This window comes from Halobacillus faecis (assembly GCF_007991335.1).
In the GTDB taxonomy this organism is placed as follows: Bacteria; Bacillota; Bacilli; order Bacillales; family Halobacillaceae; genus Halobacillus; species Halobacillus faecis.
In genome coordinates, this window is sequence record NZ_BJYD01000006.1 from 114,963 (window position 1) to 172,633 (window position 57,671).

Consider the following 57,671-nt stretch of genomic DNA (forward strand, 5'->3'; position numbering starts at 1 on the left):
CGCCTGTTTTCATCGACCTCTCTCCTTTACATGATGGATTGAACTCCTATTCTCATCGTGAAATCTTACAGCCCTAAGTTTTTCTCAAAATGGTAGCGCTGCCCATCATCTGAAACAAGGTGATATCCATTTGATGCATATAACCTGACAGCATTTTCCCAAGTATTGTGCGTCTCTAATACAAGTCGTTCATACTGGCTTGATCGAGCCGCATCCTCAAGCTTCGAAAGCATCCTTTGCCCGATGCCCTTCCTTCTGTAAGCCTTTTTCACAGACATCCGCTCGATTCTTCCTACCCGGTCATCTTCTTTCGTAACGGCTCCGGTCGCAACGAGCTCCCCATGATCAAAAGCAACAAAGAATACATAGCCATCCTTACTATAGGTACCCATCATATCTTTCAAGTCGGGGTTCAGCGAATGATCAATAAACCCAAAACGTTCTAAAAACCCGGCCAATATGAGTTCTCTGGCATCGTCCTCAACCGCTTTATATAAAGGTAAGATGTCCAATGTGAAAATCTGCTCGTTTCCCTTTTCCAAAGCGCCTCTCCTCCTTTTTTTCCAAGCTCACTTTCAGGCTCAAAAATTCTCTAACTCGTCCAGATAGATGTGCAGACGCTTTTCGATTTGGTCTTTCGTTCCAAACCGGATCATCTGTTCCTTTGTCAATGTTTCTTCCTGAAGCAATTCAAGATGAGTATGAGCCATCGTGACAAGTTTCAAAAACACTTCAATATGTAAATCCATCTGCTTCTGTTTTGAACCTTGCGTATATCCATCTACAAATCCATCTGCATGAGCTCTCAACAGAGGGGCGTGGCGATGATAATTCCCTTTTGTATATCTCCTAGTATCGGAAACCGTTTGGAAAAAGGTCTGATAATTGAACACATGGTTAGCGGCAAGCGATGTCCCTGTATAAAGGATCGGAAAAGGGTCGATCATTTTCACGCCGCTTTTAGTGAAAATCAAATTTTCAGGTGAAGAGTCCTGATTGGTCAGGATCCGCTTCTCCCTGTCGATGGACCGGTTGGGGATTAATTCCTTTCCGGTGGCAGTCACTTTGTCTTTATTGAATGTATAGGCACTTGATAGAAGGGCATCCAGTTCTCCTTGATATTCTTCTCTCTCTTCGACGATACACGCGCTAAGGTCCATGTCGAGACCGCCTTTTAGTTCCCCGTTTTCTCCGACTTCCAAATATCCGATTCCTTCATAAGGAGGATCAATGTCTTCAAGAGCGCGGAAGAACTTGCCGATCTCGCTCCCGTATTGCTTCGATTGCTGTAATGTCTGCCCTTCCATCCCTACGGTTGTACCCACATAAGATTCAATCGTATAGGTGAGTACTTCATCAATAAAATAATGGAAGTGTTCAGGACACATGCCTTTCTGCGCCTGGTTTGCTATCTTGTAAAAAGCTTGGGTAGATCCATATTCTGCTGATAATTGATCCCGGTTGAATTCAACGGCTTGATCATACGCGAACTTCTTAGGAATTCGGAGGACTAGCTGATCATCTTCGACCAAGTAAGCATAGTGCCAGGCCCCCTCCCCCAAACGTTTGATATCCGATTCTCCTGCCAACCGGTTTACCCCTTCGTTTTCCAGCGCACGGTTGATCTGTTCCAATTCTGTGACTGATTGTATGGTCAAAAATTCCATGTTTTCCTCTCCTTTTTCATCCCGACGCGTGGCGTCACTTGGTTAACGGTCACAAGAAAACATGTCCTTCTCTTGTTACAGAGCAGTTAATCCTTCAATATTTTAACATATAATTCCTAATTATCTGAATAAAAAAAGAGCCCCTTCCTCAGAAGAGCTCTATCTCCACTATACTTCTACCTTGTTCAATATGGACGACCATAAGCTTCCCTTGCAGAAGGACCCTCGTGGCTTTCCTTATAAAGTAGGGCTGTCCAAGCTCAAGGGTTTGCGAGACTTCTTCATTTTGACTCATCCACTTATAGACGTTATACTAGAAAAACTCTTGAGACTTCGGTACTCTCATTTGAAATAAGTGATCAGGAGTGAGTATATGTCAGAATTTAAAGTGGGGCAGTCCATCATGGAAAGATGCACAAGCTGCTACCATAATGCCTTAAAGGTAATCAAAGTCGTTCCGAAAGAATTTGAAGATAAAACGGCTTATGTTGTTTGGACGCAGTGTCCGGAATGTGGAAACAATGATCATCAATTGACTCAAAAAGACGCATAAAGAACAGGCGATTCTCCAAGAACTTTGCTATAAATATCGGGCCAACCGTAAAAGGGCTTCCTTATTCAGGAAGTCCTTTTCCTTTTATCCATATAGAAAGCGTTGCCACGAGAAAACTTTCTAAGAATATCGAAAAGTCTATTGTTCCTTACAGCGATTCTTGTTAGGATTATCTTTATTCCTTTAAAGCAAACCATTACATCAAGAAAGGAACGAACCTATGAAACAGCAAAACTCATTCTCTACGTATGCCGTCATCGGGACGATGCTTTTCGGCCTCTTTTTTGGTGCCGGCAATTTAATCTTCCCAATCCAACTGGGACAAATGGCGGGAACTTCCTTCTGGCCGGCGTTGATTGGATTTCTCGTAACAGCGATCGCCCTGCCTCTGATGGGCATCCTTGCCATTGTATTGTCCGGTAGTCAAGGGTTGAATGACTTGGCAGGACGGATCCATCCGTTATTCGGAATCTCTTTCGCTATCATTCTCTATTTAACGATCGGTCCTTTTTTCGCGATCCCGCGAACAGCAACCGTTCCTTTCGTCGTTGGATTTGAACCCTTCATCCAACCAGGCCAGACGCAACTTTGGCTTGCTGTGTTCAGCTTTGTATTTTTCGCACTCGTCTATTATTTTTCTCTGAACTCAGCCAAAGTCATGGATATCATAGGAAAATACTTAACGCCGACGTTCTTATTATTTTTATCCGTACTCATCGTTACCACGATCGTCAAACCGATGGGCGATTTCGGTGCCCCAACCGGCGATTATGCATCCGCTCCTTTCATGACCGGGTTCACGGAAGGGTATAACACGATGGATGCTCTCGGTGGGCTGGCGCTTGGAATTGTGGTTATAACTGCGATCCGTCATATGGGCATCACCGATACGAAGGCGATTGCCCAAACGACTTGGAAATCAGGGCTTTTCGCTATGGTACTCATGATGCTCATTTACGGGCTCATCGCCTACATGGGCGCTTCCAGCGTATCTGTCGTCGGAAATCTTGAAAATGGCGGCCTCACGTTTGCCGCCGTTGCTGAACATTACTTCGGTCCTTACGGTGCAATTCTACTAGCCATCATCATTGTCCTTGCCTGTTTGAAAACAAGTATCGGACTGATCATCGCCTGCAGTGAATTTTTCCATACGGTCTATCCGAAAATCAGCTATAAGAAATTCGTGCTGGTTCTTTCCTTGATGTCGTTCATGATCGCGAACTTCGGTCTGACGAACATTATCCAGTACGCGATCCCTGTGCTGATGTTCTTATACCCGATGGCGATCGTCCTGATTCTGCTCGGTCTCAGCTCCAAACTGTTCCATCATAAACGTACGGTCTATGCCGGAGCGATGATGCTAACCGTTTTCGTCAGTACCATTGATGGCTATAACGCACTACTGGGAACGATTCCTGGTGTGGCTAATCCTCTGTTGGAGTCGGTTAGCGGATTCTACCAATCGTATCTTCCGCTATACGAAATTGGACTAGGCTGGATGCTGCCCGCATTGCTCGGTGCTGTCCTCGGTTACTTGTTGAAAGAAGGAAACAAAACAGAATCCCCTGTCCTTACACGTGAAGCTGAACATCTATCTCATTAGCATACAAAAGACCAAGCCCGTGGGCTTGGTCTTTTTCTACTTTTTCTTACGACGGTACAAATCAATCGATTTATATCCTTCCGATAAAATATCCACCATTTGTTTTGTCCGTTTATCGCGAGTCGCTTGCTGCTTTGCGGAAAAAATATGGCGCGCCCAATCCCGTCGATAACCTGGAGTCAAGTTCTTGAAAAAACCCTGTGCGACCGGATCATCATGCAATAGATGTTCAACATCTTTTACCAGATCTTCATAGTCTGCGACACACTGACTGGCAGCAGCGGTTTTCGTGGCTTTCTTCTTCTCCCGCTTCATGCCAACAACTGTGAACACGTCATCCATACTGACCATTCGGGAAAACTTGATATCACTGCCCTCCACGTACTTATCCTCCCCGATTCTCAATGCCGGAAACATATCATCCCTGTGTATGTATGAATCGTAGCGCGTATTCCCTTTTTTCGGATAGGCAAAGAAAACGTAGCCTTTCTCTGCTACAATGTCCTCATGATCGAGAAACGTTTGTAAGTTTGCTTGCATCTCCTCCAGATTCTTCACAAAAATGAAAATCGCATCGTGATGCTCAGATAGAGTTGACGATTCCTCATCAAATAAATCATAGTCTTCCGGCTGGTGAAGCACTGCTAGATTCTTATATTTCGTTAACTTTAACTTGTCCTTGATGGTTGGCATGATAAACTCCTCCTCTTAAGGTCAAACCAAAGAATGATACTAAAATAATATAGCAGAATTGCTTTGGTTGATCGTTATTTCTTCGTATTCATAAACCGAAGCTCATTTCCATCTGGATCGCTGATCCTTAACATACGGATGCCTTCAATCATTTCGTACGGAGGATTCACTTCAAGTTTTTCCTGCGGTAATGTCTGATAAAAATGATCGACATCATCGACGAGGAAATGAACCAAACCTCCCGGCTGGCAATCCCCTTCATGCCCGGTCAAGTAGAGCAGGTAATCTCCCTTTGAGATTTGCATAAATACGGGATAACCCGGTTCAAAACGGTGCTCCCAGTCCACTCGAAATCCGAGGGCATCTATATAAAAAGCCTGACTCTTTTCCTCACTTGAGATTTTCAACGTCGGAATGACCTTCTGCATTCGCTCTCCCCCTCCGATTTCATGACGATCACCTTTCTATTATAAAGAATATTCTTAGAAAAATAACAGGTTTCTACCGTGGATTTGGCCGTTGATCAGCTTTTTTCCTCGATGGAAGGATGGGACTAAGACTCCTTTTTCTTGTGCGCGGTCCTTGATTCTCGCGCGCGGTCCTTGGTTCTCACGCGCGGTCCTTGGTTCTCACGCTCCGTTCTCCTGGAACACAACTCCATGCATACAACACCCCTCATCCCGTAAGCAGCTACACATCATCCCCTCCACTCATGAATAGGATAGGTACAAGGACAGATGCTTCACTTCGCAAAGGAGGAACCGTATGATCCAGGTATCCGGGATGCCGTTTCAACCAAGTGATTCGTGGAAAGCCGATTCAACAGAAATGACAATTATAGAAGCTTTACAGAAGACTCCGAATGTCTACTCTTTTTCCTCAGAGAAGGAGCTTTTATTTGAAGTGAAGAGCAGAAAAAACATCATCTCCAGTGCAAAAGAGATGGATGAAGGGGAATCCACCTTTGCTACGTTCCGAACGGCCCGCTGCAATCCTGAGTATTGGCAGCGGACAACAGCGGGTGGGTTTTTATTAAAACGTCAGGTCTCTCCTGCTTCAGCTATCCGCGACATTTTCTCCAATAGTGATCTGTATAAATTCGAGTGTGCGACCGCTTGTGTGATCAACTTTTATCATGGACTCCTGAAAACGATGGGGGCCTCTTCTTTCAGCACTCTTTTTCCGAACCTCTACTTATACAGCTGGCATACCGATGATGACGTTGGTTTGTATTCTTTTTTTGCCAATCATTATATTCCTGGAGATGTTGTTTATTTCAACAATCCTGATGTGAATCCGACAACGCCCTGGTTTAGAGGCGTCAATGCGATTGCCATCGGTAACGAAGAGTTTTTCGGGCATGGATTCAGCATTCGGACGGAAGACAAGATGATTGAAGGCCTTAATACGAAAAGAAAACCTGACAGCCAACAGTCCTCTTATTTATCGGGCTTGATCACCCGTCCATCGTTCCAACCGCTGGCCAGATTCTCCACAGGACGTACCATCCATAAAACGCGGCCATTTATCGTCCACCATAACAAAACTTCCGTCTCCTTCAGACAGTACCTGTACGAGCTGAGTTATACGCCGAACCATTGAAGACTCCTGTTTTGAGTACCCGTGACATGCACCCATTTTTAAGGTTGACGGGCTCAACTTTGCGCTAGGCGAGTACAATATAGTGACAAAGAAACAAAACGAAAGGGATGTTTTCACATGGAAAATGTTAATGCTCCGTACACGATGGGTGCAAACGTGAACGCACCATATATGGGTGCAAATATGCCTCACATGCCGGTTGCTCCAATGCACCACTGCCGTCCACGTCGAAACAATTTTGTTTTGATTGTGGTATTGTTCATTCTATTGATCATTGTCGGCTGCAGCATCAAGTGGTAGACCACTACTAAAATCGTCCGTCAGGGAACCCCCCATGGACACAGAGAAAAACTAAAAAAGGCCGATGGCTCCCCGTGAGCTATCGGCCTTTTTATATCATCTTACTTCATATATTTGTATTCCATCAAACTGTTCAAAATATAAATCTCTTGCAGCAGTTCCTCTCCGACGTTCGTCTCCAGAACCTTTTTCCTCTCAAGCTCTTTATCTACCAATCGCTTCACAGATAAAACATCCGTTCCATCCCGCAGAACCTCTTCCTTCGAGTTGAAGCGTTTATGGGCGACAAGCTGCATGCCGAAGGAGTTATACAGTAAGGTGTACCCGGCAATCCCAGTCGTCGACTGATAGGCTTTCGAAAAACCTCCATCAATGACGACCATCTTCCCTCCTGCTTTGATCGGGTTTTCTCCCTCAATTTCTTTGACAGGCGTATGCCCATTAATAATATGTCCCTGGTCTGGGTTGAGGTCGAATTCAGCAAGGATTTTCCGGCAGACCTCCTCATCTTCCCGCAGATAATAGTAAGGATTTTTCCTCTCTTTATGGGTGGCTTTATCAGAGATGAAGTAACGCTCGAACGTCGTCATTTCTCTTTTTCCGAACAGGGAGGAGTACTGCCCCGTCCACAAATACCAGACCATATCGGTTGCGAGATCATCCGTTTCTTTTGGATTCGCAAACGAATGGCGTAGATAATGCTCAAAAATATCAAGCAGCTCACGCCCGGCATAGGACTTGTCTTCAATCGTCATTTTCTCCATATTACCTTCTTCATCGACCGGGATGCACCCGTGAATCAGCAAGTTGCCATTGTATTTCAAGTAAAGGCTGCCCTTTTTCATCAAAAACTTCATGTGTCTGGCAAGCTTTTCTGAATGCTGGATGGAAAACAACAGCTTCTCGATGACCTGTTCTTCTTCCTCTAGAAGACGGTTCGGGTCTTCAGGATCGATCGTTGAAAAGCACGGATTTACAAGCGGATACGTGTTCCCGTGGAGCGTGATTTCCTCCCGGTCATAATCCACTTTTTCAAGCAGCAAGCGCTCAGACATGTTGAAATATGGACGCCTTTTAATAATTGAACTTTCCAGCTTGAACTGGATCATCGCAATCGCCTGATGCATTTTTGTAATTTGCAGCTGCTCATGGTCCGATGGTTTGTCATCGGTATGGATCTTAGGTCTGAACGCCGCATGGTCGCCATAATATTTTTCGGCAAGGTTGAGCAGCGGTCGTAAGTTGATGCCATACGCATCTTCAATGATTTCCAGATTGTTATAGCGGGCGCAGATGCGAAGGATGTTGGCTAGACACACCTTTGATCCGGCAAAAGCACCGATCCATAAGACATCATGGTTGCCCCACTGAATATCAACCGACGGATAATGAATGAGGGTTTCCATGATTTTATCCGGCTCCGGTCCCCGGTCGTAAATATCGCCAACAACATGAAGGTGGTCCACCACTAGTTTTTGTGTAGCATAAGCAAGACCACTGATCAGCTTGTCCGCCTGACCAAGGGAAATGATCTGTTGAACAATTTTCTTATAGTACGATTCTTTATTTGTAATGTCATCCGTCTTGTAGAGCAGTTCTTCTATGATATAAACGAATTGCGTCGGCAGAGCCTTGCGAAGTTTCGAACGTGTGTATTTGGAAGAAGCATAGGAAATGAGCTTGATCATACGGTCGATCGTACACGTGTACCACATTTCCAGCTCTTCGTTATTGTCAAAACCGTTCTTGATGAGCTTGATTTTTTCTTCCGGGTAAAACACGAGTGTGGCGAATTCATCCAGTTCTTTTCCAGACATCTCCTCTTCAAAAAGATCCCTGATTTTTTCTTTAACTCTCCCAGAGCCGTTCCTCAGGACATGTTGGAACGCTTGATATTCCCCATGAAGGTCACTGACAAAATGCTCGGTTCCTTTTGGCAGATTAAGAATCGCTTTCAGATTGATAATTTCGGTGACCACTTTTTCTTCGCTGTCGTATTTTTGAGCAAGTAAGTCTAAGTATTTTGTATTCAAGGTTATGTATCCCCTTTCAAAATTCACCATGAGATCATTTATTTAAAGACGAACTCTCTGACAAGCCTTGCTATTCCTCTTAATTATTTCAAAGGATTCTGTCTAAAACAATACTCTTTGATAAAAAAAGAGGGATTCCTGCTTTTGGAAAATCCCCCTTAAAGACGTAAAGTTAAGCATTAGAATTCGCTTGGACCTTTTTGCTCTGCAGATGCTGACTTCCTTTTGTGCTGGGCCGCTTCCAGATCAGTTTCTGAAAGACAATCCCTACCGAACCAACACCTAATAAGCAGATGCCGATGGTTTTAAATGCCGTTGTTACACCAAATTGATGAATGAGCAGACCGCCCAGAAGCGGACCGAGGATAAACAATAAACTCAGTGTAGAGTCAACGATGCCGGATACCCTCCCAATCGCTTCTTTTGGAGGCTCTGTCTGAATCAGGTAATTGACAGCAGTAAAGGCGAGACCATTCCCGATCCCTCCCAACAAACCAAGACCGATAACTACAAAAAGAAAGGTAGAAGCGTCCAGAAAACCAAAACCACTGGTCATCACTCCTATGAAAAGGCTCGCGCTACCGAAAAACCAACCGTACCTCTTCATTTCATCCAATCTATTCAAACCGAGGACAACGAGAAGCGATCCAATTCCGATTGCTGAAATGACCCACCCGGTAAGCTCTGGTCTTTCAGGATAGACTTCACTGAATAAAGTTACAAACTGTGCATCAATCATCTGGATCGTCAAAGTAGTGACAATCCCATATAAGAGGCTGGCGGTCAGAATCCGACTGGTCAATACATAACTCCAGCCCTCTTTCCACGACGCCCAGAATCCAACGTCCTTCCCCCGATTACTCTTCTCTTCATTCCCCTCTTGCTTCTTCGGACGAATGAACAAAAGGATCACTCCGGAAAGAAAAAACGAAATGCCATTAATCGCTATCGAAAAAGAGGGAGAAAAAGCCGCGGTCAAGGAGCCACCGAGCAAAGGCCCCACCACTTTCACGAGTTGAAACAGGCTTCCGTTGATCGTTACCGCCTTCATGATGGCTTCTTCATCGACGATCCTTCTCACCAGCCCCTGCTGCGCAGGTAGACTGATCGCCCCTGCTGTATTTCTTAAGAAAATCAGAGCAAGTGCAAGGAATGGGAATGGGGTAAAAACGAGCGCGAGCGTCAGAACACCTCGAACCCAATCGGAGTAAATGAGGATTTTCAGCTTATCCTTACGATCCGCGAAAACACCAGCGAACTGCCCGAGCAAAATGCTGGGGATCGCATACATGACAGGGATCAGGGCAATCAGCAAAGGATCCGCCTTCCACGTATATCGAAATAGAATCAATACCGCGACAAAGTCCAGCCAATTCCCTAAATTAGATAGCCCATTCGCTGAAAAAAACGTAACGAAGTTCCTGTTTTTCCAAATTGAATGTTTCTGTTTCATCTTTCATACCTCCCCGAAGTCTTGCCAAAAGCATAACGGAGAAATATCAGAAGAATATCAGAGATTACTTTTTATTCAAATGGAAAACTAATTGGTACTCGATCTGAGTCTCCAATTCGGAGAATCGGTTTTCCGCTGCGAGTTCCTGCCACATCTTTTTGTATGTAGAGAGTAAATCACTCTCCGCCCGGAATTCTTTGATAAAAAAGAGGATCACGTTCAGACTGATGAGTAAGCCTGGAAAATACTTCGCTTCCTTGAAAAGCTTGAAGCCTTCTTGAAAGAACCGTTCCGCTTCTGCTTCTTCCTCATTCCAAAAGCAATGAATCCCTCTTAACACGACAAAGGTTGCTTGTTCACGAGAGTAAGGATACTGCTCAATCGCCTCTCTTACTTCCTTCATCTTTTCCTTGATGGCCGTCTTTTCGTTTTTCAAGAATACGAGATAGAGTTCGGTTAATAGAATCAAAGGATACAACGACTGTAACCCTCGTTGTTCGACTTCATTCTTGGAAGCGCTGAGCTGGCCTTCTGCTTCCTGCAGCCTCTTGGTAAAAATCAAAAGGCTCAAACGGTTCAACAATCTGATTTCCGTCCTGTGAAATTCGGGGATCTTCTCTTCCTCTAACGCTTTTGTGAAATAAGCCAGGCTTTTCTCTTGATCGGGTTGAATGTACGAATAGATATGCAGCAAATAATAACAAACATCCCAAAAAGAACGTTCATCCCTCAGAAACCACTGGAAATCACCCTTCATGAAGTGGAGGTAACACTGGTTCTCAACACTGAGTTCAAAACCGAAGATGTCCTGGTTCTCCTCCAGCACCTTCAATGCTTTTCCCTGCCCGTAAAGATGATACTTATGAAAAAGCACTTTCGCACTGGAAGCAACTTCCTGGTCTTTTGTGAGGGGACTTTGATGGACTTCCTCATCTACTTTCAGAAGGTATCCTTTCCCCCTTACTGTGGCAATGTTCAAGATAGAAGCGAGCGGGATCAGCTTTTTCCGGAGACGATAGATATGGTCATCGACGGTGCGGTCTGTCGGATTTTCCATCGACCACACCGCATCAAGAAGATCATCTCTTGTGAACACTTGAAACGGCCGCTCCCATAAATACTGCAGCAACTGATATTCTTTTGGGAGCAAAGTAACTTCTTCTGATCCATGTTTGACTTTCAGCTCATGATCGACCCATTTTAATTTTTCCATTGGTTCCACCTTCACTTCTGCAGATCAGTCCTTAAAACACATAGCATCTCAACGACATCTTAAGCTAGAAAGCACCATTTTCATTCAGTGAATCTTCCGGAAGCGGTTGACCGATATCCCACATCTCCACGATTCTCCCTTCTTCAAAGCGCATCATATGGACAACGGCTACACCAATGTCTTCCTGGTATTGTTTAATATGCGAATGCACAACCACGATCTCTTCTTCTTCTATTGCACGATGGACTTCGAGTGTCTTCTGAGGGTTCTTGGATGCGTCCTCTTCCATTGCAATCATGAGTGAATCTTGATCTCCTCGGAAGTAAGGGTTGTGATGGGAAAAATCAGGATGGATATACTTTTGATACGCTCCCCTTACTTCTCCACCTGCCACTTGCTTCAGAAAAGATATGGCTCTTTCTTTGTTGGAACCTGCCGCAGTATTCTCAGAACTCATAGGTAAACACCCTTTCATCATGGATTTAGTTATGTATCTTTAAATTATTTCAAACACTTTCCAAATACTCAAGATTTATGAAAAAAAGCGCAACCCTTCAAAGGGTTGCGCTTTCCAGATGGTTGATTCTCAGTTAAAAGGAGACGGTCATACCCTTTTCCTCATTTAGGAAAGGATGTTCACAACTGTTCTTCCTCTTACCTTTCCTTGTAAGATCGCAGACAAGGTATCAGGAAGTTCTTTAAGAGAAACTTCCTTTTCGATTTCCCCTAAATCATCCGGCTTGAGATCGGTAGCCATACGCGTCCATAACTTCTCTCTCAAGTCTTTAGGGCAATAAACGGAATCAATACCGAGCAGATTCACCCCTCTAAGAATGAACGGGAACACCGTTGTCGGCACTTCCACCCCTGCAGTCAAACCACTTACAGCAACCGCACCACCATACTTCGTATTGCTCAGGACAGAGGCCAATGTTTTCCCTCCGACTGGATCAACAACACCTGCCCACTTCTGCTTACCGATCGGGCGGATCTTCTCAGGCGTCACTTCTTCACGGGAAATGATCTCTTCTGCGCCTAGCGTTTTCAAATATTCATGTTCCGATTCTTTCCCTGTACTAGCCGTTACATGGTATCCACGTTTAGCGAGCATCGAAACCGCCATACTGCCGACACCACCGGTAGCTCCGGTCACAAGAATCGTTCCATCTTCCGGTTTGACGCCGCTTTCTTCAAGGCGATGGACAGAGAGCGCTGCCGTGAATCCTGCTGTTCCGAAAGCCATCGCTTCCTTCAACGTCATATTCTCCGGCAATGGCACGACCCAATCGCCAGGGACACGTGCATATTCACTGTATCCACCATAGTGGGAAACCCCTAATTCATAGCTGGTGACGACAACCTCGTCCCCTTCCTGATAGCGATCATCATTGGACGTAACGACAGTCCCCGCAAGGTCGATGCCAGGAACGAAAGGATAAGACTGAACAATTTTGCCGTTCGGAATACTTGCCAGCCCATCTTTATAGTTGACGCTGGAATAGTGGACATGAATCGTTACATCCCCTTCCGGCAGATCTTCCAAAGTCAACGATTCCACATTCACTGAAAAATCTTCCTCTGTTTTGTTCACGACAAGTGCATTGAATTCTTTTGTCATCCGTTCATTTCCCCTTTCTGCTTCCTCATTTACTAGTTTATAAATCTATCATAGACCATTTTATACTGACTGGTCAATTTATTTTGACCAGTCAGTATAAAAGATTCGAACATCCTCTCTTTTTCTTGTATAATAAACAGAGCATCCACTGGAGGTTAGATTAGATAATGGCAAAAAAAGCAGAACAGAGACGCAAACAGATATTAAAAGCTGCCTTCCAAGCCGCAACTGAAAAAGGCTATGAATCCGTCACCTTACAGGATATCGCCGATTATGCCGATGTCAGCAAAGGGGTCACGAATTATTACTTTAAAAATAAATCCGATGTGTTCACGCAATTGTTTGAATGGATCACGACACGCATCTATGAAAAAGAAGCCGCATCCATCAGTGAACAGGAAACGGCTATAGGGAAGCTTGAAGCTTACATCGACCGCGTGTTCATCAGTCCAGAAGAAAATAAAAATTTCTACCGTGTGTACCTGGACTTTTTATCCCAAGTGAAAAATAACGATTCGTATAAAGAGATCAACCAAAAATTCTACGAAAACTGTTGGTCCATCGGCAGAGAGATTATCCAACAAGGACTGGAAGAGGAAATTTTTGAAGTCGACGATGTGGAACAAACAGTGATCAGTATCCGCTGTATGATTGACGGAAGCTTGATTCAATGGCTGATGAGAGATGACGATCGACTGCATGACTATTACCGGAATGCCTGTTACGAATCTATCTTGCAGATTCTTCGTTATAAAAAATAAAGCGACCGTTTTCGGTCGCTTTTTTCTATAGGTTCAAGCATGACTGCCGCCCCATCGCTCTTACCCACTCTTTTATGAAACTGGCGTCATCATTTGATAGTACTTATACAACGCCTGCGTTCCGTCATTATCCCCACCAGCTTCACTCAGTTCCTCATACAACTGCTTTGCAAGTTTCAATCCAGGGACGGGAATCTGCATGTTCTCCGCAGAATCAATAGCAATTTTCATATCTTTGATAAAATGCTTCACATAAAATCCTGGATCAAAGTCTCCATCAATCATCCTCGGTCCAAGATTAGACAACGACCAGCTTCCTGCAGCACCGAATTGAATGCTGCTTAACACTTTCTTAGGGTCAAGGCCGGCTTTTTCTGCATATGTAATGGCCTCACAGACCCCCAACATGCCGGATGCAATCGCAATTTGGTTACTCATCTTCGTATGCTGACCGGCTCCTGCTTCTCCTTGGAGGACGATATTTTCTCCCATCGCTTGAAAAACAGGAAGGATTTCATCAAACTTTTCCTCACTGCCGCCGACCATGATCGTGAGCTTCGCGTTTTTAGCTCCAACGTCCCCGCCTGACACAGGAGCATCATACGCGTGAATACCCTTCGCTTCAGCCTTTGAGGCGATTTCCTGAGCCAAATCAGGGGAAGAGGTCGTCATATCGATGATGTAGGAACCTGACTTCGCATTTCCTAAAATTCCATCTCCACCGAAATATACTTCTTCTACATCGCTTGGATATCCGACAATCGTAAGGATCACATCCGAATGCTCAGCTAGAGCGGCTACGCTTTGCTTCCAATTTGCACCTTCAGCTACAAGACCCTCCGCTTTTTCTTTCGTCCGTGTAAACACGTTCAGCTCATATCCAGCTTTCATCAAGTTGCGTGCCATGCTTTTCCCCATCACACCTGCGCCGATGAAACCTATGGTTTGTTTCGTCATCTGCCTCTTCCTCTCTTACATAAAGTTGTTACAAGTATAGCAACTTTAGCACATGATATAGAAGAGAAACACACAAACTTAATAGGCATAGGGAAAGTAAATGATTATGTGCTGTTAAATGATTGTGTTCTCCCTCTAGTGGAGGCTGTTCTTCCATTAAGAGAGTGAATGTTTAGACGGTTTCCTTTGGGTGATTTTTCAATAATAACCTTCTCACACTCGCCCCTATACCTAAACCAACCGGCAAAAAGAGCACAGGGAGCCATAATGGCCCGATGAAGTATCCAAAAAGTGTAAATTCGGAAGAAAAGATTAGACCTATGGTCACAAAATAGGCGGAGGAGACAAATGGCAGATAAGCAAAAGGCTTTTCCTCCCCACCACCAGCATCTTTATAGGCATCCCATATCGAAAAGAAATACAAACACGGATAAAACATGAGCCACATATAATTGGTTTCAGCGATTGCTTCCTCAATCCTAAAATTAAAACTCAAAATTATGACTTTATTAAAGTTTCCCATTACATTAACAAGCAGTTCTAAAACCACTAACAATATTCCTTTGATATATTTACCATTCAGCAATTGCCCAAAGCCCGGCAGAGCAATACTCCATAATAAAACTTCTAATTGCTTACTTTTTTTTGAATAACCTATTCCCATAACTTCACCTAATTTGCTATGCCTTTTCTATCAGAAGTTCTATCTACTTATGTTTTGCTATTTCCTTTCTATTTGGGGCAAGTGGGGGCTGCTCCAACCAATTATTTTTAGTCATCAAATTAAACCATTCTTTAGTAATCATTATATTTTTTAATATAATTTTTTCATATGTGGCTACGAGATCGACGCGCATGGCTGTTGCTAAACCTGACCCATGGTAGGATTGAGCAGATTGTAATAAGAAACCCATGTGGTACAACATTAACTTGTCAGAAAAGGGGGAATCCTGTGAAGTCGTAACTTCTGACTCCCAAGACATCGGAACAGGCAAGTTGTCTCCTTTTAAGATATTACCTAATGATTGAATTTGTTTGTTGGATTCACTTTGCATACTTTCCAGAAATTTTCTAACCTCTTTGGATTGGGCAACCTGACTAAATCCTATGGAGAGTGATTTTTCCAATATTTTTTTCTTTAAATTGAGGGAAACCGCAATAATCTCTGTTGCAGCTAGAGGACGTTTTTCGCTTGAAAAACCTTTAATAAATTTCTGTTCTGACACATATTCCGTTTTTGTTTCAGGATAAAAGGAAGGATCTCTTTGGAAATGCCCTTTTTCCAATAGCAAATCAGTAGTTCGCTGAAACATACTCATAGCTTCCTTACTACAAGATTCATAAAAATGTCTTAAATCTCTTCTGACAGAAGAACTCAGTGAGGTCGTATGCCCTATTAGACCGTGCAGCGTCATAATATGCAAATAGTGTAAACAAAAGATGTCAGAAAACAATCGATCCGTGCCTTCATTAAGGTCTGAATCTGAAAATCCATCTGGAACTGGGAACCCATCGTTTTTAATAAACTGTTCTATTTCCTGTAATTGATGATCTGAAGTTTTAATTGAATCTGTGAATATTTGTTTTATTTTCTCATCTTCTATAATAGACAACATATATTTATTTACGACTTGAATGGCGGTTCCATTGACATACTGCCCCCACAATGTTCCTATTTCGGCAGAAGTGAATTTCACTTCATCCTTATCCATATAATCACCTCATCTTCATAATGCCCAAAGGATAAAGGTTTTATATATCTTTGGAGAAGGAGTTGCTAAGATTTTAACCGATTAAGTCTCCTTATGGCATGCATCCTCATCTTTGAATGGCTTTATGGTTTAAGAGTCAAAACACCTTTCACATTCAGTTAAGTCTCTTTTCTAGTATATAGATTCCCATTATGTATGTAGCTATTGAAAAACCTTGGTATCTACTTATTACTCAAAAGAAACTAACCTAGCTATACTCTCAGCGATCATATCAGACGATCTACATGTACTTCACGATCGCTCTCTTCAGCAATCACCAAACCACCCTGGCCTGATAGCTCAGACAATTCATCTGCAGTTCCCTTCACGCCTCTTGAAGTCGAGAGCAGGTCCTTGTTTACCAAAAACTCTAGACTAAAGACCTTTCATCCTTATCTCTCCTTTAAAACATTAGGGGGACAGTCTGAAAAATTATTTTAGAGTCCCTTTTCGAATAAACCGAAATCTGAATTTAAATAGATCATCAACCAAAGAAAAGAGCAAATAAGATACATCCTACAATTAAAACAAGAAGGATGATCCCAGTCGCTTTCCACCCTAGATTCCCAGCTAAGTCAGGAAGTTCCCCGCCGTGGATACTCCCTGACGGATCTTTTATTAATTCCTCTTGTCTTCATCTTTCCCTCTTCGTTTCAGGTTTTTCTTCACTCACTAGTCCACCCCCAATATTCGTACATTTTTATCTATGATGAACCCAATCCTGGAAAACATAGAATCAAGATACCTATATATTAGATCAGAATAGGTGCAATCAAACATCCCGAATTCCTTTTGAACGAAACACTAAATACCACCAGTAAAGCAAATAAGCAAAAATCACCAGGCAGATCCATGCCCATAATTCAAATCCCATTACGCTACTTATAAAATATTCCCATTCATTTTGATTGCCTCTGCCTATACTTGAGAAAACAAACAATACAGTAGAAAAAGGAAGAAAGATAACCGAAAGAACGGATGGGACGAGTAATTGTTTTTTCATTATCCTTCGAACAGCTACAGCAAATGAAATGATGATAAATAAGTAAAAGATTGCAACAAGCCAGAACGGAATGGTTGGGGACAAATGATTACCACCTTTCAATGAGAGGGATCTTTTAGAACTTATGTATCCTAAGCTTAATAAAAGCGCCGTATGAACTGGATTACATGAAAAATCAAAAAGCCGATGATGTAAAGCGCAAAGAACATACATAAATAGGAAATTGGGTTACTTTTTAATGATAGTAAAATGACATCAATCGCATAGATATCACTGCAATACGGCACATCTTTTGGTGTAAAAATAAATTGCGGCTTACACTCTTCCTGGGACCAAAAGGCGATTTTTTATGTCATAAAGAAAGAATATAAATAGGTAACTAAAAACAGCGGAATACTCAAAAACCATAAGAACCACCATTTTTTCAATGCGACCACCCCTTTTGTGTAATTTTACACTAAAGGGGTGATTGATACAATATTAATGGAAGAATTGTAAGAATCAATCTTGCGTCACATTAGACTCTTTCCACGAACAAAAAGACGATTCTCCAGTTAAGGAATCGCCCTCTCTTTTATGACTCGTAATTCCGCCGAAACAATAGATTAACCCTGAAATGTATAGGGGGCAGATGATTCCAGTAATCTTTCTACCCCGCCGGTATAGTAAGGCATGACTGTATTTGCGGTTTCTATATCTGTCCACTTTAGTTCATCGATCTCGTCTTTATGTATGATTTGAAGAGCACCTTCTACAACCTTCGCTTTGTAAGTAATAAACAGAGCATGATGGCCTTTATTTTCAAAGAAAGCTTCATTTACGGCAACGATGTTCTCAACTTCTATTTTTAAATTAGCCTCTTCCTTCACTTCTCGTATGGCTGCTTGTTCGAATGTTTCACCTTTTTCAACAGCACCACCAGGAAGAGACCATCCACTACCTTTGTTCTTCACCATCAACACTTTCTCTTCCCTTTCATCAAAAATTAAGACGTAAGCTATATCAACTCGATTCACTTTCGATCACTCCTCCCTTCATGGTTTACTACGATAATATTCTAATGCTTCTTTTAATCGTTCATTTTCCTGTTTAAGTTCTTCTATGTTACTTTCTTTTTTCCATTTGTAAATTAGTAAACCAACTACGGCTGCTAAAGATAGACCCCATCCAATTGTGTAGAAGGTAACTGGTTTTTCTGAAGTAATCCAAGTTAAAAATCTATACTGCAATATCGTAAATGTAATCAACATTACAAAAGCAGTGTAAAACCATTTCCACCAATTCTTCAAGTAAACATCCCCTTAATTACCTATTTCATTTACCTGCTCCTTTAGTTCAATACTTTCATCCACATAGTTTTAAAAAACAATGTATTGTTCATGAATTGCCTCCTTTAGCGAAAGACTCAAGCTCAAGGTAGTTAAAGATATAAAAGGAAAATTTTTTGAATTTTATACAATCAATTTAAAATGACTATGCTTGAAAACAAACTTCCGTCGCTAAAGTTTATTTCAATCATATATGAAATTCTTTCACCAGATTTATTGTACAATTGAAGCTCATCTACAATTTCTTTTTCAAATCTACTTCCATCTTCAAGGTCTGATCTTGTAAAACTTGTATCGACGGAAATAGATTTACGATCACGGTCAAAATAAACATCCTTTATTTTGTAGTTACTGGAAAATTTGTCTTTTATGTAGTTTATAATTTCAGCTACTTCTTCCGTATCTTTCATCGTTATTTCAATCTCCTGATTACTCGTCCTTTCGCTATTCATGCTTTGGAATCCAAAATAAAAAACAATTCCCCCTCCGATAAGGATAGTAAGTAAAAAAACTCCTGCCCAAGTGATCTTCCTCAATGTAAACACCTCCGTATTGAAAGTGTATGCTCACACTAAAGAAAATTTTGCAGTTAAGTAGATACTTAATAAATTTTGTTTTCAACAAGAATAGGGCAATTATCTTATAAAACAATCGCCCCCGTTTATGTAAGACTTGATTTCGATATATTATAGGTGCGGTTACAAATTAAGAATGGGATGATTAAATTCAATCCTCATTCTAAAATGGTTCATGATTCTTACTTGTTCTTCCGGTAGATTTTCTTCATCCAAGTACATGTACATAAAATTGTATTCAAATAACTCTTTTAATTTCATGAATAGAGGATTTTTTTTACATATCTGAGGGTAGCAAATTTTCCTCTTGGTATTTTTCTATAATTGCTTTCGTATTCCTTTTACCATATTCAATGATAGTACCTCTCTTGCCATTTGCCGAATTCCAGATTCCTCTTTATTTATCAATGGCATCCTTGACCTAATAAGAAAGGTATTCTCATTGTTGAAGTAAAGCCCCTTTACTTGTGACTTAAAATTGAGTGTTAAACATTAAGGATACTGATTCGTAATTCCTGAACCAGGGTCATCCTATGCCTGGACCAAATCTTCGAAATCGCAGCCTCTAACCCTCATTTATTCCACCCATGTTTTCATAATTCTATTCCATTAGGCAAAACTAGAACCAACATTTCCACTAGATGCAAATGAGGTGATTGGTGGATGCTTCTAAAGTATAAAAACTTCTTTTCAATCCTGGGCTTATGGATCTTCTTTGGGAGCATAATTGGTTTTATTGTCGGATCGGCAACCACTTTCCTCTTAGAAGTGAACGATTTTCTTGGAGATGAGGTCCGGTTAAAAAGAGATTGGCTGATCTACTTCCTCCCTCTTGGAGGAGTTCTCATAGGATATTTGTATATGAACTACGGCAAGGTGTTTCTAAATAACACCTTAAATGACACGGCGGAATTAAATAATTTGGTGATCGATTCCGTTCATGGAAAAAAAGAAGTGCCGCGGCGGATGGGGGTAATCGTCTACCTCGGTACCTTTATAACCGTTCTGTTTGGCGGATCAACGGGCAGGGAAGGCGCAGCTATCCAGATGGGCGGCAGTGTAGCGGCCGCCGTCAATAAATTCTTTAAGGTAAACAAACTGGACAGAAAAACGCTGCTGATGAGCGGAATAAGCGCCGGCTTTGGAGCTGCTTTCGGAGCACCCATCACCGGTGCTGTATTTGGCATGGAAATGACGGCATTAGGAAAACTGAAATTGGAAGCATTCGTTCCCTGTCTGACGGCAAGCTTCGTCGGCCACTATGTAACGACGGCAGCCTGGGGACATGAGCACGAAGCATTCATCATTCAGAGCGTGCCGGAAGGATCGATGATTACTTTTATGAAGGTGATTCTATTAGCGATCATCTTCAGCCTGGTCAGTGTGTGCTACTGTCAGCTGAGGCACGGCATCCAGAATATCTCTGAGAAACTTTTTAATAAAAATCATATGAAACGAGCCTTCGTAGGAGGACTGATCGTTGTAGGACTCACACTCCTCGTGGGACCCCAAGATTATAACGGCCGGGGATTACAGATGCTTGAACAATCTTTTCAGGAGGACGTTCCTCCCTTTGCCTTCCTGGCGAAGCTTGTATTCACGGCGGTAACTTTAGGTAGCGGATTTGTTGGCGGGGAAGCGATTCCTTTATTTTTCATTGGTGCCACACTGGGCAATGCTTTACATGCCTTTGTTGACTTGCCCCTGTCTTTTCTCGCGGCCTTAGGATTAATTTCAGCCTTTTGTGCAGGGGCCAACACCCCTTTGGCCGCATTCCTTTTAGCGATGGAGATGTTTGACGGAAAAGGACTAGAGTTCTTTTTGGTGGCTTGTTTAGTCAGTTATCTTTTTTCAGGACATCACGGACTATGGCCTTCTCAAAAAATTTACGGCCTTAAGAGCAGGTTATATCGTATTCCCCCGGGAAAAACGCTAGAAAATGTGGAGAAAAAGAAAAAGCCAAATGGATGGCGATGGAGGTAGATACTTATGGATTTTAACTTCATATGGAAAGCCATTGTCGTTGTGGTTGGCGGTGTCCTTATTTTACGGTTAGCCGGCCGAAAGTCCATCTCCCAGCTTACGGTAGCCCAGACGGTCATGATGATCGCGGTTGGATCCTTGATTATTCAGCCGGTGGGCGACCGCAACATCTGGATAACCATGGCGATCACCTTTCTCATGGTCCTGACCCTTCTTACGATTGAGTATGTAGTTTTGAGATCGAATGCTCTGGAAACCTTCATCTACGGAAAATCACTGCTGGTGGTCGAAAACGGTCAGATTAATGAAGCCAATTTAAAAAGATTGCGCTTAACGGTCGATATGCTTGAGGTACGTATGCGACAGCAGAAGATTAAGCACTTTTCGGATTTGCAATGGGCGACCATAGAACCCAATGGTCAGTTAGGGTATATGCTGAAGCCTGATAAGGATTATGCGACGAAAGAGGATATTCAAATGCTCAAATCGTTAATTGAAGCCCGGCAGTATAAACCACAAAATGATACGTCGAGTGCTCAATCCGATACCTCGGATAACTTGTTTACCGAGGTTAAAAATAGAAAGCATCAGGAAAAGCCTAAAGAGAAGCTGGATTAGGAGTAAAAATTATAAGCCTTGATGTTCCAGACTTAACGTATTCTAAGAACTTTCTCTTCTTAAGGTAATAGCTCTTGTTGAAGTTCAGTGTTGATATTACCAACAAGAAATAACTTCCAAATCCATGGAAATCTTTAATTTTTTATATTGGGATTATTCAATTAAAGCCCCCTATAGTTGAAGACTTGAATTCAAGATATCCAGTAAAGATAATAGTAGCTAGTAACTCATATCAATCCAAGAAAAGTACTGAAATTATTTCATTAAAGAAGCAACTTTAATGAATTCATTTCTACTTAATGATTCACTGCCTGTATAGTCTATAGCATATTCAACATTATTGATCCGCCAACTCATTATCTGGATACCATCACTCTCTGTATAATAAGCTTTTGTCCCGTCTGAAAGAGACATTTCCTCTTCCCAACTTGACACATTATTCCAGCCAATCTCGTTTGTGACCCAAACGACTAGAGTACTTGAAGAATTTTCGTAATTTAACGAAACCCGATCAAGACCTGCTTTTTTTCCATATTGTTTATCAGCATCAAAAGGAATATATTCCGGGTGTTTAACATCGAATGTTGTAGTCCAACCAACCAGATTCACTGGTAACTTAAGAAAGTGCAAGGCAAACGATAAGATAACAAACAACGTAAGAAATATAAGTAGGATTTTCTTAATCTTGATACTTTGCTTAAAATACCCTTGCATTCCTCGGGTCAATTCACTCACCCTAATTCCTCCTTTTTTATTTCCTTGCTCCTTCTTTTTGTAGAATAGGATGACCATCTATTGAGTGATCGCCCCCGTGTCTTAAAGACTCGGTTTCGAGATATCTTGGTAGTGAGGTTGTTCATCCTAATCTTTCCCTTGTGAAACCAAATTCTTTTATAAGGTTTTTCTAGTCCAGTTGATGTTTGTTCCATCTACCGTGAATCCAACTTTACTATAAAAGTGCTTCAGTTTGTTGAAGTTATCTCTTGCTGCTAAAAACCCATTTATGTCAGCCACTTTGTACTCATGTGCTATCTGTATTAGGCCTTCCAAGAGAATTTTCCCGTAACCATTATTCTCTATCTGGTCGTGAACTTGAACATCTGCAAGAGCTATGGTCTTAGAATTTAAAAAATGTGCATACAGTAATGGGTTGGGGACATACCTTCCTTTACTCGTAATTATTGAGAGCTTAAGATGAATGGAACTTTCCTCATGCTCAGGAACATCGTATAAAGTTCTATACAGAATTAAAACTTCGTCTGATCTTTCAATAATTGAAAGAACCCTTCCGTTCCTTTCAATTTCGTACTTTTCGTTCTCGATTTCGTATTCAACATTCTCCTTCTTAACTAAAGGCATTAATTTTATTTTCCTTTTGTTTTCAAGTAAATCCAAATCGAACATATAATTGCCCCTTATCTCTTTAATTCCCCGGTAAAATTTTTACTTGGGATTATTATATTGCTTTAAAAGCTCCAGTATAGTTTGTAATGGCACTTGAGTATTGTCTGCGTTATTCTGTTGGCTGCTTTCATGGTTAGTTGTAGCTGCTGTCTCTTTGGTAAATAAATGATCAGCTAATTTAAGTTTCATTTCTTTAACTTCTTGAGGTGATTCATCTTCGTAATTTTGTAAGTATGGATTGATTGATTGGATCTTCATTTGTACATTTCGGTTGTATCGGGCTTCTCTTTTATGATCCCCAGCTTGTTTGGCTGAATATGTTATTAGAGCACCTATACCTAGAGTAATCGAAAGTTTCTTGATGATTTCTACGAGAGAAAATGATGAAGGAGTTTCAACAAAAAATTCAGAAGCGAAAAACACCCAAACGGAATACAAAATTAATGCTCCGAATCCTCCTATTGTTATTTTAGTCCACATTTTCCTGGCGTTGTCTTCATCTTTAGCTGCTTTATTAAACTCGCCGCTTATAGTCTTATCTGTCACAAACTCAAACAATTCATTAAGTTCGCTTTCTTTTTTCCTTAAGCTTTTATTCGTTTCACCTGCTTGTTCATCAACTTTTTCTATCAATTTCCCTAGTTGCTCTACATAAGCATTCCTTTCTTCTTCTAAGATTTTGTCTTTTTCTGTGATGAAATTATCTTTTTGTGTGGTTAATAGTTCTTCGATTTGCTTGGGAAGGTGCTCTTTTAAGGTTCTAATTTCTTCTTCATAGCTTGTAAGCTTTTGTGTTAGATCAGTAGTTTCATTTTCTAATGTAGTCTTTAATCCTGCTACCTTTTCACCGTCATCAGCTACATTTGCACGGTGTTGACTAATTGAACGTTTTACAGTGTGGATATGTTCTCTAAATTGCTCAAGATCATCAATAGAATGAGGGATTGAGAGGTGTTGTGTAAGCTTTAGAATGGTATCACAATTTGTATTTGCATTAGTTAGATTCGCGATTTGATTATTACCTTTATAACCATTTATTTGATTATACATATTGTTTAAGTTGTCATTAATGGTTTTAACCGAATCGTAGGGCGTGAGAATGAAATCAGCGGAATTTATTCTGCTTTCTAGTGCATCTAAAACTAATTTAATTCGTTCTAATCGTTCTAACACTTGTTCTTGACCTTCAAGTTCTTTTTCTTCTTCAATAAGCGATATCATCTCTCTATTTCGAGCGATATTGGAGGTTATATTAAGGTCTTCGATTCGTTTTATGTAGGTCTCCATACTAGTTAGTCCTCTCTATTTCTAATTACTCAAATTATAACAAATTACCAATATTAGGTCATTTAGAAAGCGAGTAACAGGACCTCCTTAAAATAGAATTAAATAATTCTAACGTTGCTAATATCTCGAAACTGAGTCTTCAACTAACCTGCCCTATACTTGAAGACTCAGTTTCGAGATATTCTATAACATTTCAATAAATCAAAGACCAAAAAAAGCATAAGTCCCTATTGTGGACTTATGCTTAAAGTAACCATTCACTCAAGAATCCTCATGCTGACCATAAATCAAGGAGGCAGGAGCAGACTTGATGTGCAAATCTCTTTGAGGAAAAGGGATTTCAACCCCGTTTTCATTCAGCTGCTCATAAATAGAGAAATTCAGCTCACTTTTCATACGGATGACCTCTTTAGGATCGGAAATCCACACGAAAAGTTCAAAGTCGAGCGATGAATCTCCAAATCCCTTGAAGTTCACAAAAGGTGCAGGGGAATCCAAAACGATGGCGTTCTGTTGTTTAGACAGCTGAGCGACATGAAGAAGGATTTCTTTCACTTCTTGCGCATCACTTCCATAGGCCACCCCGATGGGAATGGTTAGGCGCAGCCTTGGATCGGTGAACGAACGGTTAACCACTTTTTCCTCTAGAAAATAGGAGTTCGGAATAATGATGTGCTCATTTTCCAGCGTCCGGACCACTGTCGCTCTCATACTGATTTTTTCAACATCCCCGATGACGTCGTCAATCAGCACTCGGTCTCCGACTTTTATCGGACGTTCGAAGAGGAGGATCAATCCTGAGATGAAATTGGAGGCGATGTTCTGCATACCAAAGCCGATCCCCACGCCTAATACACCGGCAAATACGGTCAGGGCACTCAAGTCAATGCCAACGGTCGTCAAGCTGACTAGTATCGCCACGACCATAATGACATAGTGGACGACCCGCTCCATCGTGAACTGGATGCCTTTATCCAGATGGTGGCGTTCGAAGAAAAATGGCAGCAGATGCTCATTCAAAACCTTGGATAGTCTGTAGGCGAAAGTAATGATCAGCACCGCAATGATGATCAGGAATAATGTAATGTCTACTTGACCGATGGTGAATAGCGGATACAGCAGCCACGCGGCATCCGAGAAATAGAAAATGACAAATAAAAGCAGGCCATTGAATACTACCCAATTGATCAAGGAGAAGGCCGCTTTCTGAATGCTCCCCTTCTCCCGGAAGATCCGGTTAATCAAAAAGCTGGACCCTAAGCGAAGCAAGAATAGAAACAGTAAAAAGCCTATTACGATCAATATATCTGTCCAGGGCCACTCGTTTACCTGGTTAAAAAGCATAAGTACTCACTCCATACAAAACGATCATCCTTTCGTTGCCTCTTTGAATCTATTAAACAAAAGATAGAAAACTCCTCCCTCGTTGCGCACCGTTCTTACCAGGCTCCGATCTCGCTTTTTTTCAAGCTTGCCGATTCTATAGTATTTATTTCATCGTTCCTTTGAACTTCCCCGGCTTTTTCACATAGCTCTCGACGATATACCCACAGCTTGTACAGATGATATGTTCCACTTCGGAACCAAACGACATGGCTTTATTAATCGGAAGCATAACAGCATATCCATTCTGCTTTCCTCTCCCTAATTCCCTTCCCCCACATTTCGGGCATTCTTCTATATTCGATAAATGTTTCATTCTGTCCCCTCCTCCTATGGTTATGCAACGGTTCAGCCAGTCTTATAGACCGAACGCAGCATTTTTAGAGTTTTCTAGTTTCTTCCTTTATAAGAAAAGTATATAATACTACACAGGCTATACCAAAGATCTTCCCTTTTCTCTTACATAAACAGCTGCAGAAGAACGAGAGTAGTGACTGGAGTTTAAACCAACCTCACTTGCGAGGAATTTTTTACATACACAGGTGATCCCAATGATTCTAAAAGAACTAATTTCCAATCTAGCCCTTTTGATTGCATCCTTATTCGTTTATTCCCAGTCGACACAAGCCATGCCTTTGAGCCGGTCTTCAACGTTGAAAGCCAAAATTGTTTCAGGTTTTCTAGCAGGGATCTTAGCCAATGTCCTTATGCAATACAGCATGCATTTTGACAATACCATTGTGGATTTGCGTCATATTCCCGTGATTTTAGTCGCCTATTATGGAGGAGCGGTTCCAGCGCTTGCGTCCATGTTCCTCGTGATTATCGGACGCTTTTTTATCGGATTCAACACATCCTCGCTGCTGGCTTTATTCCTAATCGTTTCTATTACACTCCTCACGTTGACCATCACAAGACTCAACATGTCCAAGCGGGTCAAAATCTTCTTGATCCTAACCTCATCGAATATCATGTTCACGATTTTGATCGTCTACCTTTTACAAAGTGTAAGTACCCTGACTGTCTTGATTCCATCTTTTTGGATCATCTCTTATATGGCTGGGTTTGTTTCTTTCTATGTGATTGAATTTTTGCGGAGAAGTCAGAATCTGTTGAACAAATACAAAGCAGAAGCTGCCACCGACGGCTTGACCGGGTTGAACAATGTTCGTAAGTTCGACCAATCCTTTAATAAAATTGCTGCTCAGGCGGTACATAAAGAAGAAAAACTTTCACTCTTATACATAGATATTGATCATTTCAAAAAGGTCAACGACACCTACGGGCATAAAGAAGGCGACCAAGTACTGATCGAGCTGAGCCGGATTTTGAGTAATACGGTACGTTCTTTTGATATTGTAAGTAGAAATGGCGGGGAAGAATTCACAGTCATTCTATTGGATTGTCCTACAGAACGAGCCCGTGATATCAGTGAGAGAATTAGAGAGAAAGTGGAAAACCACTCGTTTCTTTTAACAACAGGACAAATGATTCATGTGACCGTTTCCATCGGACTCGCCTGTTACAATGAAACGACGAGCGAGCCGAAGTTACTAATCAAAGAAGCGGATCATGCGTTGTATGATGCCAAACAAACCGGCAGGAATAAGGTCTGCATCTCCCCTGGTTACAAATGGGCGAGTCATCGAGCGTAACTCACAGTTACGCTCTTTTTTTTGTACTTTAAGCCGTTGGGAGAGGATATTTAATGGATGATCGGTTAGGACGAGGGTCTATCCGTCAAATAAAATCGGTGCTGCCACATATATTTAGACTATACTCATTTCAGGGGTGGTAGATATGGAAAGAAAGAAGCGCCCGAACATCCTTTTCCTTATGGTCGACCAGGAAAGATATCCATCCGTCTATGAAACGAAGGAACTGAAAAAATGGCGGAAAGAAAACTTGGTGACGCAGAACCTGTTACGTGAAAATGGGATGGAGTTTTTAAACCATTATGCCGGCAGTACCGCTTGCTCACCGAGCCGGGCAACCCTTTACACCGGTCAGTATCCATCGCTCCACGGAGTGACGCAGACGACGGGGGTCGCGAAAGGGCCGTTCGATCCAGATGTTTTCTGGCTTGATGCCAATACCGTGCCGACGATCGGGGATTACTTCCGGGAGGCCGGGTATCAAACCTATTGGAAAGGAAAATGGCATGCTTCTGATGAGGACATCTTAGTTCCCGGGACAAAAGATGCTTTTCCAAGCTATGATCCCAACACAGGCGTACCGGATAAAGAAAAGGAGAAACTCTATCGGGACGCGAATCGACTGGACCGTTTCGGTTTTACCGGCTGGATCGGGCCGGAACCCCACGGGTCCAATCCGCGTAACTCCGGCTCATCTGCCGCTCTCGGGACCAGTGGACGTGATGAGGTTTATGCTACGGAGACCATCGAGCTGATCCAGGATCTCGAGAAACAGTCCGATGATACGCCATGGTTTATCATGTGTTCGTTTGTCAATCCTCATGACATCGCCCTATATGGGGTTCTGACCGCCCTTTCACCAGCCTACCAGTTCAACATCGACCCTACACTTCCTCCAATTCCACCAGCACCCACTCATCAAGAATCGCTTTCAACCAAGCCTGATGCTCAGGAAAGTTACCGAATCACGTATCCACAAGCGCTACAGCCGATCATCGACCAACCCTTTTACCGACAGCTCTACTACAGCTTGCAAAAGCAGGCGGATGATGAGATGCACCGCGTCTTTCGAGCTTTCCAAAAATCCTCATTTTATGAAGATACGATCGTTATTTTCACATCGGATCATGGAGAATTGCTTGGTGCTCACGGCGGCCTTCATCAGAAGTGGTATAACATGTATGAAGAATCCATTCACGTGCCGCTCATCGTTCACAGCCCGAAGCTTTTTTCCGAAGCAGAGCAAACAGACATGTTAACGAGCCAAGTCGATCTTCTCCCTACGATGCTCGGTCTTGCTGGGATTGATGCCGATGAAATACGAGAGAAGTTGACCCGCTCTCACACCGAAGCCCAGCCCCTGGTCGGAAGGGATTTGACACCACTGATCAAAGGAAGATCTCATTTTTTCAGAGCCAACGAGCCTCTTTATTTTATGAGTGATGATGATATTACCAAAGGATTGAATCAAACGACGGCCGCCGGAGTTCCTTATGAATCTGTTGTGCAGCCCAATCACATTGAAGCCGTCATCACAAAAATGAAAACCGGAAAGGACCATGCAGAAGAAACATGGAAGTTCGCCCGCTATTACGACAACCCTCAATTTTGGAGTGACCCGGGGTGCAGTGATACGGTTCAGAAAAAAGGAAAGACGATGGAGGTCGAAGGTGACATCCAATGTTCCTGCTGTGTGAGCACAACGAAAACCGAGCCCGTTCCATCCCAATATGAACTTTATAACCTGACGACAGACCCGCTTGAAGAAAAGAACTATGCCGACCCTCAATATGCGACACCAGAATCAAGGATTGTCGAAGGGCTTTTACTGAACACCCTAGAGCAACAATGCAACCAGAAGAGACGGGAGCCTTCCAGTGGAGAAGTAGCTGGCATGCCTTCATGCAACTGTCAGGAAAACTAGTGAATCGCATGTGAGAAATTAGGCAAAAAGGGTGAACGCTCCTGACGTTCACCCTTTTTCTATCGATTAACTCTAAAATTAAAACAGCCATATGGATAGGGCACCTAAAGAAGCACCACTGATCAAAGGAAGCAGGCATCCCACGCCTACACATCCTTCAAGCAAACCATCTAAAAACCTTAGGAATCTTCCTTTTTTACTCTTGTGATTCTGTTGAAGCTCAGTCATTCTATCCTTTCACCCATCTTTTTTTCATGTTGCTCCCACCTCTTATCATGGCCCATGCTATCAAAGATCGGTCCTTATGAATGCAGGAAAAGTGTTCCATAGAGTCTGGGAAAAGAAAAAGGCAAACCCATCGTTGATAGGTTTGCCGGCTCCAAGATAGGAAACGCTCACACAAACATCCGCATCTCTATATCCTGGTCCTTCTGCGCTACTCTTATAAATCCGATTTTTTCGTAAACACGGATGGCTGCTTTATTTCGTTCATCCACTTCCAAGCGTACTTCATTGATAGCTTCGTCATAATGATGTAAACCAAAAGCAATGCCCTGCTTGACATAGGTTGCACCTAATCCTTTTCCAATCCAATCAGGCCGCAAAGCTAACCCGACCTCCATAATCCTTCCATTCACGTTGTATTCAAACAAACCAACCACCGCGTCTTCATGAAAGGCCGCATATCCTTCACAGCCACCTGGACCTTGCAACTTGCCTGTTTGGTTGAGTGATTCAAAATAAGGCGCCATTTCTACTTTTTCTACGAAACCGTCATAGTTCCATGAATCGATCTGCTTCACATCTTCTACCTTAATTGGCCGGAACTGAAATTCCATTAGACTCTCCCCTTTACGAAATCTTGCTGCGTTTCTTCATCCGATTCGTACATCTGGTTAAAGGACATTGAATACAAGTTAGAGGACATTGATGGAGATTTAGAGGACATTAACCGTGAGTTACAGGACGTTGACTGGTTCTAAGAGGACATTAAATGAGAGTTACAGGACATTGATGAAGCTAATTCCTTATCCTTACAAAAAGAATAACGATTCCATACCCGAACACACCGCCGACGATTGTCAATAACAACTGGCCGCCCCCAAAAGTATTGTGGGTGAACCCATGGGCTAGAATCAACCCAAACAGCACGCCTAAAAGCAGCATAACCGCTGATTTTGCATTCAAATTCATGCCTCCTACACCTCTCCTCTATATTGCCTATCAACCTCCATGAAATGAGTGGAAGAAATTAAAGGAATCTGCAACGAAGAGGACAACAACTATACGGCTATGCAGGCCTTCCTTTATATAGGTAATGTTCTCCACAGGTCTATACAAATACCCAACATAGACTTCCCCATTCCCCTGAACTTCGAAATAAAGTAAAAGGTCCCAAATCCAATTATTACAAACCCCACCCCTTTCCTCAAGGGGCACTGAAAAAGCGCAACCCCTCAGGATTGCGCTTTTTTAACGTCTTCCACCATTAGTGTTATAGCTTCATTAAACATAAACACTGGCACATGTACCAGCTACAGGTTCGTAATAACAATGGTTTTTGTAACGACCTGTCAGCTGTTGACCAAACCATGTCGGTGGACATGCCGCACTTGGATTGAAGTACCATAATGCATATTTTGCAGGGTGTTGCCTCCAGAACCTCAAATTCTTTTCCGCTAATCTTTTCTCCGTAGACCTCGCACGGTTATAAAAAAGATTCCCTTTCTGAACCGCTTCGAACGAATAATTGCCCCCTTGGACTTGATAAATGACATCCCGGATCGTCCGCACGTCCGTAAAGTCCAGGCAGGACGCGGCTGCACGGTTTACAATTACATTGCCTACATACAACATTCCCTGTTTGCCTTCCCCCACCGCCTCTGCACGCATCATACGAGCCATCAGAGCAACATCTGAATCTGTATATTTCACTCTCGCCATTTTACTCACCCCAACATATTGTATGAAAAAAAGCTGGGTTGATGTCATCATTTGGGGTGGATCCCCTCTGGACAGCCTCGATCAGCATTTTCAAGAATAGATATAAAAAGTTCCCCAGCTTTTGAAAGCTGAGGAACCTCTTTCTCTTTCCATCTACGGAGTAGGAATCGCTCCACCCGCGGCTTCATACCGGGCATAAAACTCTTGTAAAAATTGATTCGTTACTTTTTCATCATGGATGAACAGCATGTTTTCATCGTTGATATCATTTCCGTTCGTGCTCCAATTCGTTGAGCCGACAATCGCGGTCGGATCACTGGATGGATGTGTAGCATCAATCAACATCGTTTTTGCATGCATTTTACGATCTTCCGCATCCTCATAAACGGGAGCGGCGTTATTCCATCGTACATTAGGATTGTTCGTTGAAGATTGGCTTGCGGTACGGCCGGTCATTTCAATCGAAGCGGACCACCACTGGTTCCAGAAGCTTTGATCAAATACACCGCGCACATCAAATCCGGTCAGACTTCCTTCCAGGTCGTTGTAAGAGCCTTCCCACTTATACTTCAACTCATCGACAAGGGCCTGGTCACTCCAGGCGAAAATAGAAAAGTAACTGCTGTAATCTGCTTCATTTTTCACATAGGAAGTCATTTGTCCAACAGCATCATCCCCTGCAGAAAAGTACACATCCACTTCTTTTCCACCAACATCCACGGTATGCAGCGTGTTGTCCACTTTACGTCCATGATAATTCGAAACAGCTGGATCAGGGTTCAGATTAGCGCTCCCCCACATTTCATCAAACTCGGTTTTGAAAACATCAGCGAGGGCTGTTGAGTTCAATTCCACCACGTGTTGGGTATTGCCTCCAAGAACATCATTCTGCATGTTTTCCTCTGATCCATACAGCCCTGTAACGGTGAAATTCCAGCTTCCTGTGAATACCCATGTTCCATCGATGACGGCGAATTTGTTGTGCATCTGTTGTCCTGGCGAGTAATAACTACCCGCTTCTTTTTGTTCGGCATCGACAAGTTTGTATCCGGTCTCCGTTCCACTTCCTACTTCGACCGTCACTTGTTCCATCCCGTTCGTTGCAGTCGGAAGTCCGAACTGTTCCCGAAGCGCCTGATCTTCTACAGCAAACATGATGGAATCAGAAAACACTGTCGTATCATCGCTTGTTCCGATGACATTGTCCTGTCCTCGCACCAATTTTTCCACATACAAACGCATCGTTTGATAGCGCTCTGTATAGTGAGGATCACTGCCGTCTTTCGCATCTGCAATCACGCGCACATCGACACCTTCAGCCGCTTTAGCCATCAGCGCATCAATGATGCCCGGCAAATTGATTTCGTAAGTGGCAAGGTCGATCGACGTTGTCGCCTGATTGATACGCTTGATCAATCGATCTTCCAAATTCACGTTATAGTTCGCTTCGTTCCCAGAGGTCGCGTAGCCATCATAAGCACATTTGTTAAAGTACACATTGATGCTTCCCGCAGACTCACTCACATTGTTCAATTGCTCCGTCGTGGTTGAACATCCTGCTGAAGTGGATGAAGAGTTGGCAGAAGGCGTTCCAAGTCCTTCTCCATATGTATCCGTTGCTGTACGCCAGTTCGAAGCGTTCGTACCCACTGATTGTGGATCGATTCGTTCCATCGTAGCTTTACTGTTGTTATCACCTGCATACCATGCGTCAACAGAATCAATCACTTGTGTCCCATCACTCAGTTCAAGCACCTCACCGGAGTTACTCAAAGACCCTGAGTAGATCAAGTCGGCATCCACACCCGTAACGGTTGAATCATCCGTTCTTTCCAGCAAATAATGCCCTCCGGCAGGAATTGTACCCGATAATGAGATCACCGGCGATCCGTCCGTTGCATTCAGCGTCCAGCCTTCAAGTGAAAGGTCTGCGCCGGTCGGATTGTAAAGTTCGATCCATTCATCGTTATAACTCACATTCGTCCCCATCCAGGCTACTTCGCTGATCACCACATCATTTGCTCCTGCGGCTTCAGACACCTGCGCGAAAGGAATGCTTGTCCATCCTAAAACAAAAATAAGTACAGCTATAAATCCTGGCTTCCATCTTTCCACGTTTCCATCCCCCATTCATTTTTTCTCACAATTCTCAAAGTACCATAAATGGAGGAGGCAAATTCTGAATTTACGCATCATTTACAATAAACGATTCGATGGACCCGGTTGGCTTTTAGACAAGTGAAACCCTGGACACATAAACTTTCCTCATTTTTACTTTTTAATGCCAAAAAATAACGATTGGTTCAATCAGCCGTTTTCTTATGACTACATCTGAGACAACCCTTCCAAAAAAAGAACAAAAACAAAGCTAATGAGAGTGAAGCCAGCCAGGGGCACAGCAAAAGCGGCATTGTGCTTGAATTCCCATCCTGCACAGACAGCCCCAAGAGCGCACATCACCATCCATGCTGGTAGAAAAATAGCATCGGCTACTCCTACAGGAAGCAAAGCATAAAAGCCCGATAACCATAAAACCCAGTGAATCAGCAGGACGACCCCAATACTTAAGGACGTCTTATACGGCAGAGGTCCTCTCCCGCGTTTTTTCACGATATGGGAAGAAACAACAACGATTATGACTCCTAAGAGCAATAAAATACCTAGCAAAATTACAGATATCCCCACATCATTTCCCCCCTTCACCGAAAGAGCGTTTGACCTTACTTTGGGGACGAAGATTAAAAAGAAACACATGTTCAAAAATACAGTTATCCGCTTCTATAACGTCCCTGTACGTTTGGAATTCTCTCCTCACCCTTGAAGCTGCGGCTCTTTGCAGTACCTTTCTTCACTCGCTTCAATGTCGCTACAATAAGAAAACTTACAATCACCAACAACAGCCAGGAACTTACTTTTCCTAAGTGCACAAGACTCCACGCATCCGCCTGGTTCGGGTATTCCCATGCGCTGAAATAAGTCGCGATATTTTCTGCGATCCAGATAAAGAAGCCAATCAGCACGAACGAAAGCGCGAGCGGCATCCGGTAACGTGTACCATTGACCTTGTAGCGAACCCAGGCGTTCCAAAAAACGAGAATCACGACCGCAGATAACCACCAGCGGATGTCGATCCAATAATGATGGGTGAAAAAATTCAAGTAGATGGCAGACGCGAGAGGAACAACGAGCCAGGAGGAGGGCCACCGCACGAGCTCCACCTCAAGCCTTCTCCACGCCTGGCAGAGATAACTCGCCACACTGGCATACATGAACCCGCTATATAATGGGACGCCGAAAACTTTTGAAAATCCTTCTTCCGGATAAGACCAGGAACCCATATGAACCTTGAATAGTTCGAGCGCAAGCCCGATGAGGTGAAACAAGGAAATCACCTTCAGTTCATCCCGTGTTTCCAGGCCGGCACGGACCATCCACCACTGCATCAACAGGCAGATGATCAGCAGCCAGTCATACCTTGGCAAGAAAGGCATCGGCACCCATTTGGTTATGGCCAGAGAGGCAAAAATAACAACAGGGAACAAGCACGACAACGCCTGTTGCCAACCAAAGAGTACGAGTTGTTTCACCGCTCGCATCCGATCCCTCCTAGTCTTCGTCTTCCTGATATTCCAAAATGTCCCCCGGCTGACAATCAAGCGCTTTACAAATCGCCTCCAAAGTAGAAAAACGGACGGCCTTCGCCTTGCCATTTTTCAAAATAGAGAGGTTCGCCATCGTGATCCCGACCTTCTCCGAAAGCTCAGTCACGCTCATTTTCCTTTTCGCAAGCATCACATCAATGTTGATAATAATCGCCATGTTGATCACCTCAGACCGTAAGATCATTTTCAGATTTAATAACAATCGCTTCTCGCAGGAGTCTTTGCAGGACAGCAGCAAAGACAGCAATGACAGCAGAAGCGAAGATGATGACCATCGCGATGACAATCAGACCAGGAGCATCATCGATTTCAGCGACCGTATAGATCACCGGCATGAGCACAACGTAAAGAACGCTTATAGTAATGGCACAAAATTTGATCACCCTTAGTGCTTTGACCGATAAGTCAGAGAACGCATCATTGCTGTCAATATAGTTCAGAAGCTTAAACGCTTGATACAGTGCAAAGTAAAAAGGGACAGCCGTCAAATACATATAAATGAAGACAACCGGTTCAATGATTGGAAAGTCAAACAATAGCGCTCCCGTGTACTCCGCAAACTCAGGCACAAAAAATATACACAACGCAAGAACCGGCAGACCAATCAAAATGACCGCCAGCTTCAAAAAGAGTGTCGAACCACGTTTCATAAAAAGCACCTCATTTCCTAATATCTTTTTTCATCATACATTTGTATTTATTGTTTATCAATAAAAATATATCATTTATAAATACTTAATTATCGATATAGGTGCATTTGACCTCTCATTTAAAAAAGCGCAGATCTCCTAGTTCTAGGAGATCTGCGCTTTTCTTTATAGTCTTGTGGGACGGGTCAATCGACTTCTTGGTGCGATTAGCTGGCTCTTTGGTGCGGTTCACCACCCCTTTGGGGCGACTCGACACCCCTTTGGCGCGACTCACCACCCCTTTGGGGCGACTCGACACCCCTTTGGCGCGACTCACCACCTCTTTGGCGCGACTCACCACCCCTTTGGCGCGACTCACCATCCCTTTGGCGCGACTCACCACCCCTTTGGCGCGACTCGCTACCCCTTTGGCGCGACTCGCTACCCCTTTGGCGCGACTCGACACCTCTTTGGCGCAACTCCTCACCTCTTTGGCGCGACTCACCACCCCTTTGGCGCGACTCGCTACCCCTTTGGCGCGACTCGCTACCCCTTTGGCGCGACTCGACACCTCTTTGGCGCGACTCACCACCTCTTTGGCGCGACTCGTCACCTCTTTGGCGCGACTCACCACCTCTTTGGCGCGACTCGTCACCTTAACCTCGGACCGCTAAACTTTTCTCGTACTCCTCAACAGCTTCTTCAAAGACGGCCAGTCCCCGATCGATCTCTTCTTGAGATACCACGAGTGGCGGAATCATCCGGATGACTTCCTGGTGCTTACCACAAAGGTAAAACAACACCCCTTTTTCGAGAGACAAATCAAGGACACGCATCATCCCTGCTCCATCAGGATCACCAGTCACCGGGTCGACAATCTCAATCCCGATCATAAGCCCGACACCACGGATATCCCCGATGACCCGGTGTTTTTCCCGCAACGCCTTCAAACGATCTACAGCATAAGCACCCAATGTTCTCGTGTTTTGCAGCAGGTTCTCTTCTTCTATGACTTCAAGCGTGGCTAGTGCCGCTGAGCAGGCGAGCGGGTTCCCGCCGAATGTCGTTCCATGCGTACCCATCGGCCACTGGCTCATCAATTCTTTCGAAGCGACCGTGGCACTGAGCGGCATGCCGGATGCAATGCCTTTGGCGATCGCCATGATATCCGGGATCACGCCGAACGTCTGAGCAGCAAACCACTCTCCCGTCCTTCCGAATCCGGTCTGCACTTCATCAAAAATCAACAGGATCCCGTGCTGATCACAAATGTCGCGTACTTTTTGCAGCCACTCTTTTGGAGGAATGATGTATCCTCCTTCCCCAAGAACTGGCTCAACGATCATACACGCCACCTCTTCCGGGGTCACTTGATGGTCGAACAGCATTTCAACGTCCTTTTCCAGTTGATCCACACAATAGACAGCAGGATCTTCCCCCTCCGGACAGCTCTTCGGATCAGCATAAGGTACCTGGTACGTCAGACCATTCGGCTGTAAAAATTTGCGATACTTGCTTTTTGAAGTACTGACACCGAGAGCGCCTAACGAACGACCATGAAAACAGCCGGTAAAAGAAACGACATAAGGGCGTTTCGTTACATATTTCGCAAGCTTCAGCGCACCTTCAATCGCTTCTGTTCCACTGTTGGCAAAAAAGAAACAGTCCAGGTTCCCAGGTAGGATTCCCTGCAGCCGATCCGCGACGCGCAGAATCGAATCATACATGATGACCCCGGAAGGCCCATGCATAAGCTGGTCCACCCCTTCCTTGATCGCTTCCACGACCTTCGGATGCCGGTGCCCGGTATTGGCTACGGCGATGCCTGAGGTGAAGTCCAAATACTCTTTTCCATCGGCCCCATAGTAATAGCAGCCTTCTTCTTTCACGACCGGTAAATTGGGGTGATCTTTCGCCATGCTGGGTGCGAGCAAGTCTGGTAAACGGGTGTACAATTGATCGAATGTTGGTTTCATTTTTCCATCCCCTTCTATATCTTTGGTTCATACATGTGATTTAAAATATGAAATGGGCAACCACCACAATAATCGGCAGAGTAATGACTGTCCTTTGCAGGAAAATCACCGCCAGCTCCAAAACGGAAATAGGTATTTTCGATTTGACGAGGAGAACACCAATCTCGGACATGTAAATCAACTGCGTCAGTGATACAGCGGCGATGACAAAGCGTGTCAATTCACTTTCAATACCTGAACCGATGACAGCCGGCAGGAACATGTCCGCGAACCCGACGAGCATGGCAGGAGCCGCTTGGGCAGCTTCAGGAATTCCCATCCATTGGAGGAGAGGAACGATCGGCATCGACAAATAGGTGAAAAATGGTGTGAATTCCGCAATGATTAAGGCCACAGTTCCAAGTGCCATGACTAGTGGGATCAGAGCGAAATAAATATCAAGAACCGTTTGTGCCCCTTGTTTCCCGACTGCTTTTAAACTCTTCACTTGTGAGGCTTTGTGGAGCGCTTTTTCTACTCCCCATTGAAAATTGGAAACTCCCTCAGGGGTTTCTTCAGATATTCTCATGCCTGTCCCTTCGTAATAGGTATCCGCCTTTCTCGATAAAGGAGGGATGCGGGGACAGATAAACGCCGCTACCAAGCCTGCGACAACGACAGTCAGATAGAAAGGAACAAAATATTCTTCCAGTCCGATAAAACTGATGACGACCAAACTGAAAGCAATCGAATTAATGGAAAAGTTTGTGGCAATGATGGAGGCTTCTCGCTTCGTATAGTAACCCTCTTCGTATTGCTGAGTGGTAATGAGGACACCGACCGTCCCTGCGCCCATCCAGGAAGCGAGCGCATCGATGGAAGACCGGCCAGGCAGCTTGAACACCGGTCTCATCACCCGGCGGAGCATGGTGCCGATAAAATCCATCAAACCGAACTGCATAAGTAACGGCATCAAGACCCCTGCAAATAAGAACCAGGCAGCTAGTACAGGAACAAGGGCATAGAGCATCGTACCTCCTGTCACATCAGATGTGATAACGGCCGGCCCGATTGCAAAAAGCGTCATAAGAGCAAAGACAGCTCCCAAGATTCTTGTCACCAACCAGAAAGGATGAATATAAAAAAGCTGTTTCATAAATGGACGGTTCATGATCACAGAAGGCTGAAATGCTTTTGCAAAAATCGGGACGATGGCGGAAATAACTAGAATCCCAGTCATCAACCCTGGTAGAACGGGTTCTAAGTAGGCCTGTACCGTTTCTGCGAGAACACCGACACCGATTGTAATTTTTCCTGCAAATGGGATCGGGAATAAGAATAAAAACACGCCCAATAACGAAGGAATGATGAACCAAAGGAAATTCCTTTTGGTTCGATAGCTTTCCGGTTTTGACTCCGTATAGCCCTTCTCAAAGTCGTCCGTCTGTTTCACTTCCATGTATTCCACTCCTTATAAAAGTAATAAAAAAGGCAAAGGAAATTTTTCATCCCTCACCCTTTGTATTGCAAAAATCATGCCAACCCTTCATTTTATTCTGTATTTTTTGAGTTTTCTGACTACTGTTGGTTGACTGATCCCTAAAGCCTCCGCCATTTTCGTGGTCGTCCTGAATTTTTCTTTTGCTCGTTCAAGTCTTTCTTTTTCCACTCGATTTAGAGTTTCAGCTAATGTTTCATCAAAATTATTCATTTTTGAATAAGCCTCTCCCCTCTGACGATATCCTTCGGGTAAATCGGCCGGGTAGATGACTGGATTCGGAGAAGTCACCACTAATCGCTCTAATAAATTGATGAGCTCTCTTACATTGCCACGCCACTCGTATGTATTCAAATCGTGCATGACTTCTCTGCTCAAGACCCGCTTCCGTTTGTAACGGGCAGTGAAATGATCTAAAAAGGTATGGATCAGTGGGGTGATGTCATCTTTCCGTTCTCTTAATGGAGGAATCGTAATAGGTACGACATTCAACCGAAAATAAAGGTCTTCCCGAAACTCCTTATGATCGACCGCTTGATCCAGTTCCTTGTTCGTTGCACTGATCAATCGGAAGTCGGATTGAATTTCCTTGCGCCCTCCGACGGGATAAAAGGATTTTTTCTGAATCAGTTTCAAAACCTTCACTTGATTCTGTAAGGATAGCTCACCGATTTCATCTAAAAACATTGTCCCGTTATGGGCAAGTTCCGCGAACCCCTTTTTCCCGCCTTTGGTCGCTCCCGTAAAAGATCCCCCTTCGTAACCGAAGAGTTCAGCTTCAAACAAAGCGTCAGGAATGGCCCCGCAATTGACTTCTATAAAAGGTCCGTCCGCTCGACTACTCTTTTCGTGAATCCTTCTTGCGAGCTCCGTTTTCCCGACCCCGGATTCTCCAAGAAGAAGGACATTCGCATCCACTCCTGCCACCTGATTGGCGGTCGCAAGAACTTTGCGCATCTCTTCACTCTTGCCGATAAACGTTTCTTCTTTCTCTTGTTTTAAGCGGTTCAACTCATCACGGACACGTTCCATCTCGATCGTCATTTCTTCCATACCTGCTTTGATCTCCATGAGTTCTGTCACATCATGAGAATAACTGACCACTCGAACGAGTTCCCCCTCATCATCAAAGACGGGCAAACCTGTCACGAGCAGCTTTTTTCCGTCGGCAACGGTTTGGACGAACGTCACCCTTTCCTGTGATTCCATCACCATAGGCGTAGCCAGGGGTGTAAATAACCCCTCTTTTTCCAAATCGTAAACCGATCTCCCGAGCAGCTCATCAGCATGGACGTCATAGACTTTCCCTGTCGCTTCACTCACTTTGACAATCGTCCCATCTGTATTGGTGACAAGGATATCTTCTTGCAGCGAATGCAAAATTGTTTTATATTCGGACCATTCGGACATGCAATCCCCCACATTATTCAAGATTGAATACTTTCTACAATTCTCGTCAAAACCTCTTGATGATCAACGGAATTATTATTCATTTCTGAATATTTATACTTTTATTATACCATAACCTTTCGTCTGGTTAAGGAACGATCAGGAAATAGGATTTATGTAACCATTGTCCTTAAAAAACAAAAAAGCGCAGAACTTCGTTTGAAAACGTTCTGCGCTGGCGCTAAACCCACTCTAAAAAAACCATCGATTACCTTTTGGTATTTAGAAGGATGGATCGATTCAATTCAGCCATCGACGAACAGCCACTTAAAGCCATGGTGATATCCGTATCGGCCAGTAAATTTCTTAAAACCTCCTGCACTCCTTGTTCTCCTGCAACAGCCAGCCCGTACATGCAGGGTCGTCCAACAAGTACAGCTTTCGCTCCTAAAGATAAGGCTTTGATCACATCAGCTCCACGGCGGATTCCACCATCCATCAGTACAGGCATTTCTTTTCCTACGGCTTCAACAATCGGTGGAAGAGCATCCAATGAACTCACGGCTCCGTCGACCTGACGTCCTCCATGATTGGAGACAATGATGCCATCCACGCCGTACTCATGCGCCATCTTCGCATCGTCCGGATGAAGAATGCCCTTTAGCAAGATCGGTAAATCCGTATGCTCTCTTAAGAAAAGCAGATGTTCCCACGTTAACCCTGGATTACCGAACGTTTTCGTCCAGTGCATCACTGCCTCGGCAGGATTCTCTTCCGGAGGGGATTCCAGCCGAGAACGAAACACAGGATCTGTAAAATAGTTCCCGACCCCTTCACCGATCAAGAAAGGCAGATACACATTCTTCAAATCCTTTTCCCGCCAGGCCATCATAGGCGTGTCCAGTGTGACGACAATCGCATCATATCCAACCGCTTCTGCACGACGGACAAAACTTGCTGTCACCTCTGGATCTTTGTTCCAGTATAGTTGAAACCATTTAGGTGCGTCCCCCATGACTTCCGCAATTTCCTCCATCGTTTTTGTAGAGGCAGAACTTGTGATGTATGGAATGTTCAAAGCAGCAGAAGCCTTTGCTGAAGCTAATTCCCCATCCTCGTGAATAATCGACTGGACACCAATCGGCGCCTGCAGAAGGGGAGAATCATAGTTTTTCCCGAACAATTCTATACTCAAGTCACGGTCTTCGGCATTTCTGAGCATTCGCGGGACGATTTTATAACGGGCAAAACTGTGAAGGTTATCTTTCAACGTTTCTTCGCCGCCTGCTCCACCCGCTACATAATAGAAAGGACCATCATTTAGGACTTCTCTCGCCTTCGCTTCCCATTCTTCATAGGAAATAGGAAGCCGGTCAGGATCGGGCTTCGTCATTGTCTGGTAAACCTCGAATTGAACTTTGTTCCCGAAATTAGACATCCGTTAACCTCCTCATTGATTTAAGTTCATCTGGTGTATTTTTCCATCATGCATTTCTATCCTAACACAAAATGTAAGCGCTTTATAAAATGCTGAAATATTATACTTGAAATTTTCCCATCGTTCTTTTCTCTCTTTTTTCAACAATCTTCCAATGTACGCGTTTACACTTGTTTACAGTTCATCAAAAGAAGGTAAAAGAATGAATGTTTACTGAACGAACGGCTTCCATCTGTAGCAGAAGATAAAAAAGGAGTGCATGAAGATGAGTCAATCCATCCCTGAAATTCAACTGAACGATGGTCTTACGATTCCTGCCTTAGGATTTGGGACGTATCGTCTGAACGGAAACCGCGGAGCTTCCGCCATTCAAAGTGCCATAGATTCAGGCTACCGTTTAATCGATACCGCCTATAATTATGAAAATGAGGCGACGGTCGGAGAAGGAATCCGCCGCAGCAGCGTCCCAAGAAGTGAACTAAGAATTACATCCAAACTTCCTGGCCGGTACCACGAATACGACAAAGCCGTCACGGCCATCCAGGAATCCCTGTTCCGCGCGCAGCTGGACTATTATGATCTTTACTTCATCCACTGGCCGAATCCGAAAGAAGATTTATATGTAGAAGCCTGGCAGGCATTAATTGACGCCCAGAAATGGGGGCTGATCCGCTCGATCGGTGTATGTAATTTTCTTCCCGAACATTTGGACCGTCTGGAAAAAGAGACAGGTATCAAACCAAGCATGAATCAAGTGGAGCTTCATCCGTTTTTCAACCAGGAGGAACAAAGAGCTTATCATCAGGAAAAGCAGATCCAGACCCAATCCTGGAGTCCATTGGCCCGCGTCCAAAACATCCTCGACAATGAGGTGATCCAATCTGTAGCCGATCATTATGACAAAACGGTTTCTCAAGTCATTCTGCGCTGGCATTACCAGCTCGGTTCTGTCGCAATTCCAAAGTCTTCTTCCTCTCATCGTCAGAAGGAGAATTTATCGATTTTCGACTTTTCTCTGACTGAAGAAGATATGAACAGAATCCATCAATTAACTCAACCCGACGGCCGAATGAATGACCAGGACCCTGCTGAGTATCAGGAATTTTAATAACTGAAAGAGGAAAACAGACTACGAACCGGAAGTCTGTTTTCCTCTTTTTATATGAAAGCATTTTAATACGTATTTCATTCCCTTATACCTAAGAAATCGGTAATCTTCTTTGCAGCTCCCCACATCTTCGTTATATGAATTTGCAAGCATTGAAAACATATATTTTGACTTCTATACCTATATAATGAATGATTGCGATGCCCGGGAATTTATTACATAGGATACCCTTCAAATAATATATGAATATATGAAAAGGGTTTTCCGCTTAAGAAATCGAATTTAATACAGGAGAGATCACTGCACCAATAAAGTTCTAAGGGGGAGAAATATGACGCCAGAAAATGAGGTATTCGATCAACTGTCCTTAGGTGTGATGGTGATTGATTTAGACTACAGAATCACTCAAATGAATAAGCAAGGGGCTCGTCTTTTACAAGTAGATGGGAAGAATAGTATAGGAGAAAGTGTATATGACCTCTTTCCTGATGCCCCGGAAGAAGTACGCCACGTGGAACGAACGTTGCGGACATCCAAGGAATTTACGTTTGATGCGGTTCCTTTTCAGTGGGGAAAATATAATTTTTACTTTTCCATTCGCACCCGAATTTTAGAAGATAACGGAGAGGTTTATGGAGCGATGGTCGAGTACAATGATGTGACAGATTACTACGAGAAAGAACAACGGATGCGGAAATGGATGGAAGATATGTCTGTAAACGTCATCCCGTTGTCTGATGGCCTCGCCCTGTTACCCTTACAGCCAACCATGGACCAAATCGAATTCCAATACATTTTGGACAGGGGCTTACAGAATGTAGTAGATATGAAAGCCAACCAATTAATTATTGATTGTTCGACCCTCAGTACAGTGGACATCGTTTTCTTTGAAAAACTATCCAAACTCATCCAATCGCTATCATTAATGGGCATCCGCGTGACGATTTCCGGGATGAAGCCCGTACTATCCAAGTTGTGGGTGTCTTCTAACCTTCCACCGCTCCACGTAAAGTTTTTCACCAACTTACAGGTAGCTTTAAAGGATTTATACAACAAATAAGGCATTAACCTTCTTTCTGTTTCGAGTAATGAATGGATGCTATTCAGCATAAGAAAAAAGCGCCCCACCAGGCTGGGGACGCTTGTCATTTTAGTTGGTTTGATCTGTTAATTTAACCAATACATGAGCCATATGTTCACGCTCTTCCTTATTGGCTACATTCCATAACTCATTCAAGACTTTCTCTTCCCGGTTTCTTGGTTCCTCGTGCTCCGCCAGGTAATCAGCTACCCGCTTAGCTCCTTTAGAAAGACCTTCTTCCCCAAGCCCTAATTTTTCACCTTTTTGAACTTGATCACCTAAATAATCTTTAAAGCTGTCAAAATGCTGGAGAATCTCTTCTTTCTTTTCTTCATTCATTTGCTTTGCTGCATGTTTCGGATCTTGTGCCATTCTAACTCCTCCTTTTATTGATGTGTAGAAGGCTTTTCCTTTTCTTACATAGTACTAAACGTTTGAATGCACCGTTATGAATCATAGAACATCCAGGTTATTTTCCATGTTTTAACATTATTTAAGCGGGTATCAGTAGGATGTGCGCACATAAAACCTATCAAAAAGGAGTTTTTCAACTATGGCTGATCGCTACAAAACAGGAGAAAAAGCACCGGAAAACGGAACCTATGAATTTGATGGACTAGTAAACGAAGGTAATGAAAATGAGGTTACCAGTGACGAAAAACATATCGAATTATCGAGCGGAGATCAATTCCCTCCGATTCGCTCCAATAAAGAAGCGGCTTATTGGAAAAAAGCAAAATAAGAACAATCATTAAAAATTCCTGAGCGGAACAGCTCAGGAATTTTTAATCCAATACTAGATGAACACCCTCAAGACCCAAAGGCCAATGCAGGCCCTTCACTCCCTATCACCCAATCATAAAAGTTTTGAGCGTATTCCAGGCTCTTTTCTTCAGGAACCAACAGGCTCCATACAGAAGGGGAGCCGTCCATGGTCAAGACTTCCCCCCATCGATCCGGTATCCTTTCTTCTATAGAAGAAACGCATTTTCTCTTTTCTTCCCTATCTACGAACACAAAGTGGATCGCTGCCCATCCATACGTCGGCTCCGCTTCCTTTACCCCTACGGAAATGGTGTGCTCCTTCAATGTAGACATGACCCGATCCAAGTGGTCAGCTCTGATAGCGAGGAACGTTTCATCCTTCTCACTCGATCCAAAAGCAGGCTCCACAGGGAGAGATTCATCAATAAATTGGAATAGATTACCATAGTATATTTCCGTGTTCAAACGTAAGAGGCAGAGGTTGTTTTCGTACGTCATCCCTATGACAGGAGAACCTACTCCATTTCCTTTAAAATCGTGGATCACCGTTCCTTGCTCTAAGGTGAAGCTTGAGCGGACCACAAGAGGAATGTTGTGCTTTTGGGCATGACGAACCGCGCGAGGGTGGATGACCCCCGCTCCCATTTCCGCCATCGTCTGCATCTGGTCATAATCCATGCTGTGAATCTTTCTTGCGCCGGAAATGATACGTGGATCAGCGGTATAGACGCCATCAACATCTGTAAAAATTTCACACCGATCGGCATTCAGTACTGCAGCAAGAGCGGCTGCCGTCGTATCCGACCCTCCTCGTCCGAGAGTACAGATCTCTCCATTCGCTGCACATCCCTGAAATCCGGCAACCACGGCAATTTTACCTTCATCCAAGACTTCCTGAATGTTCAGGGTATGTACCGCTTTGATTTTAGCGTTACCATGGACATATTCGGTCTCAATTCCTGCCTGCTGTCCCGTCATCGCGACGGATCCAACGCCCAGCTCTTGAAGAGCAAGGGCCATAAGCGCGGAAGAAACTTGTTCGCCAGTGGATAGTAGCAAGTCCTTTTCCCTTCCGCAAGAGGATGGGTTTACTTCCTGACAGAGTCTCATCAGTTCGTTTGTTTGGTCCCCCATAGCGGAAACAACGACAACGACGTCGTTTCCTTTTTCTTTTTCTGAGCGGGCACGTGCGGCCACTTTCTTGATTCGTTCCGGTGACTGCAGGGAACTACCTCCGAATTTTTGTACAATAATGGCCATCCTTCATTCCTCTTTTCGTCAGATTATCCGATCGGCTGTTCTTTAAAAGCAGCCAGTGCATTGGTCACTTTGCCAAATTCCGATGCATGCGGACGGTCATCTCCATCGGCATAGCCATAATCGACCATGCGGTTGCGGTTCAGACAAAGCTTGGTCATTTCCGATTTGAAGAAGTCGAACAGCTCAAACCGTTCTTTCAATTCAGGGAACCTGCTCTGATAGTCGAGGATCGACGCGGCAAGCAGCTGCCAGAAGACTTCTTCATCCAGGAGATGATGCTCCTCTAGAATATGGCTTAAATAACGCAGGTGGCAGATGAAGAGTCCAGTAAAGATGAACTGCGTCAAACCTTCTGGTGGTTCTGTCCGAAGCACGGCTTTCATCTCTTCTGTTACATGCTGAAGTTCAGGAAATGGCTGATCCGTCACATTCACATCATCGACAAAGTCTTTGACGGCAAGACGATGCGGCTCGTTATCTCTCAGCACGAGAATCGTATTCTGCCCGTGCGGCGAAAAGACCGTCCCATATTTGTATAAGTAGTGAAGCAATGGATCCATGACTACTTTATAGAACTTCTTCATCCAATCTTCCGTGTCCAGGGCAGAAGATTCGATTAATGATTGAATAAAGGGTTTTCCATGATGATCTTCGTGAACGAGCGCCGCAAGTGTGATAGCCTGCTCGCCGTCTTCCAGATACGTATAGATGCTTTCACGCCAAATCGTCCCCAACATTTCAAGGTACTGATAAGGAGCATCCTTAACCGCAGCGTACTGCTTTTGATCCACATTGATGCTTGCGTTTTCCCCAGGCAGAATCACCCGGCACTCATTCTTCAAAAAGTCGTCTTGGTCATAAAGGCCTTTGATCCACTCCGTGACTTTTGGTGCGATCACCGTCCGCTCGGAAGGCAGGCCGCGGTATACGAGCGTATTCAGGATACTCATCGGAAGCTTGACATGATGTTTCTCTTTGGAACTTCTATTCACAAACGTACGGATCGACTGTTGCGGTAGATAAGCGTCGTCTCCATCTCCCACAGCAATGATCTCCTTTTTTGCGATTTCTTCCGGGAAGTTTTGGATCAGCTGGTTTTTCCACTGCCATTCATGGACCGGGAAAAAGTAATAGTCTTCCGGATCACGGTTTTGTTTCCTCACCTCGGCAAAGAAGCTTTCCCGCTCTTGTTCACTCAACTCCTCATGGAGAAGTTTTTCATAACTGAGGTTTTGAACCGATTGGAAGGTGGCTAGATTTTTATGAGCGGCTATCCAGGAAAGCTTTACTTCCTGCTGGTGCTCCGGTGCAAAGCGCAGGTAATCATCATAACCGAAGCCGATCCTCCCTTTGTTGTAGGTGATCCACGGGTGTCCCTTCATATACCCTTCAAGCTCCGCATAATCGATAGAAGAGAGCTCATCAGACGAACGGTCTGTCTTTTCCATCAAATGCACGTCAGCGATTAGAGTTGCGTTCATTTCTCTAATCAGATGGCCGGTCGTTTCTGGAGACATGCCGATGATTTCCTTTAAATCAATCAGCAGTTCGATGGCATTGTCCGCTTCTTTTTCCTCCCCCTGCTCCACTTTTTTCAAATCCTCAACCGAGACATCAAAACTGTCGAATAAACGTTTTTCAGCAACAAAGCGGTACGATTTCTCCTTGGAAACGGAAAGTTCGTACGTTCCCTTTTTCTCTTCTGCACGTAAAACCTCGGGCTGAATCATATCTTCGTACATATATTCAGCGAACATTTTCGCCATCAATTGTTGATTGGCTTTTTTCCAATTCTCTATGTTCAATTTTTCATGAATATCCTCTTGAAATAACAAACCGATTCCCCTCTTTCTTATGATTGATGTGGAGTGGCCAAGGCCTTTTTCGTCCCGAACGTTTGGAAGACGTTATTTTGCTGTATTGAATAAATGTCTCTTTCTGCAATCCTGTTGATGATCACCGCATTGCGATGCGCCCCAAGTCCAAGGTCAGGTGCGCCGACGCCGTGGGTGTGAAGTTCGCCATTCTGGATGAAAATGTACCCATCCGCCTTGAGGTCCGTAGCCAGGTCATATCCTTTGTTCACCGTAAACCGCCCCTGATCATCCCAAGTGATGCTGTCCTTTATCCTTGAGAAAAAGGCGGGCACACGAGGCTGATATCCCGTCCCTAAAATGACCAGGTCCGCCTCCATCTCTACAGGATCTTCGGTTACTTTCTGATAACCTATTAATCTCAAATGGCCCCCTTCTGGTTGAATGGTAGTCACTTCTGTCATTGCTTGAAGCTGGATCGATGGATCGGTGTTGCCGACCGTCCGCTCATAAAGATGGTCATAAATGGCGGCGATCGTTTCAGCACTGATGCCTTTATATAGTAGATCCTGCTTATGTAACAACTGGTCTTTCTTCCATTGAGGCAGCTCATAGAAGAAATCGATGTAATCCGGAGAGAAATACTCAAGCCCAAGCTTTGAATACTCCATCGGAAAGAACCCTTGCGACCTTGTGTACCACTGAAGCGAACCGCCTACTTCCTCCTGATGTTTCGCCACATCAAGGAAAACTTCCGCCGCGCTCTGTCCCGATCCAATGACGGCTACAGACTTGGATAAGTCACACGATGGTTTCCGCTTCAAATATTCGGACGTATGAAAAACGGATGCTCCCAGTGAGTCCTGGAGCGCTTCCGGCACCCGGGGCTCCGTACCAATGCCCATCACGATGTTTTTTGCGGTGTATGTGTATTCTTCACCTGTAATGGAATCCTGAGATTTCACTTGATAAAGCGTTTTTCCACCGAGTTCTACAGTGCTCACCTGGGTGACTTCCTTGCCGAACCGCAAGCTGTCCAACCGCTCACTCACCCAGCGACAGTAGTGATTGTATTCTTTTCTCGGAATGTGGAACTTCTCCAAAAAATAAAAGTTGTACAAGCGATTGTGTTCCTGCAGGTAATTTAAAAAGCTGTGCTTATTCGTGACATCCGCCATGCTGACAAGGTCTGCAAAAAAAGGCACCTGCAGCGTCGTCCCTTCCATCAACAGATGAGGGTGCCACTGGAACTCTTCTTCTTTTTCTAAAAACAGCGCGGACACATCATCAACAGGATCCAAGAGCGCAGCCATTCCTAAGTTGAACGGTCCAAGCCCGATGCCGATCACATCAAAGATTTGCTTTTCTGTATTCATCGTTCCACCTCGATTCGAATGTTTCTCTCTCACAAAACATCAGCTGTGCCTTTTTATCCGGCAGCTGGATGGGAGCGATTGGTGTAAACCCGCAATTTTCAAAAATATGAATCATCTTGTCGTTCCGAATATCAGGCTCTGCCACGACTTTCGTTGTCGCATCATACTGAAATTGCAAACGCACCATCGCTCTTAAAAGGGGCAGGGCAAAGCCTGAACCAAGGTAATCCTTTTCCCCGATCAATAGATGGATGCCCTGATCGTAGGCTTTTGGAGAGTATGAGTTTTCTAAGACATCCCCTTTGACCCAGTAGGCCTCCCAATAACTCATCACTTCCCCGTCGATCATGCCGAGATAAAGCGTCTGATGAGTGTCGTCCAGTGCTTTCCGGTAATGTTTTTTAAACCGGTCAAACGGAAGATTCAACTGCCAAAAGGGATGCACATGGTCCTCATTCATCCACTTGTGAACCAACGCGACATCTTCCATTAGAGCTTTCCGAAATGAAAGGGTGCGCTGGATCGTTTCATCATAAATCTCAAACTCAATGCTCATGGACGACTCCCACCTTTGCCGCAAGCGGGTTATCGACGGCTGTATAAACCGACTGGGCTTCCATCGGACCGACCAATTCATCCATATCATACAAACGGGTCAGCAGATTCGCTTTACAAGGAAGCTTGTCTTCTTCCAAGAGCGTCTGCACAAACGAAGATGGAAGATGCTCGATCAATCGGCTGCGAAGAAGGTCAATCAATTTTTCTTCATTAACTAATCGATTTACACCGAACCCATTGATCAGACCATACAAATGATTGAAAAAGAAATAGTAGCGCAGACGTTCATCCGCGACGTCATCCTCACAGATCGTATCGCTTTTGCTGTTTAATGAAGGAAGCAGCTCTGTGAGTTGATCCGCTTTGGACCGGCTGAAGTAGTAGCCCTGGTTATCCCTGTAATAAAACGTGGAAGGATACCCTTTTTCCAGCCTGACCACCGAGTTCTGCTGATGAGCTTCAAGGGCAATCCCGTACGTGTGATGCAGCCAAAGGATAGGATCCAGGCTGATCGACAAGTATTGATCAAACCAATCCAGACTCACCTCTTCCACCGCTCTTCCTTCCCTTTCCGCAATGCTTTGGATGATTGTCGAGATTCTGGACGGTCCTCCATACGCATGGTCCTGGACCAGCCCAGCGACAAGACTTACCTGCTCGTCATTGTCATAAAAAGGATTTTCCCTTAAGGAAACTTCAAATCCTGAGATTTCTTTCGATAAACGAAGGTTGATGACTGCAGGATCTTTCATCATATGGAAATTCGGATGATGTTTCTTCATGTGATCTCCAAGCTCTGTTTCAAGTAACCGCGAAACTGCCACGCCTCTAGCCAGTTCCTTCGGCTGGTTCGCCCTTAAGGAATTCGTTATTTTGACCGGGACAGAGAATTTGTACATAAAACGGGAAGATTCACTGTACAGCGTCCGGAACGAAGAAGTCGCTGTAAAACGGAGGCCGGCTTGTCCAAGGTGTTTGATGTCTCCCGAATCAAGGTACCTTTGGACTTCCGCATCCTTTAAAACCACAGGCACCTGTAGCGGATGCATGGGTACTAAAACGCGTCCTTTGTCCCATTCCTCCACAAGTAGTTCCGCTCCTTCCGTATCTTTGACGCCTTCGAAGATGCAGGTGGATGCGGAACGATCCAAGCTGGAATCTTCTTCAATAAGATCGGGATTCACACTGAAATAGTGGAGTTGGAAACGTCCTTTATATTCCGGGGAGTACTGGAGGTCATCCGCATCGGTCAGTCCTTGTTTGCTTTTCGGTGTCGGGTGCAGCAAATGCCCGAACAACAGCGACTGTTCTGCTTCGATAAATGTAAAATCTTCGTCCATCAGCTGATGACGATCCTCGAATCTCGCTGCTACATACTCTTTCATTTTCTTACAGCTGAGCAGCACACGCAGGACAAGCTCATCTTCTGCCCATTCCTGTCCATTGCCGATGAGCCATTCTTTCACAAGGAGGGTCGTCATTGTGACATAGTCCAGAGTATGAGATTCTTCCTTTCCTTCTATTTGATAAGTCACCGGGAAGTCAAACAAGTGCCTCCCAGTCAACGACCAGTAGTTCACAGATACATGGATGACCATGTGTTGCCTGCCCAAAGGGATGGACAGCCTTTTTCGATCGTCTGTATTCATCCACTCATAGTTGCCTGTTTCTCTTAAATAGCAATTCAAAAAGCTTTGCATCGTCGCCTTTTCGGCCATTTCTTTTGCTTTATTCAATGAGGTGTCCTCCTAACATCTGTTTCGCTGTATGTTCAATCTCATCAATGACGGCCAACACATCTTCTTCCGTCGTCCGTGGATTCAAGATCGTAAATTTCAAATAGGTTTCTCCTCTGACCGATGTTTTCGCAATCACAGCCGTTCCTTCATGAAAAAGCTTTTGCTGGATCTTTCGGTTCAAACCGCACACATCCCGGCTTCCTTTTGGCTGATACTGAAAGACGACAGCCGAAAGTTCAGGATACGGATTTTCAACACAGAAAACGGAACGTTCCTCCAGTTCTCCTGCAGCAAACTGCGCGACTTCCATCGTCTGATCCACCATACTCCCTAGCAAGCGCGTACCGAGGACCTTCAAGGTCAAAAGAACTTTCAATGCATCAAACCTGCGCGTCGTCTGGATGCTTTTATTCACAAGGTTCACAATGCCTTCTTTTTCATCCTCTTCAGGATTCAAGTAATCGGCATGGTGGGATAACAGCCGAAGGTGCTTCCTCTCTTTGACGGCAAACATTCCACAGCTGATCGGCTGAAACAGCCACTTATGGAAGTCGAGTGTCACCGAATCCGCCCGCTCCATTCCAGAAAGCTTGTCTCCATGTTTCTCACTGAGCAGAAGTCCTGCCCCGTAGGCCGCATCCACATGAAGCCAGAGGCCTTTTTCTTCACAGTAATCTGCCAAACCATCAAGCGGATCGATGCTGCCGTAATCCGTCGTCCCACAGGTGCTGACAACCGCATAAGGCAGAAGCCCTTCCTGCTCCAGTTGTTCAACCGTACGCCTAACCTCATGGCGATCCATCCGATGGTCCTCGTTGACAGGAACCGGGACGACCGCCTGCTCGCCAAGACCGAGCTGTGACACTGACTTTTTCACAGAAAAATGTGCTTCCTCAGAACATAAGACTCTCATCTTTTTGAACGATTCCGGCAGGCCGTCTTTTTGGACGTTGTGCCCCCATTTCGAGAGACAGAATTCATCACGGGCGAGCAGCATCCCCATATAGTTGGACTGTGTTCCGCCACTTGTGAACACCCCGTCCCCTCGTGCTGACAACCCGATCAGTTGGCACCAATAACGAGTCAGTTCCTCTTCGACGTAAGTCGCTGCCGGGCTCTGATCCCATGAATCCATCGATTGGTTCAGCGCTCCGATGATCAGTTCCGCCAGTACGCCGGGTAAAACCGGCGGGCAGTGTAAATGGGCCATGCTCCTCTCGTGGGAAACGTGGAGACTGTTTTTTATGACCGGCCCTTTGATTTCCTCGAGGACTTCATGTAGCGACTGCGGTTCTTCAGGGAGATGAAGCACCCCGCGGAGCTCCTGCTGGATGTCATGAACGGTCTTGCCTTCCAACGGTCGATCCATGGTTTGAAAAACTTCCGCCAGTGTATCGACGACCAGTTCGACATGGTTTCGAAAATGCTCTCCTCCCTCTTCTCCGTGTTGAAGGAAAAACGATTCAAATGCGGAAACGGCTGATTGCTTTGTTGTCGTGATCATGCCCTCACTCCGCGACAGAAGCAGCAACGGCTTCTTTGAAGATGGACACAATCGTATCGACCTGCTCTTCTGTAATGATGAGTGGTGGCAGGAACCTAAGCACAGATCCATGGCGGCCTCCACTTTCAAGAATCAACCCACGGTCAAAACAGGCTTTCTGAATCCGGCTCGTCAATTCAGGATCTGCCGGGTAACTGCCATCTTTGCCGGCTTTACCAGATGGGTCGACGATTTCCACCCCTAGCATCAAGCCTCGTCCACGGACGTCCCCAAGCTGCGGGTAATTTTTTTGCATCTCGCTTAGCGATTGAACAATCTTTTCGCCCATTTGTTTGGCGTGTGCCGAAAGATTGTTTTCTTTTACAAATTTGAGTGTGGCTGTACCTGCGGCCATGGCCATCTGGTTTCCCCTGAAGGTCCCAATATGAGCGCCGGGCTCCCAAGCATCAAGGTCACGATCATAAACGACAACCGATAACGGAAGACTGCCACCGATCGCTTTCGACAGCACAAAAGCATCCGGAACAATGCCTGCATGTTCGAAAGAGAAGAGTTCTCCTGTGCGTCCGATTCCTGTTTGGACTTCATCGATGATCAGTGGAATCCCACGTTCTTTTGTAATCCGGCGCATTTCCTGAAGCCATTCAATAGGGGCCGGAATCGAACCTCCCTCTCCTTGAACGGTTTCAAAAATCATCGCTGCCGGAGGGAGAATGCCGCTTTCCGGATCATCCAGCAGCTGTTCGATGTATGTAGCACTCAGCTCTGCTCCTTCTTGTCCCCCTTTTCCAAAAGGACAACGGTAATCATAAGGGTAGGGAAGGAAGTGGGTATCCGGCATCAACCCCTGCACCCTCTTCTTCGGTCCAAGGTTCCCGCTGATGGCCATCGTCCCGTGGGTCGCCCCGTGATACCCTCCCTGGAAGGTGAGAATGCTTTGTCTCCCCGTCGCTGTTTTGGCAAGCTTCAAGGCCGCTTCAATCGCATCGCCTCCGGTCGGGCCGCAAAACTGAACCTTCGCACGATCCTGGAATCCTACTGGAAGACTGGAGAAAAGCTCATCCACGAATTGTTCTTTCACTTCTGTCGTAAGATCCAGTGTATGTAAGGGCAGTTTATCGTGAAGGACTTTTTCCATCGCTTTAATGACGGCCGGGTGATTATGACCCAACGCCAATGTTCCCGCACCGGCCAGACAATCGATGTAACGGTTGCCTTCCATATCTGTAATGTAAACCCCTTCTGCTTCCTGGATGGCTAATGGGAAACGGCGCGGATACGACCGTGCATTCGATTCTCGCTGATTCTGTTGATTCAATAATTGCTGATTGGATTTCTTTAATTCGACACTCATGTGATTCCACTCCTTTTCGTTTGCTCCATGTCTTACCGTTATACTATTTGATAATGATTATCAGTGTCAATACTAATTGAAAACCATTATCATTATCAATTACACCCCTACCCTTTGGTACAGAGCGGTTTTCACCGGATCGGAAAGCCGATTATTTTTCTGATAATTAAGGAATTTGTCACGAATAAAAGCAGGCGGTTTTAACTAGAGGAGACCCAATTTCTAGGATTTTCTTCCCCTGTGTAAAATTGGGTAAAAAAAGTCCACCTTCGCAAACGAAGGTGGAACACGTTATTTATACAGCCTATCTTTTAGTGTCCTCGACATATTCTCCAAGGCTTCCGCAGACCGGTCGACGACCCCTGCCATATTGATAAAACTGTGGACGAGATCTTCAAAATGGAGGTGATTCACAGTCACTCCAGAGGCTTGGAGGCGCTCAGTATAAGCAAAGGCTTCTTCTCTGAGGGGGTCGTATCCTGCGGTCACCATCAACGTAGGAGGTAACTTGGCCATGTTTCGAGCCCTTAATGGGGACACGAACACATCCTGCCCATCTTCCTCCTTTTTCAAATAATGCTGGAAAAACCATTTCATTTTTTCATTTGTCAGGTTGTATGTATAATTCGTCTTATAAGAAGCCGTATCAAAGTTATAGTCCAACACAGGAGTAATCAGAAATTGATGAGAAATTTCTATTTCCTCATCATCCATGAAATAAAGAGCTGAAGCAGCAGCCAGGTTACCTCCAGAGCTTTCTCCTCCAACAGCCACCCGCTTAAGGTCTCCATTCCATCGCTCAGCCTCTTTGGAGACCCATATGATCGCATCCAAAGCATCATGGAAAGCTGCCGGATACTTATGTTCAGGCGCAAGGCGGTAATCGACAGAGACCACAACGGTTTGAGCTTGTCGGGAAAAATACCGGCACACGTTGTCTGAACTATCGACATTCCCGAATACCCAGCCACCCCCATGGAAATAAACAAGCACAGGAAATGGCCCTTCCCCTTCAGGCGTATAGATTCTTACTGGAACTTCACTCCCTTCTCTACCCCGAAAGGAAGAATCAACGACAGAAACCCCGTGGACAGGCAGATCTTTAAAATATTCTCTCGCCACTTTGTAATAGTTTCTTGATTGTTCAGGGGTCAACTGATCCAGCGGTGGATGTTCAAGCTCAATCATCCGATCTCCAATGGTTTTGAGTAAGCGCAGGACTTGTGCATCTACTTTCATACCACCAGCTCACTTTTAGACGTTTCCATCCTTGTCAACGTCTGGACTTCAACACCATTGTCCCGCAATGATTTTTCAAATGCTTCTTTCGCTCCCACGATGAGAGAGGCTTGTTTCCCATGTAGATCAATGCGGCCGAGATTTGCTCCACCCACCTGCTTCAAAATCGGAATCACAATCCGGTTGCGCCTGTCCGGTTCACCGATGATTCTTGTTGCTTGGTAACGTTCAAACAGGAAGTGAATCATCGCACGAACGAGGGATAAACCATCTTCCTTATTCAATAACGGACGAGGGCCGATTAAGAGATGCATGCCCAAATCCCCGCATTGATAACTGTAATAGTCCTTGATTGGATCCTTTTCAATCGCATAGGCAATCAGATAACAGACAGGATCGCCATTGTATGTACCGATGTAACCATCCTTATGCTCCGCTTCTACAGACTTCCGCACCCAGGTACGGACCTCCTCCATTGGAAGGTTCAGCTTCCAAAATGGCGAAATGTGCTTCTGATGCATCCAGTCGTGCAGCAGCTCCACGTCTTTTTCTTCATCCAAGGGACGAAAAGAAAAATCCGATTCTTTCTCTCCCTCTTTCACCTTCAGTTCCGTCATATCATTCATTCTATCTCCTCCTCATCAACAAATGATAACGATTTTCATTATCATTTGTTGATGATTATAAAGAAAGATGCGATAAAGAACAACCGATCTTTAGACCTAAAGGGGACTGATGAGAAATCTTGAATTAGACTGTTTTTCCCTTTCCCCCTTTAAAAGAAAGGAGCGTAGGCTCTAATGTACTACGTGTCTAAGTTGATTCTATCTACCTGCCAAAAATGTAAAAAAAGGGACTTCCTCAACCTGAGAAAGTCCCCTCTTGTTATTCTTCACTGTTCTTTTCATACTCAGCCAGCGTCACAGCAATATCATCTTCAACATCCTTTACAGAACCAAGATAATTGTTCAACAATATCGAAAAGATCAACTCTTCCCCATCGGCTGACGTCACATATCCAGATAGCGAGGTTACGCCCGTCAACGAGCCCGTTTTAGCCCGCACGTTATCTTCTGCAGCTGTGTCATTCATACGATAACGAAGCGTACCACCAACAAAACGTTCTCCATTGCCTGCGACCGGAAGAGATTCCCAATAAGCAGGGAACCACTCTTTATTTTTCACCTTGTACAAAAGGTTGGAAATCTCATTGGCCGGAACCATGTTCACATGGGACATCCCTGACCCGTCACGAAGCCGCATTGTATCCGCATCAACGCTGTTGTCATTCAAGAAATCTTCCACAACCTCCAACCCTTTATCCCAGCTACCTTCACCATGTACCACTTTCCCCATCTCTTTGAGCAATACTTCCGCATGTCCATTGTTACTGATTTTCATGAACGGGATAAACAATTCTTCAAGAGGGATGGATTCCTGGGATAGCAACACTTCTGCAGCCTTCGGTGTTTGACCGTCTACGACCTCTTTGCCTTTCACCTTAATTCCCTCATTCTCTAAAGCTTTGTTAAAGAGATTTAGCGCGAGACCCGTCGGTTCGGAAACCGCAATCCATGATCTTGAACGGCTTCCATCGACAGGGATCGTTCCTTCGATGACAATTTGGTTGGTCTCGTGTTTACGCTCAATGGAAATATCTTTTAATTGGTCGGAAGGAACCGTTGTGGCCCGATTTACAATTTCCACATAATCGTTTTCAGGTGTCACTTTAATCTCTGCCGGTCCACCGATCGTATCAGACGGGTGAGCCGCTACGATGACCGTCCCCGCATCATACTCCTCATTTGGAGAAACCGTCAGGGCAGATATTTGAGCACCCGTATAGTTGGTTTCATCGTTCCAGGCAATATCTTCAGATAAACGAATATCATCATACCACGTATCATCTGCGACAAGGTCACCTTTCACTTCCCGGATCCCTTTTTCTTTCAACGACCGGGCCATAGCAACCACGTCTTTTTCCATCAACGTCG

The 57,671-nt window shown here is 44.3% G+C and carries 58 protein-coding genes and 1 pseudogene (2 of these 59 cut by a window edge); 12 read left to right on the forward strand and 47 right to left on the reverse strand.

Annotated features, from left to right (window positions below; translation table 11 throughout):
* The 3 genes in view from HFA01_RS04375 to HFA01_RS04385 are tightly spaced (at most 52 nt apart) and all read right to left on the reverse strand, a layout consistent with a single transcriptional unit that may run on beyond the window.
* Window positions 1-13, reverse strand: the start of a protein-coding gene (locus HFA01_RS04375; RefSeq protein WP_146813604.1) for an FAS1-like dehydratase domain-containing protein. The gene continues 359 nt to the left of window position 1, outside the view; only the first 13 of its 372 coding nucleotides appear in the window; it begins with the start codon at window positions 11-13; the stop codon falls past the left edge of the window.
* Window positions 14-65: 52 nt separating this feature from the next.
* Complete coding sequence (locus HFA01_RS04380; protein ID WP_146813605.1) at window positions 66-542, reverse strand: GNAT family N-acetyltransferase; 477 nt, start codon at window positions 540-542, stop codon at window positions 66-68.
* Between the two features lie 39 nt (window positions 543-581).
* Window positions 582-1,667, reverse strand: a complete 1,086-nt coding sequence (locus HFA01_RS04385) for a hypothetical protein (protein ID WP_146813606.1) — start codon at window positions 1,665-1,667, stop codon at window positions 582-584.
* Window positions 1,668-2,040: 373 nt separating this feature from the next.
* Between HFA01_RS04385 and HFA01_RS04390 the strand changes: the two genes are divergently transcribed.
* Window positions 2,041-2,220: a hypothetical protein gene (locus tag HFA01_RS04390; protein ID WP_146813608.1), complete on the forward strand. Its 180-nt coding sequence runs from the start codon at window positions 2,041-2,043 to the stop codon at window positions 2,218-2,220.
* Window positions 2,221-2,440: 220 nt separating this feature from the next.
* Window positions 2,441-3,823: a branched-chain amino acid transport system II carrier protein gene (gene brnQ, locus HFA01_RS04395; RefSeq protein WP_146813610.1), complete on the forward strand. Its 1,383-nt coding sequence runs from the start codon at window positions 2,441-2,443 to the stop codon at window positions 3,821-3,823.
* A gap of 36 nt (window positions 3,824-3,859) precedes the next feature.
* Here brnQ and HFA01_RS04400 read toward each other — a convergent pair whose 3' ends face one another.
* Window positions 3,860-4,516 carry a YdeI/OmpD-associated family protein gene (locus tag HFA01_RS04400; RefSeq protein WP_146813612.1) on the reverse strand — a complete coding sequence of 219 codons (657 nt, stop codon included), beginning with the start codon at window positions 4,514-4,516 and terminating at the stop codon, window positions 3,860-3,862.
* A gap of 74 nt (window positions 4,517-4,590) precedes the next feature.
* Window positions 4,591-4,944 (reverse strand): glyoxalase superfamily protein, encoded by a 354-nt coding sequence (locus tag HFA01_RS04405; RefSeq protein ID WP_146813614.1) that lies wholly within the window; start codon window positions 4,942-4,944, stop codon window positions 4,591-4,593.
* Between the two features lie 337 nt (window positions 4,945-5,281).
* On the opposite strand from HFA01_RS04405, the gene tgl reads away from it, so the two are divergent.
* Together tgl and HFA01_RS19060 are read left to right on the forward strand one after the other, a co-directional pair.
* On the forward strand, window positions 5,282-6,118 hold the full coding sequence (gene tgl, locus HFA01_RS04410) for a spore coat transglutaminase TGL (protein WP_146813616.1): 837 nt from the start codon (window positions 5,282-5,284) through the stop codon (window positions 6,116-6,118).
* A gap of 117 nt (window positions 6,119-6,235) precedes the next feature.
* Complete coding sequence (locus tag HFA01_RS19060) at window positions 6,236-6,418, forward strand: YjcZ family sporulation protein (protein ID WP_246139270.1); 183 nt, start codon at window positions 6,236-6,238, stop codon at window positions 6,416-6,418.
* A gap of 101 nt (window positions 6,419-6,519) precedes the next feature.
* Here the strand turns inward: HFA01_RS19060 and HFA01_RS04420 are convergent, their stop codons facing one another.
* The 5 genes from HFA01_RS04420 to HFA01_RS04440 form a co-directional block, all read right to left on the reverse strand.
* Window positions 6,520-8,451: a fructose-1,6-bisphosphatase gene (locus HFA01_RS04420; protein ID WP_146813617.1), complete on the reverse strand. Its 1,932-nt coding sequence runs from the start codon at window positions 8,449-8,451 to the stop codon at window positions 6,520-6,522.
* 172 nt (window positions 8,452-8,623) lie between these two features.
* Complete coding sequence (locus HFA01_RS04425) at window positions 8,624-9,904, reverse strand: MFS transporter (RefSeq protein WP_146813619.1); 1,281 nt, start codon at window positions 9,902-9,904, stop codon at window positions 8,624-8,626.
* A 64-nt stretch (window positions 9,905-9,968) separates the two neighbouring features.
* The gene (locus tag HFA01_RS04430; RefSeq protein ID WP_146813622.1) at window positions 9,969-11,117 is read right to left on the reverse strand and encodes a winged helix-turn-helix domain-containing protein; all 1,149 of its coding nucleotides are present in this window, start codon (window positions 11,115-11,117) and stop codon (window positions 9,969-9,971) included.
* Between the two features lie 64 nt (window positions 11,118-11,181).
* Window positions 11,182-11,574 (reverse strand): nuclear transport factor 2 family protein, encoded by a 393-nt coding sequence (locus tag HFA01_RS04435; protein WP_146813624.1) that lies wholly within the window; start codon window positions 11,572-11,574, stop codon window positions 11,182-11,184.
* 165 nt (window positions 11,575-11,739) lie between these two features.
* A complete protein-coding gene (locus HFA01_RS04440) occupies window positions 11,740-12,735 on the reverse strand; it encodes an NADPH:quinone oxidoreductase family protein (RefSeq protein WP_146813626.1) in 996 nt (331 codons plus the stop codon).
* A 167-nt stretch (window positions 12,736-12,902) separates the two neighbouring features.
* On the opposite strand from HFA01_RS04440, the gene HFA01_RS04445 reads away from it, so the two are divergent.
* Window positions 12,903-13,496, forward strand: a complete 594-nt coding sequence (locus HFA01_RS04445) for a TetR/AcrR family transcriptional regulator (RefSeq protein WP_146813629.1) — start codon at window positions 12,903-12,905, stop codon at window positions 13,494-13,496.
* A gap of 72 nt (window positions 13,497-13,568) precedes the next feature.
* On the opposite strand, the gene HFA01_RS04450 is transcribed toward HFA01_RS04445, so the two are convergent.
* The 9 genes and pseudogenes from HFA01_RS04450 to HFA01_RS04485 all read right to left on the reverse strand — a co-directional run bounded on the left by HFA01_RS04450 (window position 13,569) and on the right by HFA01_RS04485 (window position 18,945).
* Entirely contained in the window at window positions 13,569-14,453 is an 885-nt protein-coding gene (locus tag HFA01_RS04450) for an NAD(P)-dependent oxidoreductase (protein ID WP_146813631.1), read from the reverse strand.
* A 172-nt stretch (window positions 14,454-14,625) separates the two neighbouring features.
* Complete coding sequence (locus HFA01_RS04455) at window positions 14,626-15,117, reverse strand: hypothetical protein (RefSeq protein ID WP_146813633.1); 492 nt, start codon at window positions 15,115-15,117, stop codon at window positions 14,626-14,628.
* A gap of 43 nt (window positions 15,118-15,160) precedes the next feature.
* Window positions 15,161-16,165 (reverse strand): DUF3231 family protein, encoded by a 1,005-nt coding sequence (locus HFA01_RS04460; RefSeq protein ID WP_146813635.1) that lies wholly within the window; start codon window positions 16,163-16,165, stop codon window positions 15,161-15,163.
* Window positions 16,166-16,688: 523 nt separating this feature from the next.
* Window positions 16,689-16,826, reverse strand: a pseudogene (locus tag HFA01_RS19065) (DUF6366 family protein); the annotation flags it as partial.
* A 150-nt stretch (window positions 16,827-16,976) separates the two neighbouring features.
* Window positions 16,977-17,291: a hypothetical protein gene (locus HFA01_RS04470; protein WP_146813637.1), complete on the reverse strand. Its 315-nt coding sequence runs from the start codon at window positions 17,289-17,291 to the stop codon at window positions 16,977-16,979.
* Between the two features lie 53 nt (window positions 17,292-17,344).
* The gene (locus tag HFA01_RS19270) at window positions 17,345-17,551 is read right to left on the reverse strand and encodes a DUF4306 domain-containing protein (protein WP_503826409.1); all 207 of its coding nucleotides are present in this window, start codon (window positions 17,549-17,551) and stop codon (window positions 17,345-17,347) included.
* 261 nt (window positions 17,552-17,812) lie between these two features.
* On the reverse strand, window positions 17,813-18,223 hold the full coding sequence (locus HFA01_RS04475; RefSeq protein WP_146813639.1) for an NUDIX hydrolase: 411 nt from the start codon (window positions 18,221-18,223) through the stop codon (window positions 17,813-17,815).
* A gap of 18 nt (window positions 18,224-18,241) precedes the next feature.
* Window positions 18,242-18,496: an MreC domain-containing protein gene (locus HFA01_RS04480; protein ID WP_146813641.1), complete on the reverse strand. Its 255-nt coding sequence runs from the start codon at window positions 18,494-18,496 to the stop codon at window positions 18,242-18,244.
* A gap of 170 nt (window positions 18,497-18,666) precedes the next feature.
* Window positions 18,667-18,945: a hypothetical protein gene (locus HFA01_RS04485; protein ID WP_146813643.1), complete on the reverse strand. Its 279-nt coding sequence runs from the start codon at window positions 18,943-18,945 to the stop codon at window positions 18,667-18,669.
* Window positions 18,946-19,773: 828 nt separating this feature from the next.
* Here HFA01_RS04485 and HFA01_RS04490 point away from each other — a divergent pair.
* Both HFA01_RS04490 and HFA01_RS04495 read left to right on the forward strand, forming a co-directional pair.
* The gene (locus tag HFA01_RS04490) at window positions 19,774-21,093 is read left to right on the forward strand and encodes a voltage-gated chloride channel family protein (RefSeq protein ID WP_146813645.1); all 1,320 of its coding nucleotides are present in this window, start codon (window positions 19,774-19,776) and stop codon (window positions 21,091-21,093) included.
* A 6-nt stretch (window positions 21,094-21,099) separates the two neighbouring features.
* Window positions 21,100-21,711, forward strand: coding sequence for a DUF421 domain-containing protein (locus HFA01_RS04495; protein WP_146813647.1), 612 nt, complete (start codon window positions 21,100-21,102; stop codon window positions 21,709-21,711).
* Window positions 21,712-21,966: 255 nt separating this feature from the next.
* Here the strand turns inward: HFA01_RS04495 and HFA01_RS04500 are convergent, their stop codons facing one another.
* From HFA01_RS04500 to HFA01_RS04520, 5 genes are all read right to left on the reverse strand, one after another.
* Window positions 21,967-22,446, reverse strand: coding sequence for a hypothetical protein (locus HFA01_RS04500; protein WP_146813649.1), 480 nt, complete (start codon window positions 22,444-22,446; stop codon window positions 21,967-21,969).
* A 156-nt stretch (window positions 22,447-22,602) separates the two neighbouring features.
* Window positions 22,603-23,115 carry a GNAT family N-acetyltransferase gene (locus HFA01_RS04505; RefSeq protein WP_146813651.1) on the reverse strand — a complete coding sequence of 171 codons (513 nt, stop codon included), beginning with the start codon at window positions 23,113-23,115 and terminating at the stop codon, window positions 22,603-22,605.
* A gap of 39 nt (window positions 23,116-23,154) precedes the next feature.
* Window positions 23,155-24,402, reverse strand: a complete 1,248-nt coding sequence (locus HFA01_RS04510; protein WP_146813653.1) for a hypothetical protein — start codon at window positions 24,400-24,402, stop codon at window positions 23,155-23,157.
* A gap of 261 nt (window positions 24,403-24,663) precedes the next feature.
* Window positions 24,664-25,746, reverse strand: a complete 1,083-nt coding sequence (locus HFA01_RS04515) for a mechanosensitive ion channel family protein (RefSeq protein WP_146813655.1) — start codon at window positions 25,744-25,746, stop codon at window positions 24,664-24,666.
* Window positions 25,747-25,891: 145 nt separating this feature from the next.
* Window positions 25,892-26,101, reverse strand: coding sequence for a transcription initiation factor TFIIIB (locus tag HFA01_RS04520; RefSeq protein ID WP_146813657.1), 210 nt, complete (start codon window positions 26,099-26,101; stop codon window positions 25,892-25,894).
* A 235-nt stretch (window positions 26,102-26,336) separates the two neighbouring features.
* Here HFA01_RS04520 and HFA01_RS04525 point away from each other — a divergent pair, with 235 nt between their 5' ends.
* Together HFA01_RS04525 and HFA01_RS04530 are read left to right on the forward strand one after the other, a co-directional pair.
* Window positions 26,337-27,440: a diguanylate cyclase gene (locus tag HFA01_RS04525; RefSeq protein ID WP_146813659.1), complete on the forward strand. Its 1,104-nt coding sequence runs from the start codon at window positions 26,337-26,339 to the stop codon at window positions 27,438-27,440.
* A gap of 145 nt (window positions 27,441-27,585) precedes the next feature.
* Entirely contained in the window at window positions 27,586-29,364 is a 1,779-nt protein-coding gene (locus HFA01_RS04530) for a sulfatase family protein (protein WP_146813661.1), read from the forward strand.
* Between the two features lie 395 nt (window positions 29,365-29,759).
* On the opposite strand, the gene HFA01_RS04535 is transcribed toward HFA01_RS04530, so the two are convergent.
* The 12 genes from HFA01_RS04535 to HFA01_RS04585 form a co-directional block, all read right to left on the reverse strand.
* Window positions 29,760-30,203, reverse strand: coding sequence for a GNAT family N-acetyltransferase (locus HFA01_RS04535; RefSeq protein WP_146813663.1), 444 nt, complete (start codon window positions 30,201-30,203; stop codon window positions 29,760-29,762).
* 181 nt (window positions 30,204-30,384) lie between these two features.
* Window positions 30,385-30,552: a hypothetical protein gene (locus tag HFA01_RS18805; protein WP_167506159.1), complete on the reverse strand. Its 168-nt coding sequence runs from the start codon at window positions 30,550-30,552 to the stop codon at window positions 30,385-30,387.
* Window positions 30,553-30,870: 318 nt separating this feature from the next.
* The gene (locus HFA01_RS04540) at window positions 30,871-31,308 is read right to left on the reverse strand and encodes a cell wall hydrolase (protein ID WP_146813665.1); all 438 of its coding nucleotides are present in this window, start codon (window positions 31,306-31,308) and stop codon (window positions 30,871-30,873) included.
* 153 nt (window positions 31,309-31,461) lie between these two features.
* Entirely contained in the window at window positions 31,462-33,423 is a 1,962-nt protein-coding gene (locus tag HFA01_RS04545; protein WP_246139271.1) for a phospholipase D-like domain-containing protein, read from the reverse strand.
* A 210-nt stretch (window positions 33,424-33,633) separates the two neighbouring features.
* On the reverse strand, window positions 33,634-33,993 hold the full coding sequence (locus HFA01_RS04550) for a hypothetical protein (RefSeq protein ID WP_146813669.1): 360 nt from the start codon (window positions 33,991-33,993) through the stop codon (window positions 33,634-33,636).
* An 83-nt stretch (window positions 33,994-34,076) separates the two neighbouring features.
* Window positions 34,077-34,904 (reverse strand): DUF817 domain-containing protein, encoded by an 828-nt coding sequence (locus tag HFA01_RS04555; protein WP_146813671.1) that lies wholly within the window; start codon window positions 34,902-34,904, stop codon window positions 34,077-34,079.
* Between the two features lie 10 nt (window positions 34,905-34,914).
* Entirely contained in the window at window positions 34,915-35,127 is a 213-nt protein-coding gene (locus HFA01_RS04560; RefSeq protein WP_089650949.1) for a helix-turn-helix domain-containing protein, read from the reverse strand.
* A gap of 10 nt (window positions 35,128-35,137) precedes the next feature.
* Complete coding sequence (locus tag HFA01_RS04565; RefSeq protein ID WP_146813673.1) at window positions 35,138-35,620, reverse strand: DUF2975 domain-containing protein; 483 nt, start codon at window positions 35,618-35,620, stop codon at window positions 35,138-35,140.
* Window positions 35,621-36,255: 635 nt separating this feature from the next.
* Window positions 36,256-37,575, reverse strand: coding sequence for an aspartate aminotransferase family protein (locus HFA01_RS04570; RefSeq protein WP_146813675.1), 1,320 nt, complete (start codon window positions 37,573-37,575; stop codon window positions 36,256-36,258).
* A 40-nt stretch (window positions 37,576-37,615) separates the two neighbouring features.
* Window positions 37,616-39,013: a YjiH family protein gene (locus tag HFA01_RS04575; RefSeq protein WP_146813677.1), complete on the reverse strand. Its 1,398-nt coding sequence runs from the start codon at window positions 39,011-39,013 to the stop codon at window positions 37,616-37,618.
* An 87-nt stretch (window positions 39,014-39,100) separates the two neighbouring features.
* Window positions 39,101-40,462, reverse strand: coding sequence for a sigma-54 interaction domain-containing protein (locus tag HFA01_RS04580; protein WP_146813679.1), 1,362 nt, complete (start codon window positions 40,460-40,462; stop codon window positions 39,101-39,103).
* A gap of 247 nt (window positions 40,463-40,709) precedes the next feature.
* Window positions 40,710-41,879, reverse strand: a complete 1,170-nt coding sequence (locus HFA01_RS04585) for a lactate 2-monooxygenase (RefSeq protein ID WP_146813681.1) — start codon at window positions 41,877-41,879, stop codon at window positions 40,710-40,712.
* A gap of 265 nt (window positions 41,880-42,144) precedes the next feature.
* On the opposite strand from HFA01_RS04585, the gene HFA01_RS04590 reads away from it, so the two are divergent.
* Together HFA01_RS04590 and HFA01_RS04595 are read left to right on the forward strand one after the other, a co-directional pair.
* On the forward strand, window positions 42,145-42,987 hold the full coding sequence (locus HFA01_RS04590; protein ID WP_146813683.1) for an aldo/keto reductase: 843 nt from the start codon (window positions 42,145-42,147) through the stop codon (window positions 42,985-42,987).
* Between the two features lie 331 nt (window positions 42,988-43,318).
* Window positions 43,319-44,047: a PAS domain-containing protein gene (locus tag HFA01_RS04595; RefSeq protein WP_146813685.1), complete on the forward strand. Its 729-nt coding sequence runs from the start codon at window positions 43,319-43,321 to the stop codon at window positions 44,045-44,047.
* A 90-nt stretch (window positions 44,048-44,137) separates the two neighbouring features.
* Here the strand turns inward: HFA01_RS04595 and HFA01_RS04600 are convergent, their stop codons facing one another.
* Window positions 44,138-44,440: a DUF3243 domain-containing protein gene (locus tag HFA01_RS04600; protein ID WP_146813687.1), complete on the reverse strand. Its 303-nt coding sequence runs from the start codon at window positions 44,438-44,440 to the stop codon at window positions 44,138-44,140.
* A 181-nt stretch (window positions 44,441-44,621) separates the two neighbouring features.
* Here HFA01_RS04600 and HFA01_RS04605 point away from each other — a divergent pair, with 181 nt between their 5' ends.
* On the forward strand, window positions 44,622-44,810 hold the full coding sequence (locus HFA01_RS04605) for a YjzC family protein (RefSeq protein ID WP_146813689.1): 189 nt from the start codon (window positions 44,622-44,624) through the stop codon (window positions 44,808-44,810).
* Between the two features lie 68 nt (window positions 44,811-44,878).
* Here the strand turns inward: HFA01_RS04605 and HFA01_RS04610 are convergent, their stop codons facing one another.
* The 10 genes from HFA01_RS04610 to dacB form a co-directional block, all read right to left on the reverse strand.
* The gene (locus tag HFA01_RS04610; RefSeq protein WP_146813691.1) at window positions 44,879-46,093 is read right to left on the reverse strand and encodes an aspartate kinase; all 1,215 of its coding nucleotides are present in this window, start codon (window positions 46,091-46,093) and stop codon (window positions 44,879-44,881) included.
* A gap of 23 nt (window positions 46,094-46,116) precedes the next feature.
* The gene (locus HFA01_RS04615; protein WP_146813693.1) at window positions 46,117-47,928 is read right to left on the reverse strand and encodes an IucA/IucC family protein; all 1,812 of its coding nucleotides are present in this window, start codon (window positions 47,926-47,928) and stop codon (window positions 46,117-46,119) included.
* Between the two features lie 17 nt (window positions 47,929-47,945).
* The gene (locus HFA01_RS04620) at window positions 47,946-49,283 is read right to left on the reverse strand and encodes a lysine N(6)-hydroxylase/L-ornithine N(5)-oxygenase family protein (protein WP_146813695.1); all 1,338 of its coding nucleotides are present in this window, start codon (window positions 49,281-49,283) and stop codon (window positions 47,946-47,948) included.
* Window positions 49,258-49,806: a GNAT family N-acetyltransferase gene (locus tag HFA01_RS04625; RefSeq protein WP_146814002.1), complete on the reverse strand. Its 549-nt coding sequence runs from the start codon at window positions 49,804-49,806 to the stop codon at window positions 49,258-49,260. Before HFA01_RS04625 ends, HFA01_RS04620 begins: the two co-directional genes overlap by 26 nt.
* A 22-nt stretch (window positions 49,807-49,828) precedes the next feature.
* Window positions 49,829-51,577 carry an IucA/IucC family protein gene (locus HFA01_RS04630; RefSeq protein WP_146813697.1) on the reverse strand — a complete coding sequence of 583 codons (1,749 nt, stop codon included), beginning with the start codon at window positions 51,575-51,577 and terminating at the stop codon, window positions 49,829-49,831.
* A complete protein-coding gene (locus HFA01_RS04635; RefSeq protein ID WP_146813699.1) occupies window positions 51,570-53,084 on the reverse strand; it encodes a pyridoxal phosphate-dependent decarboxylase family protein in 1,515 nt (504 codons plus the stop codon). The genes HFA01_RS04630 and HFA01_RS04635 overlap by 8 nt, the downstream gene beginning before the upstream one ends.
* A 4-nt stretch (window positions 53,085-53,088) precedes the next feature.
* Window positions 53,089-54,438 carry an aspartate aminotransferase family protein gene (locus tag HFA01_RS04640; RefSeq protein ID WP_146813701.1) on the reverse strand — a complete coding sequence of 450 codons (1,350 nt, stop codon included), beginning with the start codon at window positions 54,436-54,438 and terminating at the stop codon, window positions 53,089-53,091.
* 291 nt (window positions 54,439-54,729) lie between these two features.
* The gene (lipP1, locus tag HFA01_RS04645) at window positions 54,730-55,677 is read right to left on the reverse strand and encodes a LipP1 family hormone-sensitive lipase (protein ID WP_146813703.1); all 948 of its coding nucleotides are present in this window, start codon (window positions 55,675-55,677) and stop codon (window positions 54,730-54,732) included.
* Window positions 55,674-56,303, reverse strand: a complete 630-nt coding sequence (locus tag HFA01_RS04650; protein WP_246139272.1) for a GNAT family N-acetyltransferase — start codon at window positions 56,301-56,303, stop codon at window positions 55,674-55,676. Before HFA01_RS04650 ends, lipP1 begins: the two co-directional genes overlap by 4 nt.
* A gap of 259 nt (window positions 56,304-56,562) precedes the next feature.
* Window positions 56,563-57,671, reverse strand: partial view of a D-alanyl-D-alanine carboxypeptidase/D-alanyl-D-alanine endopeptidase gene (gene dacB, locus HFA01_RS04655; protein ID WP_146814005.1) — the 3' portion only. 385 nt of this gene lie beyond the right edge of the window; the window shows 1,109 of its 1,494 coding nt (coding positions 386-1,494); the start codon falls outside the window, past its right edge — the gene reads right to left on this strand; it ends in the stop codon at window positions 56,563-56,565.

Bases quoted from the DNA above. Each gene is read 5' to 3' on its own strand.
- HFA01_RS04385 (WP_146813606.1), bottom strand. From the start codon at position 1,667: ATGGAATTTTTGACCATACAATCAGTCACAGAATTGGAACAGATCAAC.
- HFA01_RS04390 (WP_146813608.1), top strand. From the start codon at position 2,041: ATGTCAGAATTTAAAGTGGGGCAGTCCATCATGGAAAGATGCACAAGC.
- brnQ (WP_146813610.1), top strand. From the start codon at position 2,441: ATGAAACAGCAAAACTCATTCTCTACGTATGCCGTCATCGGGACGATG.
- HFA01_RS04400 (WP_146813612.1), bottom strand. From the start codon at position 4,516: ATGCCAACCATCAAGGACAAGTTAAAGTTAACGAAATATAAGAATCTA.
- HFA01_RS04405 (WP_146813614.1), bottom strand. From the start codon at position 4,944: ATGCAGAAGGTCATTCCGACGTTGAAAATCTCAAGTGAGGAAAAGAGT.
- tgl (WP_146813616.1), top strand. From the start codon at position 5,282: ATGATCCAGGTATCCGGGATGCCGTTTCAACCAAGTGATTCGTGGAAA.
- HFA01_RS19060 (WP_246139270.1), top strand. From the start codon at position 6,236: ATGGAAAATGTTAATGCTCCGTACACGATGGGTGCAAACGTGAACGCA.
- HFA01_RS04425 (WP_146813619.1), bottom strand. From the start codon at position 9,904: ATGAAACAGAAACATTCAATTTGGAAAAACAGGAACTTCGTTACGTTT.
- HFA01_RS04430 (WP_146813622.1), bottom strand. From the start codon at position 11,117: ATGGAAAAATTAAAATGGGTCGATCATGAGCTGAAAGTCAAACATGGA.
- HFA01_RS04435 (WP_146813624.1), bottom strand. From the start codon at position 11,574: ATGAGTTCTGAGAATACTGCGGCAGGTTCCAACAAAGAAAGAGCCATA.
- HFA01_RS04440 (WP_146813626.1), bottom strand. From the start codon at position 12,735: ATGACAAAAGAATTCAATGCACTTGTCGTGAACAAAACAGAGGAAGAT.
- HFA01_RS04445 (WP_146813629.1), top strand. From the start codon at position 12,903: ATGGCAAAAAAAGCAGAACAGAGACGCAAACAGATATTAAAAGCTGCC.
- HFA01_RS04450 (WP_146813631.1), bottom strand. From the start codon at position 14,453: ATGACGAAACAAACCATAGGTTTCATCGGCGCAGGTGTGATGGGGAAA.
- HFA01_RS04455 (WP_146813633.1), bottom strand. From the start codon at position 15,117: ATGGGAATAGGTTATTCAAAAAAAAGTAAGCAATTAGAAGTTTTATTA.
- HFA01_RS04460 (WP_146813635.1), bottom strand. From the start codon at position 16,165: ATGGATAAGGATGAAGTGAAATTCACTTCTGCCGAAATAGGAACATTG.
- HFA01_RS04485 (WP_146813643.1), bottom strand. From the start codon at position 18,945: ATGAAAGATACGGAAGAAGTAGCTGAAATTATAAACTACATAAAAGAC.
- HFA01_RS04490 (WP_146813645.1), top strand. From the start codon at position 19,774: ATGCTTCTAAAGTATAAAAACTTCTTTTCAATCCTGGGCTTATGGATC.
- HFA01_RS04495 (WP_146813647.1), top strand. From the start codon at position 21,100: ATGGATTTTAACTTCATATGGAAAGCCATTGTCGTTGTGGTTGGCGGT.
- HFA01_RS04505 (WP_146813651.1), bottom strand. From the start codon at position 23,115: ATGTTCGATTTGGATTTACTTGAAAACAAAAGGAAAATAAAATTAATG.
- HFA01_RS04510 (WP_146813653.1), bottom strand. From the start codon at position 24,402: ATGGAGACCTACATAAAACGAATCGAAGACCTTAATATAACCTCCAAT.
- HFA01_RS04515 (WP_146813655.1), bottom strand. From the start codon at position 25,746: ATGCTTTTTAACCAGGTAAACGAGTGGCCCTGGACAGATATATTGATC.
- HFA01_RS04520 (WP_146813657.1), bottom strand. From the start codon at position 26,101: ATGAAACATTTATCGAATATAGAAGAATGCCCGAAATGTGGGGGAAGG.
- HFA01_RS04525 (WP_146813659.1), top strand. From the start codon at position 26,337: ATGATTCTAAAAGAACTAATTTCCAATCTAGCCCTTTTGATTGCATCC.
- HFA01_RS04530 (WP_146813661.1), top strand. From the start codon at position 27,586: ATGGAAAGAAAGAAGCGCCCGAACATCCTTTTCCTTATGGTCGACCAG.
- HFA01_RS04535 (WP_146813663.1), bottom strand. From the start codon at position 30,203: ATGGAATTTCAGTTCCGGCCAATTAAGGTAGAAGATGTGAAGCAGATC.
- HFA01_RS04540 (WP_146813665.1), bottom strand. From the start codon at position 31,308: ATGGCGAGAGTGAAATATACAGATTCAGATGTTGCTCTGATGGCTCGT.
- HFA01_RS04555 (WP_146813671.1), bottom strand. From the start codon at position 34,904: ATGCGAGCGGTGAAACAACTCGTACTCTTTGGTTGGCAACAGGCGTTG.
- HFA01_RS04560 (WP_089650949.1), bottom strand. From the start codon at position 35,127: ATGGCGATTATTATCAACATTGATGTGATGCTTGCGAAAAGGAAAATG.
- HFA01_RS04565 (WP_146813673.1), bottom strand. From the start codon at position 35,620: ATGAAACGTGGTTCGACACTCTTTTTGAAGCTGGCGGTCATTTTGATT.
- HFA01_RS04570 (WP_146813675.1), bottom strand. From the start codon at position 37,575: ATGAAACCAACATTCGATCAATTGTACACCCGTTTACCAGACTTGCTC.
- HFA01_RS04575 (WP_146813677.1), bottom strand. From the start codon at position 39,013: ATGGAAGTGAAACAGACGGACGACTTTGAGAAGGGCTATACGGAGTCA.
- HFA01_RS04580 (WP_146813679.1), bottom strand. From the start codon at position 40,462: ATGTCCGAATGGTCCGAATATAAAACAATTTTGCATTCGCTGCAAGAA.
- HFA01_RS04585 (WP_146813681.1), bottom strand. From the start codon at position 41,879: ATGTCTAATTTCGGGAACAAAGTTCAATTCGAGGTTTACCAGACAATG.
- HFA01_RS04590 (WP_146813683.1), top strand. From the start codon at position 42,145: ATGAGTCAATCCATCCCTGAAATTCAACTGAACGATGGTCTTACGATT.
- HFA01_RS04595 (WP_146813685.1), top strand. From the start codon at position 43,319: ATGACGCCAGAAAATGAGGTATTCGATCAACTGTCCTTAGGTGTGATG.
- HFA01_RS04600 (WP_146813687.1), bottom strand. From the start codon at position 44,440: ATGGCACAAGATCCGAAACATGCAGCAAAGCAAATGAATGAAGAAAAG.
- HFA01_RS04605 (WP_146813689.1), top strand. From the start codon at position 44,622: ATGGCTGATCGCTACAAAACAGGAGAAAAAGCACCGGAAAACGGAACC.
- HFA01_RS04610 (WP_146813691.1), bottom strand. From the start codon at position 46,093: ATGGCCATTATTGTACAAAAATTCGGAGGTAGTTCCCTGCAGTCACCG.
- HFA01_RS04620 (WP_146813695.1), bottom strand. From the start codon at position 49,283: ATGAATACAGAAAAGCAAATCTTTGATGTGATCGGCATCGGGCTTGGA.
- HFA01_RS04635 (WP_146813699.1), bottom strand. From the start codon at position 53,084: ATGATCACGACAACAAAGCAATCAGCCGTTTCCGCATTTGAATCGTTT.
- HFA01_RS04640 (WP_146813701.1), bottom strand. From the start codon at position 54,438: ATGAGTGTCGAATTAAAGAAATCCAATCAGCAATTATTGAATCAACAG.
- lipP1 (WP_146813703.1), bottom strand. From the start codon at position 55,677: ATGAAAGTAGATGCACAAGTCCTGCGCTTACTCAAAACCATTGGAGAT.
- HFA01_RS04650 (WP_246139272.1), bottom strand. From the start codon at position 56,303: ATGAATGATATGACGGAACTGAAGGTGAAAGAGGGAGAGAAAGAATCG.